This window comes from Pseudoalteromonas sp. MB41, from assembly GCF_020966275.1.
GTDB lineage: Bacteria > Pseudomonadota > Gammaproteobacteria > Enterobacterales > Alteromonadaceae > Pseudoalteromonas > Pseudoalteromonas lipolytica.
On sequence record NZ_JAJJZF010000027.1, the window covers coordinates 1 to 57,671 of the forward strand.

The 57,671-nt window shown below is 42.0% G+C and carries 54 protein-coding genes and 1 rRNA gene; 24 read left to right on the plus strand and 31 right to left on the minus strand.

Annotated elements, in window-relative coordinates; genetic code table 11:
* From LPA49_RS18740 to mnmE, 19 genes are all read right to left on the minus strand, one after another.
* Positions 1 to 271, minus strand: a 16S ribosomal RNA gene (locus tag LPA49_RS18740); the annotation flags it as partial.
* 621 nt (positions 272 to 892) lie between these two features.
* Positions 893 to 2,677, minus strand: a complete 1,785-nt coding sequence (locus LPA49_RS18745; protein WP_180311257.1) for a choice-of-anchor I family protein — start codon at positions 2,675 to 2,677, stop codon at positions 893 to 895.
* Between the two features lie 138 nt (positions 2,678 to 2,815).
* Positions 2,816 to 4,177 carry a bifunctional UDP-N-acetylglucosamine diphosphorylase/glucosamine-1-phosphate N-acetyltransferase GlmU gene (gene glmU, locus LPA49_RS18750; RefSeq protein WP_065978286.1) on the minus strand — a complete coding sequence of 454 codons (1,362 nt, stop codon included), beginning with the start codon at positions 4,175 to 4,177 and terminating at the stop codon, positions 2,816 to 2,818.
* Between the two features lie 377 nt (positions 4,178 to 4,554).
* Positions 4,555 to 4,977, minus strand: a complete 423-nt coding sequence (locus tag LPA49_RS18755; protein ID WP_180311258.1) for a F0F1 ATP synthase subunit epsilon — start codon at positions 4,975 to 4,977, stop codon at positions 4,555 to 4,557.
* Between the two features lie 13 nt (positions 4,978 to 4,990).
* Positions 4,991 to 6,376 (minus strand): F0F1 ATP synthase subunit beta, encoded by a 1,386-nt coding sequence (gene atpD / locus LPA49_RS18760; RefSeq protein ID WP_036973717.1) that lies wholly within the window; start codon positions 6,374 to 6,376, stop codon positions 4,991 to 4,993.
* 32 nt (positions 6,377 to 6,408) lie between these two features.
* Entirely contained in the window at positions 6,409 to 7,269 is an 861-nt protein-coding gene (atpG, locus tag LPA49_RS18765) for a F0F1 ATP synthase subunit gamma (RefSeq protein WP_036973716.1), read from the minus strand.
* A gap of 59 nt (positions 7,270 to 7,328) precedes the next feature.
* The gene (atpA, locus tag LPA49_RS18770; protein WP_036973715.1) at positions 7,329 to 8,870 is read right to left on the minus strand and encodes a F0F1 ATP synthase subunit alpha; all 1,542 of its coding nucleotides are present in this window, start codon (positions 8,868 to 8,870) and stop codon (positions 7,329 to 7,331) included.
* A 14-nt stretch (positions 8,871 to 8,884) separates the two neighbouring features.
* On the minus strand, positions 8,885 to 9,418 hold the full coding sequence (atpH, locus tag LPA49_RS18775) for a F0F1 ATP synthase subunit delta (RefSeq protein WP_036973714.1): 534 nt from the start codon (positions 9,416 to 9,418) through the stop codon (positions 8,885 to 8,887).
* Between the two features lie 16 nt (positions 9,419 to 9,434).
* The gene (gene atpF / locus LPA49_RS18780) at positions 9,435 to 9,905 is read right to left on the minus strand and encodes a F0F1 ATP synthase subunit B (protein WP_036973713.1); all 471 of its coding nucleotides are present in this window, start codon (positions 9,903 to 9,905) and stop codon (positions 9,435 to 9,437) included.
* Between the two features lie 42 nt (positions 9,906 to 9,947).
* A complete protein-coding gene (atpE, locus tag LPA49_RS18785; RefSeq protein WP_004335261.1) occupies positions 9,948 to 10,181 on the minus strand; it encodes a F0F1 ATP synthase subunit C in 234 nt (77 codons plus the stop codon).
* A 55-nt stretch (positions 10,182 to 10,236) separates the two neighbouring features.
* Positions 10,237 to 11,094, minus strand: coding sequence for a F0F1 ATP synthase subunit A (atpB, locus tag LPA49_RS18790; protein WP_036973712.1), 858 nt, complete (start codon positions 11,092 to 11,094; stop codon positions 10,237 to 10,239).
* 15 nt (positions 11,095 to 11,109) lie between these two features.
* Entirely contained in the window at positions 11,110 to 11,490 is a 381-nt protein-coding gene (locus tag LPA49_RS18795; RefSeq protein WP_036973711.1) for an ATP synthase subunit I, read from the minus strand.
* Between the two features lie 160 nt (positions 11,491 to 11,650).
* Positions 11,651 to 12,562: a ParB/RepB/Spo0J family partition protein gene (locus LPA49_RS18800; RefSeq protein ID WP_036973710.1), complete on the minus strand. Its 912-nt coding sequence runs from the start codon at positions 12,560 to 12,562 to the stop codon at positions 11,651 to 11,653.
* 20 nt (positions 12,563 to 12,582) lie between these two features.
* Complete coding sequence (locus LPA49_RS18805) at positions 12,583 to 13,368, minus strand: ParA family protein (protein ID WP_036973709.1); 786 nt, start codon at positions 13,366 to 13,368, stop codon at positions 12,583 to 12,585.
* Positions 13,369 to 13,381: 13 nt separating this feature from the next.
* On the minus strand, positions 13,382 to 14,002 hold the full coding sequence (rsmG, locus tag LPA49_RS18810) for a 16S rRNA (guanine(527)-N(7))-methyltransferase RsmG (RefSeq protein WP_036973708.1): 621 nt from the start codon (positions 14,000 to 14,002) through the stop codon (positions 13,382 to 13,384).
* Positions 14,003 to 14,017: 15 nt separating this feature from the next.
* On the minus strand, positions 14,018 to 15,907 hold the full coding sequence (gene mnmG / locus LPA49_RS18815) for a tRNA uridine-5-carboxymethylaminomethyl(34) synthesis enzyme MnmG (RefSeq protein ID WP_065978285.1): 1,890 nt from the start codon (positions 15,905 to 15,907) through the stop codon (positions 14,018 to 14,020).
* Between the two features lie 428 nt (positions 15,908 to 16,335).
* A complete protein-coding gene (gene mioC / locus LPA49_RS18820) occupies positions 16,336 to 16,782 on the minus strand; it encodes an FMN-binding protein MioC (protein WP_180311259.1) in 447 nt (148 codons plus the stop codon).
* Positions 16,783 to 17,330: 548 nt separating this feature from the next.
* Positions 17,331 to 18,098, minus strand: coding sequence for an isocitrate lyase/phosphoenolpyruvate mutase family protein (locus LPA49_RS18825; protein WP_180311260.1), 768 nt, complete (start codon positions 18,096 to 18,098; stop codon positions 17,331 to 17,333).
* A 145-nt stretch (positions 18,099 to 18,243) separates the two neighbouring features.
* A complete protein-coding gene (gene mnmE / locus LPA49_RS18830) occupies positions 18,244 to 19,608 on the minus strand; it encodes a tRNA uridine-5-carboxymethylaminomethyl(34) synthesis GTPase MnmE (protein ID WP_065978282.1) in 1,365 nt (454 codons plus the stop codon).
* A gap of 208 nt (positions 19,609 to 19,816) precedes the next feature.
* Between mnmE and LPA49_RS18835 the strand changes: the two genes are divergently transcribed.
* Both LPA49_RS18835 and LPA49_RS18840 read left to right on the plus strand, forming a co-directional pair.
* Entirely contained in the window at positions 19,817 to 21,952 is a 2,136-nt protein-coding gene (locus LPA49_RS18835) for a TonB-dependent siderophore receptor (protein WP_074989746.1), read from the plus strand.
* 9 nt (positions 21,953 to 21,961) lie between these two features.
* Positions 21,962 to 23,167 carry a PepSY domain-containing protein gene (locus tag LPA49_RS18840; RefSeq protein ID WP_036973697.1) on the plus strand — a complete coding sequence of 402 codons (1,206 nt, stop codon included), beginning with the start codon at positions 21,962 to 21,964 and terminating at the stop codon, positions 23,165 to 23,167.
* A gap of 56 nt (positions 23,168 to 23,223) precedes the next feature.
* Here the strand turns inward: LPA49_RS18840 and yidC are convergent, their stop codons facing one another.
* The 4 genes from yidC to rpmH all read right to left on the minus strand — a co-directional run bounded on the left by yidC (position 23,224) and on the right by rpmH (position 25,828).
* Entirely contained in the window at positions 23,224 to 24,855 is a 1,632-nt protein-coding gene (gene yidC, locus LPA49_RS18845) for a membrane protein insertase YidC (protein WP_036973695.1), read from the minus strand.
* 8 nt (positions 24,856 to 24,863) lie between these two features.
* Positions 24,864 to 25,136: a membrane protein insertion efficiency factor YidD gene (gene yidD / locus LPA49_RS18850; protein WP_036973693.1), complete on the minus strand. Its 273-nt coding sequence runs from the start codon at positions 25,134 to 25,136 to the stop codon at positions 24,864 to 24,866.
* A 129-nt stretch (positions 25,137 to 25,265) separates the two neighbouring features.
* A complete protein-coding gene (gene rnpA, locus LPA49_RS18855; RefSeq protein WP_036973690.1) occupies positions 25,266 to 25,688 on the minus strand; it encodes a ribonuclease P protein component in 423 nt (140 codons plus the stop codon).
* 5 nt (positions 25,689 to 25,693) lie between these two features.
* Positions 25,694 to 25,828 (minus strand): 50S ribosomal protein L34, encoded by a 135-nt coding sequence (rpmH, locus tag LPA49_RS18860; RefSeq protein WP_008488847.1) that lies wholly within the window; start codon positions 25,826 to 25,828, stop codon positions 25,694 to 25,696.
* Between the two features lie 506 nt (positions 25,829 to 26,334).
* On the opposite strand from rpmH, the gene dnaA reads away from it, so the two are divergent.
* The 7 genes from dnaA to LPA49_RS18895 all read left to right on the plus strand — a co-directional run bounded on the left by dnaA (position 26,335) and on the right by LPA49_RS18895 (position 36,011).
* Positions 26,335 to 27,723, plus strand: coding sequence for a chromosomal replication initiator protein DnaA (dnaA, locus tag LPA49_RS18865; RefSeq protein WP_036973688.1), 1,389 nt, complete (start codon positions 26,335 to 26,337; stop codon positions 27,721 to 27,723).
* A 13-nt stretch (positions 27,724 to 27,736) separates the two neighbouring features.
* Positions 27,737 to 28,840: a DNA polymerase III subunit beta gene (dnaN, locus tag LPA49_RS18870; RefSeq protein WP_036973687.1), complete on the plus strand. Its 1,104-nt coding sequence runs from the start codon at positions 27,737 to 27,739 to the stop codon at positions 28,838 to 28,840.
* Between the two features lie 6 nt (positions 28,841 to 28,846).
* Positions 28,847 to 29,941, plus strand: coding sequence for a DNA replication/repair protein RecF (gene recF, locus LPA49_RS18875; RefSeq protein ID WP_036973686.1), 1,095 nt, complete (start codon positions 28,847 to 28,849; stop codon positions 29,939 to 29,941).
* Positions 29,942 to 29,953: 12 nt separating this feature from the next.
* Entirely contained in the window at positions 29,954 to 32,380 is a 2,427-nt protein-coding gene (gene gyrB / locus LPA49_RS18880) for a DNA topoisomerase (ATP-hydrolyzing) subunit B (RefSeq protein WP_036973684.1), read from the plus strand.
* A gap of 142 nt (positions 32,381 to 32,522) precedes the next feature.
* Positions 32,523 to 33,422, plus strand: a complete 900-nt coding sequence (gene glyQ / locus LPA49_RS18885; RefSeq protein WP_036973766.1) for a glycine--tRNA ligase subunit alpha — start codon at positions 32,523 to 32,525, stop codon at positions 33,420 to 33,422.
* An 8-nt stretch (positions 33,423 to 33,430) separates the two neighbouring features.
* The gene (gene glyS / locus LPA49_RS18890) at positions 33,431 to 35,500 is read left to right on the plus strand and encodes a glycine--tRNA ligase subunit beta (RefSeq protein WP_065978277.1); all 2,070 of its coding nucleotides are present in this window, start codon (positions 33,431 to 33,433) and stop codon (positions 35,498 to 35,500) included.
* A 61-nt stretch (positions 35,501 to 35,561) separates the two neighbouring features.
* The gene (locus LPA49_RS18895; RefSeq protein WP_036973682.1) at positions 35,562 to 36,011 is read left to right on the plus strand and encodes a hypothetical protein; all 450 of its coding nucleotides are present in this window, start codon (positions 35,562 to 35,564) and stop codon (positions 36,009 to 36,011) included.
* Positions 36,012 to 36,122: 111 nt separating this feature from the next.
* Here LPA49_RS18895 and tusA read toward each other — a convergent pair whose 3' ends face one another.
* From tusA to fadB, 3 genes are all read right to left on the minus strand, one after another.
* Positions 36,123 to 36,362, minus strand: coding sequence for a sulfurtransferase TusA (tusA, locus tag LPA49_RS18900; RefSeq protein WP_036973681.1), 240 nt, complete (start codon positions 36,360 to 36,362; stop codon positions 36,123 to 36,125).
* Between the two features lie 155 nt (positions 36,363 to 36,517).
* Complete coding sequence (gene fadA, locus LPA49_RS18905; protein ID WP_036973680.1) at positions 36,518 to 37,684, minus strand: acetyl-CoA C-acyltransferase FadA; 1,167 nt, start codon at positions 37,682 to 37,684, stop codon at positions 36,518 to 36,520.
* A 4-nt stretch (positions 37,685 to 37,688) separates the two neighbouring features.
* Positions 37,689 to 39,848, minus strand: a complete 2,160-nt coding sequence (gene fadB, locus LPA49_RS18910; protein ID WP_180311261.1) for a fatty acid oxidation complex subunit alpha FadB — start codon at positions 39,846 to 39,848, stop codon at positions 37,689 to 37,691.
* 194 nt (positions 39,849 to 40,042) lie between these two features.
* Between fadB and LPA49_RS18915 the strand changes: the two genes are divergently transcribed.
* The 9 genes from LPA49_RS18915 to LPA49_RS18955 all read left to right on the plus strand — a co-directional run bounded on the left by LPA49_RS18915 (position 40,043) and on the right by LPA49_RS18955 (position 47,886).
* Complete coding sequence (locus LPA49_RS18915; RefSeq protein WP_230237487.1) at positions 40,043 to 41,929, plus strand: transglycosylase SLT domain-containing protein; 1,887 nt, start codon at positions 40,043 to 40,045, stop codon at positions 41,927 to 41,929.
* Between the two features lie 98 nt (positions 41,930 to 42,027).
* Entirely contained in the window at positions 42,028 to 43,350 is a 1,323-nt protein-coding gene (gene pepQ, locus LPA49_RS18920) for a Xaa-Pro dipeptidase (RefSeq protein WP_036973676.1), read from the plus strand.
* Between the two features lie 57 nt (positions 43,351 to 43,407).
* Complete coding sequence (locus tag LPA49_RS18925) at positions 43,408 to 44,025, plus strand: YigZ family protein (RefSeq protein ID WP_180311262.1); 618 nt, start codon at positions 43,408 to 43,410, stop codon at positions 44,023 to 44,025.
* Between the two features lie 97 nt (positions 44,026 to 44,122).
* Positions 44,123 to 45,574 (plus strand): TrkH family potassium uptake protein, encoded by a 1,452-nt coding sequence (locus tag LPA49_RS18930; RefSeq protein WP_036973674.1) that lies wholly within the window; start codon positions 44,123 to 44,125, stop codon positions 45,572 to 45,574.
* Positions 45,575 to 45,611: 37 nt separating this feature from the next.
* Positions 45,612 to 46,274, plus strand: a complete 663-nt coding sequence (locus LPA49_RS18935; RefSeq protein ID WP_036973673.1) for a flagellar brake protein — start codon at positions 45,612 to 45,614, stop codon at positions 46,272 to 46,274.
* Between the two features lie 470 nt (positions 46,275 to 46,744).
* A complete protein-coding gene (locus LPA49_RS18940; protein WP_036973672.1) occupies positions 46,745 to 46,957 on the plus strand; it encodes an EF-hand domain-containing protein in 213 nt (70 codons plus the stop codon).
* Between the two features lie 64 nt (positions 46,958 to 47,021).
* Positions 47,022 to 47,234: a calmodulin gene (locus LPA49_RS18945; protein WP_036973671.1), complete on the plus strand. Its 213-nt coding sequence runs from the start codon at positions 47,022 to 47,024 to the stop codon at positions 47,232 to 47,234.
* Positions 47,235 to 47,380: 146 nt separating this feature from the next.
* A complete protein-coding gene (locus tag LPA49_RS18950) occupies positions 47,381 to 47,596 on the plus strand; it encodes a calmodulin (protein ID WP_036973670.1) in 216 nt (71 codons plus the stop codon).
* Between the two features lie 71 nt (positions 47,597 to 47,667).
* A complete protein-coding gene (locus tag LPA49_RS18955; RefSeq protein WP_230237489.1) occupies positions 47,668 to 47,886 on the plus strand; it encodes an EF-hand domain-containing protein in 219 nt (72 codons plus the stop codon).
* Between the two features lie 90 nt (positions 47,887 to 47,976).
* Here the strand turns inward: LPA49_RS18955 and trkA are convergent, their stop codons facing one another.
* Genes trkA through def form a run of 4 tightly spaced genes read right to left on the minus strand, consistent with a single transcriptional unit; the run spans position 47,977 to position 52,128 of the window.
* Positions 47,977 to 49,353 carry a Trk system potassium transporter TrkA gene (gene trkA / locus LPA49_RS18960; protein WP_036973666.1) on the minus strand — a complete coding sequence of 459 codons (1,377 nt, stop codon included), beginning with the start codon at positions 49,351 to 49,353 and terminating at the stop codon, positions 47,977 to 47,979.
* 9 nt (positions 49,354 to 49,362) lie between these two features.
* Positions 49,363 to 50,652 (minus strand): 16S rRNA (cytosine(967)-C(5))-methyltransferase RsmB, encoded by a 1,290-nt coding sequence (gene rsmB / locus LPA49_RS18965; protein WP_036973662.1) that lies wholly within the window; start codon positions 50,650 to 50,652, stop codon positions 49,363 to 49,365.
* A complete protein-coding gene (fmt, locus tag LPA49_RS18970) occupies positions 50,645 to 51,598 on the minus strand; it encodes a methionyl-tRNA formyltransferase (RefSeq protein ID WP_180311265.1) in 954 nt (317 codons plus the stop codon). Before fmt ends, rsmB begins: the two co-directional genes overlap by 8 nt.
* A gap of 23 nt (positions 51,599 to 51,621) precedes the next feature.
* Complete coding sequence (gene def, locus LPA49_RS18975; protein ID WP_036973660.1) at positions 51,622 to 52,128, minus strand: peptide deformylase; 507 nt, start codon at positions 52,126 to 52,128, stop codon at positions 51,622 to 51,624.
* A 118-nt stretch (positions 52,129 to 52,246) separates the two neighbouring features.
* Between def and LPA49_RS18980 the strand changes: the two genes are divergently transcribed.
* The 6 genes from LPA49_RS18980 to hemF all read left to right on the plus strand — a co-directional run bounded on the left by LPA49_RS18980 (position 52,247) and on the right by hemF (position 57,190).
* A complete protein-coding gene (locus LPA49_RS18980; protein WP_036973657.1) occupies positions 52,247 to 53,365 on the plus strand; it encodes a LysM peptidoglycan-binding domain-containing protein in 1,119 nt (372 codons plus the stop codon).
* 29 nt (positions 53,366 to 53,394) lie between these two features.
* Positions 53,395 to 54,492 (plus strand): DNA-processing protein DprA, encoded by a 1,098-nt coding sequence (dprA, locus tag LPA49_RS18985; protein ID WP_180311266.1) that lies wholly within the window; start codon positions 53,395 to 53,397, stop codon positions 54,490 to 54,492.
* Positions 54,485 to 54,958, plus strand: coding sequence for a DUF494 family protein (locus LPA49_RS18990; RefSeq protein ID WP_036973655.1), 474 nt, complete (start codon positions 54,485 to 54,487; stop codon positions 54,956 to 54,958). Before dprA ends, LPA49_RS18990 begins: the two co-directional genes overlap by 8 nt.
* A gap of 107 nt (positions 54,959 to 55,065) precedes the next feature.
* Positions 55,066 to 55,635, plus strand: coding sequence for a type I DNA topoisomerase (locus LPA49_RS18995; protein WP_036973654.1), 570 nt, complete (start codon positions 55,066 to 55,068; stop codon positions 55,633 to 55,635).
* Positions 55,636 to 55,670: 35 nt separating this feature from the next.
* Entirely contained in the window at positions 55,671 to 56,237 is a 567-nt protein-coding gene (locus LPA49_RS19000) for an L-threonylcarbamoyladenylate synthase (RefSeq protein ID WP_036973653.1), read from the plus strand.
* 2 nt (positions 56,238 to 56,239) lie between these two features.
* Positions 56,240 to 57,190 carry an oxygen-dependent coproporphyrinogen oxidase gene (gene hemF / locus LPA49_RS19005; protein WP_180311267.1) on the plus strand — a complete coding sequence of 317 codons (951 nt, stop codon included), beginning with the start codon at positions 56,240 to 56,242 and terminating at the stop codon, positions 57,188 to 57,190.
* On the opposite strand, the gene LPA49_RS19010 is transcribed toward hemF, so the two are convergent.
* The gene (locus LPA49_RS19010) at positions 57,187 to 57,651 is read right to left on the minus strand and encodes a hypothetical protein (protein WP_065978268.1); all 465 of its coding nucleotides are present in this window, start codon (positions 57,649 to 57,651) and stop codon (positions 57,187 to 57,189) included. The genes hemF and LPA49_RS19010 overlap by 4 nt on opposite strands.
* Positions 57,652 to 57,671 lie beyond the last annotated feature (20 nt).

The following is a 57,671-nucleotide window of genomic DNA, read 5'->3' on the forward strand; positions in this document are numbered from 1 at the left end:
GTGAGCCATTACCTCACCAACTAGCTAATCCCACTTGGGCTGATCTTATGGCGCGAGGCCCGAAGGTCCCCCGCTTTGGTCCGAAGACATTATGCGGTATTAGCAGTCGTTTCCAACTGTTGTCCCCCACCATAAGGTACATTCCCAAGCATTACTCACCCGTCCGCCGCTCGTCAGCAGAGTAGCAAGCTACTCTCTGTTACCGCTCGACTTGCATGTGTTAGGCCTGCCGCCAGCGTTCAATCTGAGCCATGATCAAACTCTTCAATTAAAAGTTTTTTCTGTCCTTCCCATTAAGGGAGCGGACATGCTCAATGAATTCTGAATTTATTTAACATCTTTCGATGTTGAATTGACTGTGCTGAAATAAGTAAACTTATTTCCGTTGGTCACTCACTTTCCATTAAAGGAAAAAACATTGAGACTCTAAATTTGTTTGTCTTACTACCTAAGTAGCTCGACTGTTAGAACTCAATTTGCACGAGTGCCCACACAGATGATTGCTTTATATTGTTAAAGAACGTTTCGAGTTGCTTTCGCGTCTCGAGGGATGCGTATAATACATCCTTAATTTTTCGAGTCAACACTTAATTTTAAACTTTCTTTCGAAGACTTAAAACCGAAGTTTTACTTAACTCTCTGCTACGTTGTTCAGCGTCTTTCGTTGCTGCCCGCCGTGTCAGTGGATGCGCATTATAGGGATTATCTGGAGGCCGTCAACGCTTTATTTCAGTTTTATTTAATTAATTTCAATTTTGTACAATAACCATACAAATAAAGGGCTGCAGGAGTGTTTCAGCTCAAAAATCAGTCACTTTTATGTTCATTAAAGGGCAAATGAAAAAGCGATATACTTTAAAATCAGTCTATCGCTTTTATTTTACTAGTTGGATTACTTAGTGGAAATTTCCCACACAGCGATTGAGCCCGAGATTTCATTACCTACGACAAGTAATGCTTCATTCGTTGCACTTTGTTCTGCAGGTATAAATGCCATCCCCTCAGGGGCAAGATCACCGGTTATTTCTGTACTGGCTTCTAAGCCACGGTTAAAAAAGTAATCTTGGAATGTCACATTGTATGGATTTGTTATATCAAACACCATAATGCCACCCATACGCTCTAAACCAATAAATGCAAATGTACGCTCGCCAATAGTACCCAGTGCTAATGCTTCTGGTTCAGCCCCTTTGTCATCTGAGCGGGTATCACCGGCATTTTCATCTTCATTATTGTTAAATGCTTCGCCGTGAACTGATGCGGTAATACGTGAAATTTGGTCACCAGAATCAAAAACCACCATGCCATTACTATCCCAAATAGAAAATGAGCGGGCTCCGTATGCATAGAGTGACTCGTATTCACCATCGTTATCTTCATCACCTTTAACTGTGGTCACTTTTAGGCGGCCAATATCAGTGTTGTCGTTGTTCAGGTAATCAAAATTGCTTGCCAGCGTTAAGTCTTTAGCTCTGGTTTCATCTATATAAGATAAGCAGCCATCATCTTCATCATAGTCAAGACCACCTTTTGCTATACAATCAGCTTCGTCGGCTGTGTCAAAGAAGTATTCTCGTGCATCGCCTTCGTTAGCTGTAACGATGAAATTTGCACCTTTCCAGCTGAAACTAGCGATAGTATCGGGTTGATACATACCATATAAGCCTGGGTATGATTTAAAGTTCACCCCTCCATCTTTATCTGATGCATCAATGAGTAAATTAGACCAGTCTTTGAAGCCTAACCCTTTTAGCTCTAAGCTATTATTTTCCAAATTAACGATAGCCAGGGCATTATTTTCTTGTAGTGAAACGTAGGCAAACTTATTGTCTTTAGAGATGCTGATGTACTCAGGCTCTAAATCCATAGCTACGGTTGTATTAATTAGCTTGCCGTTGATTGTACGACCTGTCGGATTAGCAAAAACAATCCCTAATTCTTCAAGCTCTGCTTGTTTATCGTTATAGGCTGCGAAGGTGATGCTAATAGCAGTGTCAGCAATCACGCCATCATTGATGTTAATGATGCTAATTGAGCCTTCAGGATCAATACTGTAATCCCCATTCGGTTCGCCTTCGTTTGCAACCAGTACTTTATTACCATCATGGCTAAAGGTAACCATGTCGGGCAGGGCGCCTACAGATACATTCTTAATAAACTGAGGCTCGTCGCCACTAATATCATAAAATGCGATAAGCCCTGCATCACCCGTTGTTTTTGCAGCCATAGCTACAGCAAGTAATTCGTTATTTTCATCGATGGCGATACTGTTTGCATCACCCGCACTGTGCTCATTAAGAGACACGGTAATTGCAGAGGCCAAATTAGTGCCGTTTACAACGCCTTCGTTATCCTTTACGAGCGCAGCTCTGTCAAAGCTATCAGCCGGAATGATATTAACCACAGCAGAATCACCCGAACTATTAATTGCAAAAATTCTTTTTTTAGCCGCTTGATAGGCCACAATCTCTGCGGCACCTTCTGGGCTTTGTGCATTTAATACTGCACGGCCAATAAGATGAATATTTAAAGCTGAATGTGCATTAGTGCCATTAACACCATCTTGCCCTGCGGGACCTTGCTCACCTTGTAAACCATTTTTTCCATCATCTCCCTCTAATGAGCAACCCGTAAGAATAGACAACAGTGACAGAGCAAGCATTGATCTTTTTAACATTATTATTTTTCCTTTGTGTTGTATTTACTACATAACAACACACAGGCATGACAACAATATGGCATTTTTATGTGGACAAAATCCGGGCATAAAAAAAGCGAGTGTGAACTCGCCTTTTTCAATTAGGTATAATGCAGCTTACTGTTTTTTAACAGGGCGCTTCCAACCACTGAGATTACGCTGTTTACCACGCGCTACCGCCAGTTGTTCATCTTCAACAGTATTAGTGATCACAGAGCCCGCACCAATTGTTGCTGTTGAACCAATATTCACAGGAGCGACAAGCGATGAGTTTGAACCAATAAAGGCGTTATCACCGATGATGGTTTTTGATTTATTTACACCGTCGTAGTTACAGGTAATGGTACCCGCACCAATATTTACCTTTTCGCCGATTTCAGCATCACCTAAATAAGTAAGGTGGTTTGCTTTTGAGCCCTTACCTAAGCGGGTCTTTTTCATTTCGACAAAATTACCAATGTGAGAATCTTCTTCCATAATGGCACCAGGACGCAGTCGTGCAAATGGACCTAAAGTACATTTAGTCGCAACAGTTGCTTCTTCGACTAATGAATTGGCTTTAATAATAACGTTATCACCAATGGTGCAGTCTTTAAGTACGCAATTAGGACCTATTTGTACATTATTACCCAGTGTTACTTTACCTTCAAAAATAACATTAACATCAATAAGTACATCTTCACCCGTTGTTACTTCACCGCGTACATCAATGCGTGCTGGGTCGGCAAGGGTGGCACCGTTTAACATCAGCTCCTCGGCTTGCCATGCTTGATAAGCACGCTCAAGTGCCGCTAGTTGTACACGGTTGTTTGCGCCTTCAACTTCCATTGGATGCTCAGGTTGTGCAGAGGTGATTTCAACGCCTTCACTGTGAGCCATGGCAACAATATCTGTTAGGTAGTATTCACCTTGAGCATTGTTATTCGATAGGTTACTTAACCAACGTTTCAGTAATTCACCATTGGCAGCCATAATGCCAGTGTTGATTTCTTTAATCGCTAATTGCTCAGCGGTCGCATCTTTTTGCTCAATAATACCGACTAATTTGCCATTTTCACGCAGCATACGCCCATAACCAGATGGGTCGTCTAATGTTACTGTTAATACTGCAAGTCCGTTTTTAGGCGTAACAGCAAGTAACTTTTCTAACGTCGCACGTTTTGTAAGGGGAACATCACCGTATAAAATCAACACGGTATCATCATCAGCGATATGCTCTTTAGCGACCGCGACAGCATGGCCAGTACCAAGTTGTTCTTCTTGTAGCACCCAATTTACTTGATTATGAGAAAGGGCGGCTTGTAATTGATCGCGACCGTGGCCATAAACTAAGTTGGTCTCACGTGCGCCTAAGGCCGTGGCATTATCAATTACATGTTGCACCATCGGCTTTCCAGCCACTTTATGAAGCACCTTTGGAAGTGCTGAACGCATACGAGTACCTTTACCCGCAGCGAGAATAACGGTTGTCAGAGACATTAAAACAATATCCTTCTTTCTTTGTTTTAGTTGAGCTGTTAATGAGTGTAATAAGTAAGTCAACCTTGGTTAGGTAAGTCACGTCATGTGCAAATACTCAATCCTAATAAAGAGGACTGAACCTTAGATGAAATACTTATTCACATTTAATACACCACATTGTAACGGGCTTTGATGAAGGATATAAGTACTAAACGAAGAATAGGGCGCTTTAAACGAGTTTGCTTATACCATTGTGCTTAATTAAGTGGTCTATAATAATACTTAATCACTCAAAATGATTCAGTATTATTGCGGATTGATATTACATAAATGTTGAGTAAATTACAGGCACAAAAAAGCCCACATTAAGTGGGCTTTTACAAAACCGAGTAGGCTTACTTTTTGCGTAATTGTTGAATTACGCGAAGTTGAGCGATTGCTTCAGCAAGTTGCACTGCAGCTTGTTGATAATCTAACTCAGCAGTTGACGTATTCGCCATTTGCTCTTCAGCATCACGTTTCGCTTTTTCAGCCGCTTGCTCGTCCAGATCTTCACCACGTACTGCTGTATCAGCAAGAATCGTAATACGATCAGGTTGAACTTCTAGCGTACCGCCAGCAACATACATCACGTCTTCGTAACCAAATTGCTTAACTAAACGTACCATACCAGGTTTTAGGGCAGTTAATAATGGAGCGTGGCCATAGTTAACACCAAGGTCACCTTCACTACCACTTACTTGAATCGATTCAACCAGACCAGAGAACAAGCTCTCTTCTGCGCTTACTACGTCAAGATGTACAGTCATAGCCGCCATACTACCCTCCTAATTACATGCTTTTGGCTTTTTCTTGAGCTTCTTCAATAGAGCCAACCATGTAGAACGCTTGCTCTGGCATATCATCAAACTCACCGTTTAAGATACCTTTGAAGCCAGCAATTGTGTCTTTAAGTGACACGTATTTACCAGGCGCGCCTGTAAATACCTCAGCAACGAAGAACGGCTGAGATAAGAAACGCTGGATTTTACGTGCACGAGATACAACTTGCTTATCTTCGTCAGAAAGCTCGTCCATACCTAGGATTGCGATGATGTCTTTCAGTTCTTTATAACGTTGAAGAACTGTTTGAACGCCACGCGCTGTATCGTAGTGCTCTTGACCAATTACTAATGGGTCAAGTTGACGTGAAGATGAATCAAGTGGGTCTACCGCAGGGTAGATACCAAGTGACGCGATATCACGAGAAAGTACTACTGTTGCATCTAAGTGAGCAAACGTTGTTGCTGGAGATGGGTCAGTTAAGTCATCCGCAGGTACGTATACCGCTTGGATTGATGTGATTGAACCCGTCTTAGTTGATGCGATACGCTCTTGAAGTACACCCATTTCTTCAGCAAGTGTAGGCTGGTAACCTACCGCTGATGGCATACGACCTAGAAGTGCTGATACCTCTGTACCCGCTAGTGTATAACGGTAGATGTTATCAACGAAGAAAAGTACGTCACGACCTTCGTCACGGAACTTCTCTGCCATCGTAAGACCTGTTAACGCTACGCGTAAACGGTTACCCGGTGGCTCATTCATTTGACCGTATACTAGTGATACTTTATCTAGTACGTTTGAGTCGTTCATCTCATGGTAGAAGTCATTACCCTCACGTGTACGCTCACCAACACCTGCGAATACTGAGTAGCCGCTGTGCTCGATTGCGATGTTACGGATAAGTTCCATCATGTTTACGGTTTTACCTACACCGGCACCACCGAATAGACCAACTTTACCACCTTTAGCGAATGGACATACAAGGTCGATTACCTTGATACCCGTCTCTAAAAGTTCAACTGAACTTGATTGTTCTTCATAAGAAGGCGCTGCACGGTGAATAGACATACGCTCTTCTTCACCAATTGGACCAGCTTCATCAATAGGGTTACCAAGTACGTCCATGATACGACCTAGTGTCTTCGTACCTACTGGAACGTGGATTGGCTGACCTGTACCTTCTACTGATGTACCACGACGTAAACCGTCAGTAGTACCAAGTGCGATACCACGTACCACACCGCCACCTAGCTGTTGTTGAACTTCTAAAGTTAAACCCGCTAAGTCGCCATCTGTTACTTTTAGTGCGTCATATACGGCTGGCACGTTGTCTTGTGGAAATTCGATATCCACAACGGCGCCGATAATTTGGACGACCTTACCTAAACTCATGTCTATTCCTCTCATTAAACTTTGCCGAAGCGTTAAACTGCTGCCGAGCCGCCAACAATCTCACTGATTTCTTGTGTGATTGCAGCTTGACGAGCCTTGTTATAAACAAGCTGTAACTCATCCATAAGGTCGCCAGCATTATCAGTTGCAGCTTTCATTGCAACCATACGGGCAGCCTGTTCAGAGGCAGCGTTCTCAACTACACCTTGGTATACTTGAGACTCAATAAAGCGTACTAACAGAGCTTCTAAAATAGCTTCTGGGTTTGGCTCATATAAGTAATCCCAAGAATGTTGAGATACTTCTTCTTCAGCTTTTGGCAAAGGGAGTAACTGATCGATTGTTGGCTCTTGCTTCATCGTATTAACGAACTTGTTAAATACGACGTATAAGCGGTCAATTTTGCCTTCAGAGTATGCATCTAGCATCGTTTTTACAGGACCAATAACGTCTTGTAATGAAGGTGTATCTCCTAAGTTCGCCTTTTTAGCGACTAACTTACCGCCGAAGCGTTGGAAAAAGCCTGCTGCTTTGCTACCTAAAGTAGTAAATTCAGCATCAACGCCTTTTTCTTTCCACGCTTTCACGTCTAGGGCAACTTTTTTGAACTCGTTAGAGTTCAAGCCACCACATAGACCACGGTCAGTAGAGATAACAATATAACCAACTCGTTTTACTTCACGCTCTTCTAAAAAAGGGTGAGTAAAATCAAGATTTGCTTGAGCAACACGACCAATCACTTTGCGTAAGTTTTCAGCGTATGGACGGCTTGATGCCACACGTTCTTGCGCCTTTTTCATTTTAGACGCAGCAACCATTTCCATTGCGCTGGTGATCTTTTGAGTATTCTTGATACTCCCGATCTTGCTTTTAATCTCTTTTCCGCTGGCCATGACTCTCTCTCCGAATCAGGTGGGCTTTAGTTGCCTAAAGCTCACCATTCATAACTAAATTACCAAGTTTGCGTCGACTTGAACTTCTCTAGAAGTTCTTTAAGTTGCGCTTCAATCTCAGCGTTGTAGTTACCAGTTTCATTGATTTGAGCCATTAGCTCTGCGTATGTGCTGTTTGCATAAGAAATTAAGCCCGCTTCAAAGTCACCGATTTTCGCGATTTCGATGTCTTTTAGGTAGCCTTTTTCAGCTGCGAATAGCGACAGAGACATTTCAGCAACAGACATTGGTGCGTACTGTTTCTGCTTCATTAGCTCTGTTACGCGCTCACCATGCTCTAATTGAGAGCGTGTTGCATCGTCAAGGTCAGACGCGAACTGCGAGAACGCAGCTAATTCACGGTACTGAGCTAACGCTAGACGGATACCACCACCTAGTTTCTTAACGATTTTAGTTTGCGCTGCACCACCAACACGCGATACCGAGATACCAGCGTTAACAGCTGGACGGATACCTGAGTTGAATAAGTCAGTTTCTAAGAAAATCTGACCATCGGTGATAGAGATAACGTTTGTCGGTACGAACGCAGAAACGTCGCCGCCTTGAGTTTCAATGATTGGCAATGCCGTCAGTGAACCTGTTTTACCTTTCACTTCACCATTAGTGAACTTCTCAACGTAATCAGCGTTTACACGTGATGCACGCTCTAGAAGACGAGAGTGAAGGTAGAATACGTCACCTGGGTATGCTTCACGGCCTGGTGGACGCTTAAGTAGCAATGAGATTTGACGGTAAGCAACTGCTTGCTTAGATAAATCATCATATACGATTAATGCGTCTTCACCACGGTCACGGAAGTATTCACCCATAGTACAACCAGCAAATGGTGCTAGGTACTGAAGTGCCGCAGATTCAGAAGCCGATGCAACCACAATAATTGTGTTTTCAAGTGCACCGTGCTCTTCTAATTTACGTACTACGTTAGCAATTGTAGATGCTTTTTGACCAACCGCTACGTACACACACTTAACGCCTGTGTTCTTTTGGTTGATGATTGCATCGATAGCTAACGCAGTTTTACCTGTTTGGCGGTCACCGATTACAAGCTCACGCTGACCACGACCAACTGGGATCATCGCATCGATAGATTTATAACCAGTTTGAACTGGCTCATCTACTGATTGGCGCTCGATTACGCCTGGTGCGATTTTCTCAACAGGTTCAAAACCGTCGTTATCTAAAGCGCCTTTACCATCGATAGGGGCACCTAGAGTGTTAACAACACGACCAAGTAGACCACGACCAACAGGAACTTCTAAAATACGACCAGTTGATTTAACTTTTACGCCTTCTTTAAGGTCTGCGTATGGACCCATAACTACTGCACCTACTGAGTCACGCTCAAGGTTTAGTGCGATAGCATAACGGTTGCCAGGAAGCTCAACCATCTCACCTTGCATACAGTCAGCTAGACCGTGGATGCGGATGATACCGTCAGTAACAGATACGATAGTACCTTCGTTACGAGCTTCACTTACAACTTCGAACTGCTCAATACGTTGTTTGATCAGATCTGAAATTTCAGTGGAATTAAGTTGCATGCTCTTTTTCCCAATTACGATTGTAGTGATGTAGCTAAGCGGGCTAACTTGCCGCGTACTGAGCCGTCAATTACAGTGTCACCCGCCTTAATAATAAGGCCGCCAACAACTGTAGCGTCTTCACTACAATTCAGCTTAACTTTGCGTGCGAAACGTTTTTCAAGTGCCGCTACCAATGTTGCTTGCTGCTCAGCAGAAAGCGGTGTTGCAGAAACCACGTCTACGTCGGTTTCTTTATCGTAATCCGCTTTTAATTCAGCGAATAGCTCTGCAACAGCAGGCAGTGCAACTAAACGACCATTTTCAGCCATTACCTTAACTAGGTTTTGGCCTTGTTCGTTGAGCTGCTCTGCACAGATCTTAATAAAAAGACCTGCTTTTTCAGTAGCAGTAGGCAATCCAGCTAGCGCAGCAGCGGCTTGCTCGTTGCTGGCAACTTGGCCAGCAAAGAACAGCATGTCGTTCCAACTTTCAACAGTGCCTTTTTCAACAGCAAGTTCAAAAGCCGCTTTAGCGTATGGGCGAGCGATAGTAGCCAATTCAGACATGCTCATACCCTCCTAATTACAGCTCAGCGACAAGTTTTTCAACGATGTCACTGTGTGCGGCTTGATTGATTTCGCGCTCTAGAATCTTCTCAGCACCAACCACGGCCAGAGTTGCTACTTTCTTACGTAGCTCTTCTGTTACACGGTTACGCTCTGCTTCGATTTCAGAGTGCCCTTGAGCAATAATTTTTTCACGCTCTTGTTGACCACGAACAGTTTCTTCGTCAACGATAAGCGTGGCACGCTTTTTAGCTTGTTCAATGATATCAGCCGCTTGAGCTTTTGCCTCTTTAAGCTGCTCAGCAGCTTTCTTTTGCGCAAGTTCTAAGTCTTTTTCGGCTCTATCAGAGGCAGCTAAACCATCTTCGATTTTCTTCTGGCGAGCTTCAATTGCACCATTTAGTGGTGGCCATACGTATTTCATACAGAAAAGTACGAATACCGTAAATGCAATTAATTCACCGATAAGAGTGGCTGTTAAGTTCACGACCGCTCCTCCTTAAAATAGTAAGCTGTTCAAAAAATAATATTAAAGTACGAACAACAATACCATTGCGATACCAACACCGATCATAGCTACGGCATCGATTAGACCAGCAAGGATGAACATCTTAACTTGTAGTGAAGGTGCAAGCTCTGGTTGACGCGCACATGCTTCTAGGAATTTACCACCCATGTTACCGAAGCCGATAGCAGTACCGATTGCACCGAAGCCGATAAGTAGAGCAACAGCGATATACTTAAGACCTAATACTAGTTCCATTTTTTTCTCCAAAGTTTCAATTGTAAATTAAAATTAAATTTTAAAAGTGTAAAAATTAGTGATTATCTGAGCTTGCCATGCTTAGGTAAACGATTGTAAGCATCATAAATACGAATGCTTGTAGCACGATTACTAAGATGTGGAATGCGGCCCAAATAAAGTGCAACGGTAGTTGCATTAAACCAACAGCGCCGATCAAGATGAAAATCAACTCACCAGCATATAAGTTACCGAATAAACGCAGTGCTAACGAGAACGGCTTAGCAACTAAAGCGATTGTTTCTAGTAATAAGTTACATGGGATTAAGAACACCATCATCAGCTTGTTTTTAGAGCTAAATGGGTGCAGTGTTAGTTCCGCTAAGAAACCGCCAATCCCTTTGATTTTAATTGCGTAACCGATCATCAGAATAAATACACCGATTGCTAACGCAGCAGTCATATTGATGTCTGTTGTCGGTACAATTTTCATGTATACGTCGTGAGAGTCCATACCAAATGCTTGCTCACCAACGAAGCCAGCGAATGCAGGTAGGAAATCAACCGGGATCAAGTCCATTAAGTTCATTAAGAACACCCAAACGAAAATCGTTAGAGCTAATGGAGCAATTAAACTACTTTTGCCGTGGTAAGTATCGCGTACGTTGTCGCCAACGAATTCAACGATCATTTCAATGAAGCATTGAAATTTACCAGGTACACCGGTATTTGCTTTTTTAGCGGCACTACGGAAGATCCATAAAAATACAAGACCTAAACCGATTGACCATGCGAGGGTATCTATGTTCCATGTCCAGAAGCCACTGTCCGCACAAGCTTTATTGAAGGCTAGACCAGCGTCGGTCGAGCACATCTTAGCATTGGTTAAGTGGTGCTGAATATGGCTTGATAGAGTTACTTCTTCTGCAGCCATGTTATATCCCAAAAGTTAATGATTAAAAAAAACGGGTGCGAACAATCCGCTAAATAACACCAATACATACACACAAAAAAACGGTAATAAAACGACCGTGTAAGACTTCAGTATCAGTGCAAACAACACAATTGTTAGCATAAATTTTAATCCGTTGCCGCGCTTTAGCGAGGCATACACTTGATTTGTCCGACTTGCACCCATATATCTGAATGCATAAACGACAAATACAAAATTAGGGAGTAGTGCAACAGCTCCGCCAGCAAGCGCTGACTGGCCGGCATTGACTCCCCAACCTACAAAAACAATTACTGCAGCGATTATCGCTACGATACCCTGAAGACAAATTAATTTAAATGCGGCAAGCCTATATGGCTTTGCTAACCTATTAGTCACGTTTTATTAACCTTAAGAACGTTCATATTGTCAGGGTATGAAAACTGGCGAAATTATACTGATTCCTACCAGTTTTGCAACTTGAGTCGACCCTTTGTAGCGCAAAAACACCACAAATGTCTCTTTTTGGACATGTTATTAATTAATGACGGGAATAGTCTTAATTTATACGGCTTAAAATGCCATCTAACTCATCAAAGCTTGTGTACGAAATAACCAGCTTGCCTTTGCCTTTTTTGTTGTAGTTAATTTCTACTTTAGCCCCTAAGTTCTCGGCAAGTTTTTGCTCTAACTGTTTGACATCTGGATCTTTTTCGAGCACTTCTTTTTGAGGTGCTGGTTCTAAAATTGAACGAACAAGCTTTTCAGTTTCACGCACAGTTAACGCTTTTGCGACAGCTAATCGCGCCGCATCTGACTGCGCTTCACCTTCAAGTGCTAACAAACAACGTGCATGACCCATTTCAATGTCGCCATGCTCTAACAGTATTTTAACATCTTCGTTAAGATTATTTAGGCGTAGTAAATTAGTCACTGTGGTACGAGATTTACCAACAGCTTCGGCCACTTGCTGATGAGTAAGCTCAAACTCATTCAATAAACGATTAAGTGCAATGGCTTCTTCCATTGCATTTAAATCTTCGCGTTGAATATTTTCAATAAGTGCAATAGCAACAGCCGCTTCATCAGGTACGTCTTTGATAATACAAGGTACGCTATCTAATTTAGCTAATTGAGCAGCACGCCAACGACGTTCACCAGCAATAATTTCGTATTTATTTGCACCAATAGGGCGCACAACAATAGGTTGAATTATGCCTTGCGCACGAATCGAGCTTGCAAGCTCTTCCAATGCTTCTTCAGACATGTCTTTACGTGGTTGATATTTACCTGACTGTAAAAACTCAATCGCTAATTTTTGCAGTTCACCTTTATTTTGCTCTGCCACAGCATCTGATACAGGCTCTGTTGTTACTGCATTTTGTTGCTGATTATCTGCACTTGGGGCAGGTTTTGATGAACTTAATAAAGCGTCGAGTCCTCGGCCTAAACCGCGTTTTTTAGCAGACATGTTATTTTTTTACCTCAAAGTTAGGCTACTGCTGAAGATGTTTTCTCTTTTCTACGTAACATTTCACCGGCAAGGGCTAAGTATGCTTTTGCACCACTTGATGCGCGGTCATAATACATGGCAGGGGCACCAAAGCTCGGCGCTTCTGCTAAACGGACATTACGTGGGATAACGGTACGATAAACTTTATCGCCAAAATGTTGTTTTAATTGTTCAGATACGTCATTTGCAAGGCGATTACGCGGATCATACATGGTGCGTAAAATACCTTCAATTGTTAACGCCGGATTGACCAACTTCGACAGCTGAGTAATGGTGTCCATTAATGCAGTTAAACCTTCAAGGGCATAATACTCACATTGCATAGGCACTAAAATAGAATCAGCTGCTGCCATCGCATTAACCGTTAGCATATTCAGTGAAGGTGGGCAGTCAATAAAAATGAAGTCGTATTGGTCTTGCACTTTTTCAAGGGCATTACGTAAACGCACTTCACGGGCAAATAATTCCATCAATTTAACTTCAGCTGCTGTGACATCGCCATTAGCTGCAATTAAATGATATTCACCTGACGTTTCTTTATTGATTACTTCTTCGATTGGGGTTTCTTCTATCAATAAGTCATAAATAGTTGCAACGTCACCGTATTTATCGACACCGCTGCCCATGGTCGCGTTCCCTTGTGGGTCAAGATCGATTAATAACACTTTACGCTTTGTCGCGGCCATAGAAGCCGCAAGATTTACAGCGGTGGTTGTTTTACCAACCCCCCCTTTTTGGTTTGCTAATGCGATGACTTTTGCCACAGTGCTCTGATCCCTAGTCTTTAGATAGAATAATTAAATGCCTTTGCGCATCTAACTCAGGTACTTCCAAGCTAATTTTTTCGTCAAACTTTATACCCGCTGGTAATGAGTCAAGTTCGTCGCTCGGAAATACACCTTTTAAGGCGATAAATTTACCCGAATGATCAATCAAGTGCGAACACCAGTCAACCATATCTTGCAAAGAGGCGAATGCACGACTTAATACACCATCTAATTTAACACTTGGTTGATATTCTTCAACTCTAGACTGTACTGGGGTTACATTTTCAAGACCCAGTGCGTGTTTTACCTGCATCAAAAAGCGTACTCGCTTACCTAAACTATCTAACAAAATAAATTGTGTGTCAGGTAAAGCAATGGCTAATACGATACCCGGTAAACCCGGACCGGTGCCAACATCAATGTAATGTTTGCCTTTTAGGTGTGGCGCAACCACTAAGCTATCCATAATATGCTTAATCATCATCTCTTCAGGTAAGCGCACCGATGTTAAATTGTACGCTTTATTCCACTTGTCTAATAATTCAACATACTGAACGAGTTGCTGCTGTTGTTTTTCTGTTAGCGCAATATCAGTTTGCGCTAACAGTGACGTTAATTGTTGTTGTAACACTGTATTCCTTACCAACTACGCAGTCTTACGTAGTAAGCCTTGCTTTTTCAGATACACTAATAATAGCGAAATAGCAGCAGGGGTGATACCTGAAATACGTGACGCTTGACCAATTGTGTCTGGACGACTATCTGTTAATTTAGCAACAACTTCATTTGATAAACCAGAAACCGTTGAGTAATCAAAGTCTTTTGGTAATACAGTTTGCTCATGACGCAATTGTTTATTGATCTCATCTTGCTGACGAGCAATGTAGCCTGCGTATTTTGTATGGATCTCAACTTGCTCAAGCGCAGCTTGGTTATTAAATTCAGATCCTAATCCTTCAATGGCCATTAAATCGTTATAACGAATTTCAGGGCGACGGATCAGATCCTCTAAACTCGCTTCACGTGTCAGTGGCGTTTTTAATAATGCGTTTACTTGATCAACCGCAACATGATCCTTATGGATCCACGTTTCTTTTAGGCGTTGCGATTCTTTCTCGATAATCTCCATTTTTTCATTAAATGCAGCCCAACGAGCATCATCAACCAAGCCTAATTCACGGCCTTTTGCAGTTAAACGAATATCAGCATTATCTTCGCGAAGTAATAATCGGTATTCTGCACGGCTGGTAAACATACGGTAAGGTTCTTTTGTACCTAGCGTCGCTAAATCGTCAATTAATACCCCTGTGTATGCTTCATCACGACGCGGAGTCCAAGGCTCTTTACCTTGTACTTGCAATGCGGCGTTCATACCAGCAATTAACCCTTGAGCACCCGCTTCTTCATAGCCCGTGGTGCCATTAATTTGGCCAGCAAAGAATAACCCGTTGATAAATTTAGTTTCTAATGATTGTTTCAAATCACGAGGGTCAAAGAAGTCATATTCAATTGCGTAACCAGGACGACAAATATGTGCATTCTCAAAGCCAGTAATTGATTGCACAATTTCAAGCTGAACATCAAACGGTAAACTGGTAGAAATACCATTTGGGTATAATTCGTATGATGTTAAACCTTCAGGTTCAACAAAAATTTGGTGTTTGTCTTTATCAGCAAAACGAACAATCTTATCTTCAATAGAAGGGCAGTAACGTGGGCCAATACCTTCAATAACACCTGAATACATAGGTGAACGATGTAAGTTATTACGGATCACGTCATGCGTTTTTTCATTCGTATAAGTGATATAACACGGGATCTGCTGTGGATGATCCGATTGCTTGCCCATAAATGAAAACACGGGTGTTGGTGTATCACCTGGCTGTTCTTGCATTTTACTGAAATCAACAGTACGCGCATCAATACGTGGAGGTGTCCCCGTTTTTAAACGATCGACTCTAAAAGGTAATTCACGTAAACGTTGTGCCAGTGCAATTGATGGTGGATCACCTGCGCGACCCCCTTTAAAGTTTTCTAAACCGATGTGGATCTGGCCACCTAAGAAAGTGCCCACTGTAAGCACAACAGTAGGGGCGCTGAAGCGAAGTCCCATTTGGGTAACAACACCGAGTACACGTTCACCTTCAACAATAAGATCATCACATGATTGCTGGAAGATCTTTAAGTTTTCTTGGTGTTGTAAAGTATGTTGAATAGCTGCTTTATACAAAGCACGATCAGCTTGTGCACGAGTTGCTCTAACCGCAGGGCCTTTTGATGAATTTAAAGTACGGAATTGAATACCGCCTTTATCAATGGCTTGTGCCATTGCACCACCGAGTGCATCAATTTCTTTAACCAAATGACCTTTGCCAATGCCCCCAATAGCTGGATTGCATGACATTTGACCAAGGGTATCCATATTATGTGTTAGCAATAGGGTATTCATACCCATGCGAGCAGAGGCTAATGCGGCTTCAGTACCTGCATGTCCACCACCGACAACAATAACATCAAAACTTTCGTGAAAAATCATTTATGGATCCTACTTAATCGACCAGCAAAACTTTGTAAAGGGAGCGTATTCTACCTAGAAATTTAGAGAAGATAAATGATTAAACAGTGCTCAAGATCTAAGTGGGTGATCTCTAATAATATAAAGGATCTTTTAAAGAGATCTTTTATTACTCTTACTACTACTGAAGCGGTTTTCTGTTGATAATGTTTAGTTCTATATTTAAAACATGATCTTAAGTCAGATCCAAAGGTGTTAATATGATCGGATCTAACCGCTAACAAGCTCTGATCAAAAGACCTATTTATACACAGGGCAATATCGAATGGATCTTATCCAATGGATAAACTAGGTTAAAAACGCAGGTAAATCAGTGTTTATCCACAATCTGATCTAAATTATCAGTAAATTGTGGGTAACTTTTTTAATAGATCTTGCCACTCTATACTTTAAAGACCCACAGACTTGATCCAGCTGGGTAGCCAGGCTAGGGCCGTATCTTCTGGCAGTTGTTCATCTAATATATTTAGCTCTAAACGTTCTGCTACGCGGCTTGCGCCTTTACTTATAAATAAATCATCAATATGACGGCCTGCATAGTTATATGTGTCGTAACTGGTGTCACCTAAACCAATAACACTGTACTTTAATCCTTTTAAATCAATTTGTTGGTTAACTGATTCTATAAAAGGAAGTAAGTTTTCAGGGTAATCACCGGCACCATAAGTCGATGTACATAATAGCCAGATAGTGTCTTGTTTATCGATATCATTGAAAACGGGTTGTTCATGAAGCTTTACTTGAATCCCTTGTTGTTCAAGGGCTTCAGCGAGCTGCTCTGCAACATATTCGGCAGATCCCATTTGACTACCCACAATGATATTTACTGATTGCATGTCGTTGATCGTGTAATGAGTTAAGTGGGCACATAATAACGAACTTGTAGTGTGAGTAAAGTGTTGAATTACGATCTGAATAAGTTTTTATGCTCAAAAATCACTCTTTAAATTTTATTTTGTTTTAACTTTATGATTTATAATAATTTTAATTTATTTCGCGAATTTAAAGTCGTTGATCAAGCTGTTAGTAAATTTGGGGAAAGTTCTGATCAAGGCTATTTTCTCGACGTGCATAACTTTGCTAAGTGATTGATCTTTAAATATCTGAATTGAAAGAATCGCTCAGATCGGGGAGAGGTATTTGATGAGATCGTTTTGTGGATAGATCGCTTGTTGATAACGATCGAATTGTATTTTTCGATCGGTAAATTCGATCGAAAAAAACGAAAAAATTAGTTTTTAAAGGTAAAAACCTCTAAAAAACTGCCATATTTACTCTGAATAACAAAAATGACAGTGATAAATAGGGATCGTTTAGCTGTTTAGATCTAAAAACAGGCCAAATGTGGATAACATTTTTACCAATCGCCGATCTAAATTGTATTTTAGATCAGCTTTATGGCTGGTGGCTCGTTATTTCCAAGCTGTGTTAAGTGTTTTTTTAGCGTTTCACCAACAAGATCATATAGAGAATTCCCCAAAGAAAATCGTTTAACCCCAGCAGCAAATGCTATTTTTGGGCAGTTAAAATCTGCCATTGCCATCACATTTATTGGAATATTAAGTGCGTTAACCAGCATTTTTATCTGTTCAATTTTGCAAAGTCCAGGTACAAACACACCATCTGCTCCTGCATTTTCATAGGCTTTTACTCGTGCTAATGTCAGCTCATAGGGATTTTTTTCTATTAAATATGTGTCGGTTCTGGCATTAATAAAGAGCTTTTCGAAGCCATTTTCATCCAGAGTTTGCTTTATTTTCTCTATAATAGTGCACTGTTGATCAAGCGATCTTAACTGTGATGTTACTTTGTCAGAGTCTTCTATATTTATACCTACAACTCCTAACTTGGCTAAGCTAAGTACATGCTGGCTAATGACCTGTGCGTCGTTACTATAGCCTGACTCAATGTCTACAGATAAAGGGATAGTGAGGTGATTGATGAGTGTTTTGACCAGCGATAGTAGGTAACTAAATGGGATCTTCTCACCATCTTGTAAGCCATAACTTGCGGCAATTCCCCAACTTGTTGTTGCAAGGGCTTTTGCTCCTGAGGCTTGAATAAATTGCGCTGAGCTTAGATCCCATGCATTAGGTAATACAAAGCCTGTTTGTTGCTGATGTAATTGATGAAAAATGTGATATTTATCCATGATGTCCTCCTATAAATGACATCAATAGATTAATGAGTATAAGATTTATTGCTGGCTGTATTCGGCACTGAACCTGTTAATGAAAGTGCAGTTTATGAACAAAAAAAGAGTCTTGCGACTCTTTTCTAATAATGATGACCGACGTTTATTTACCGATACAGAACGAGCTAAATATTTTGCCGAGTAAATCATCAGACGTGAATTCACCCGTAATTTCATTTAGGAACTGCTGAGTTAAGCGTAACTCTTCAGCTAATATTTCACCGGCAATATGCTGTTCAAGTTGCTCTTTACCTGTATGCAGATGATGCGCTGCATGGTGTAGTGCATCGAGATGACGACGACGGGCCATAAAGCCACCTTCGGTTGCGCCTTGGAAACCGATACATGCTTTTAAGTGAGTACGAACTAACTCTATACCTTCAGCATTTTTGGCGCTTAATCGAATGACAGGGTATTGATCATGTTCATCCATACCGACATTTTCACCCGAAATATCGGCTTTATTTCGGATCACCGTGACGCCCATCCCTTGTGGTAACTTAGACATAAACTCTGGCCAGATAGCATGTGGATCTGTGGCGTCGGTGTCGGTGCCGTCTAACATAAATAACACGCGATCGGCTTGATTAATTTCTTCCCAGGCGCGTTCAATACCAATTTGCTCTACCTTGTCTGGACTTTCTCGAAGGCCGGCTGTGTCGATAATGTGAAGCGGCATACCATCTATATGAATATGTTCTCGCAGTACGTCTCGTGTGGTGCCGGCTATGTCGGTAACAATGGCTGCATCACGACCCGCTAACGCATTTAATAAACTAGATTTACCCGCATTCGGTCGACCTGCAATGACTACACGCATACCTTCGCGCATTATCGTCCCTTGCTTTGCTTGTTGCGTGACATTATCAAGTTGTTGAATGATGGCATCGAGATCATTTGCTACTTTTCCATCTGTCAGAAAATCGATTTCTTCATCTGGAAAATCTATGGCTGCTTCAACATACATACGTAAATGAATGACTTTTTCCACCAGCATCTCTATGTGTTTTGAGAACTCACCTTGAAGAGATTGCAGGGCGCTTTTTGCAGCTTGCTCACTGGTTGCGTTAATGAGGTCGGCAATTGCTTCGGCTTGTGTTAAATCAAGCTTGTCATTCATGAATGCACGTTCTGAGAATTCCCCTGGTTTTGCTAACCGTACACCTTCAATATGGCTAATTTCTTTTAATAGCATATCGAGTACAACAGGACCGCCATGTCCTTGTAGTTCAAGTACATCTTCACCGGTAAAAGAATTTGGTCCTTGGAAGAAAAGGGCAATACCTTGATCTAGCTGTGCGCCGTCTAAGCTCTTAAAAGGCACATAGTCTGCGTAACGTGTTTTAGGACAGCGACCAATAATATGCTCTGCTACCGTTTTGGCTAAGCTGCCAGAAACGCGAATAATACCAACGCCACCTCGTCCGGGTGCGGTCGCTTGCGCTGCAATTGTATCTTGATTAATCATGCTTTTAGTATTGCCAATATTGAAAATGATGCTGGTTTGTATTGTAACCTATGGCTTAATTTCATGCGAATAGCGGTGTATAAAAATACCAACTTAGTCGTTGCTATTAGTTTTACTTTATTCAACATTAATAAATAATAAACACTAATTGCAAATGATAATTATATTCATTAAGGTATTTGCATCTTACTTTATAATTTAAAAATATATGCGCTATTCTCCTTTATTATTAGCTGTTCTCGCGAGTTTTTCTGGTTTTTCAGTTGCTGAGAATCAACAAACGTCAGATCAAAATGAAATCGAAAAAATCGATGTAATAGGGCGTGCTTTTTCTTTATATCGACCAACCGAGTCAAGCTTCGGGACCCGCACTAATACGCCGATTGAAAAGATCCCACAGTCTATTCAAATTTTGCCACAGGAGCTGATTAACGATCAGGCTGCCCGACAGATTACCGATTTATACAGTAATATTGCCGGTGTAAATGGTTTTAGTTATTCAGGTGTAACATTTCGTGGTTTTCGCCAAGATGAAATTTTATATGATGGTGTCAAAGGCGATCCATTCAACGGCTTTGCTGTTCCACAATTATTTAATATTGAACAAGTTGCGGTGTTAAAAGGGCCTGCGGGTGCTATATACGGTAGCGGTAATCCAGGTGGTATTATTAATTATGTAACCAAGAAGCCAACCTTTACTGAAAAGCACAGTATTGAAGTTGAGCTTGGTAATGATGACTTTATTAGTGGCGCATTAGAAAGTACAGGGCCCTTGAGTGACTCATTAGATAATCATGCTTATCGTGTTGGTTTGTATCGTGATTCAGAAAAGCCATTTCGCGCTAATACCAGCAGTGATAATACGATTGTTGATCTTGGTTATACTTGGCTGATAAGCAGCGCAACAGAGCTTACAACGCAATATACGTATATAGAGCAAGAATTAGGAGGAGCACGCCTTCGTGGGGTGCCTGCTGATGATAATGGGCATTTTATTACGGATATTAGCTGGAATCATAATGAAGCGACTGATTTCCAAAATGTTGAGGCGCATGTTTATCAAGCTATTTTAAAACACGACATTAATGATGTATGGCGTACGGATATTACAGCACGTTATTTTGATAATAAAGAAGTGCAAAATTACCATGAGCCGAGAGGGCTTGTGGATACCAATGGCGATGGCATTGTTGATTGGAGTCACCGCGAATTTCGTGATCAACTTCGTGAAAATACAGGGTTTAGCTTAACCGCTAATGCGGTAGCTGAGTTTATATTTGTTAATATGCAACACCAAGTCTTATTTGGTAGTGATTGGTATGAGCATGATTTCGAAAGTGTTTACCGCACAGCTACGCAACAAAGTAAAGGAGGGCCTGTCCCTGGGCTTGACCTTCAAGATCCCGAGTATGGTTTAACGTCTCGCGATGATTATGATCTCAATGCTATTACACCCAGACTTGGCAGTACTCATAGCACACGCTTTGGTGCTTATGTGCAAGACCAACTTGATGTCACTGCCAACTGGAGCATAACCGCGGGGTTAAGATACGATCGCTTTGAAGACAAAGATGAGTTAAATCAGACCGAGTTTTCTGATAGCGATGTCACTTATCGTGTCGGCACCAGTTACAATATTAATGATACTTTCTTTCCTTACGCCTTATATGGTACTGGTTTTGTACCACAAAGTGCCAGCGATCAAGAAACAGCCAAGGGCGGACCTTTTGCTCCTGAAACAAGTCGTATAAATGAGGTGGGCTTAAGAACGAAGCTTGTTGATGATAGCTTAGCTGTAAATATGGCCGCTTATGACATTGTGCGCAAAAATATTCTGCAACCCAGTTTGTTGGGTGATGTTGCAGGCGATGGGGTTGATGATTTAGTGGCCGTCGGCGAAGTGCAAAGTAAAGGGTTTGAACTCGAAGTGGTTGGTGATATTACCGAGCGTTGGGTTGTGACAGCAAGTTATGCCTATAATGATACCCGTATCACTAAAGCCAATGACAGCATACGTAATCAAATTCCTAACAGTGATAAGTTTGCCAATGCGCCGCAAAATACCCTGGGTATTTGGACACGCTATGAACTACCTCGCGTATCGTCATCTATTTCTGCAGGTTTAGACTATGTTGATGAGCAGCTTAGCTTGGGCGGACAACGTGTTCAACCTTACACTATCTACAATATGGCATGGCAAACGACCTTAAATAACTGGCAATGGCAGCTATCAGTTAAAAATGTGTTTGATAAAGAATATGCAAGCAGTGGCTTTATTGAACGTACGGGGCATTTTCCCGGTGAGCCACGCCGTGTTTATTTAAGTGCTAAATACAGCTTTTAATGGTGGCGTGTGAGCGCTAAGCAGTGGTTTAACTTACATTCGTGGGCAGGACTCGTTGTTGGGGTCCTGCTTTTTGTTATTTGTGTGTCCGGTACGTTAGCAACCCTTAGTCACGAGATAGAGTACCTGACTGGAAGTAAATATCGTGCTTTAAGCTCTTCACCCATGACTAACTATCCCGCGATAGAATCCAGTCTTAATAAGCATTATCCCAATGCACAAGTACTGTATATCCATCGTCATAAGCAAGATTATTTAGCCACAGAAGTTGCGCTAAAAATTAATGATACATTTCGGTTTGTTTATCTTGATGCTGCCTCAGGAGAAGTATTAGGAGAAGGAGAGTGGGCACGAATATCGCGGTTTTTACGTAACTGGCATATGAATTTATCCATGGGCTGGACTGGTAAGTTGATTGTGACAAGCTTAAGTATCTTAGTACTTATATTACTGGTCTCGAGCTTTTTTGTTTACCGACGCTGGTGGCAAGGCTTTCTTAAAAAGCCAGCCCCACTTTTATTGCATAAACGCAATGGTTGGGCAGACTGGCATAAGCTTGTAGGACTTTGGAGTACGTGGTTTATTGCTGTTATGGCGGTAACGGGTCTTTGGTATCTGATAGAGCATGGATTGCAAACAGCCAAAGTAGATCATTATGTTGCAGAACCTACAAAGGTTATTGCGCTAAAACAAAGCGCGTCGACAAGTAATATGATGCCAATATCTTTAACGGCCGCATACGAAGCAGCACAACAGGCTTTTCCTAGTTTAGATATTCGTTATATTGGTTACGGACAAAAAGCAGCACAGCCTATCGAAGTTCGTGGCTATAATAACGATATTTTACTACGCCTACGCGCTAATCGCGTCTATATAAATGCAAGCACAGGGGCCGTGTTAGGCATTCAAAAAGGGCAAGACTTGCCGTTTGTTCCACGTATAAAAGACACCGCTGATCCACTGCATTTTGGAAACTTTGCAGGTCTAGGCACAAAGTTTATTTGGGCTATTTTTGGTAGCTTGATGAGCGGTGTTAGTGGTGTTGGAATTTACATGAGCTGGCTGAGAGTTAAACGCAAAGCAACCGTTTCTAGCTGGTTAGGTGTATCAGGTTATATAGCCATAGGCTTGGTTATAGGCTCTGTGGTAATAACAAGCGTTAGCGTTAGTGAACGTAGCGTGCCAAAGCAGCTTTATGCACCTGTACTCGGTTAAAAATAACTGGGCATTAAAAAAGGCGACCTAAGTCGCCTTTTTTGTGCGTAAGGGTTTTAGCCTCTTACTTTAATGCCTTTTTTCTCCATTCCACGGTAGATGATAAGCATCTGCGCGATAGAGATAAGGTTCGATACTAACCAGTAAAGTACAAGGCCAGATGGGAACCATAAGAAGAATACAGAGAAGATTACCGGCATAAACGTCATCATTTTTTGCTGCATTGGATCTTGAACCGTCATCGGTTGCAGCTTTTGTGTGATGAACATACTTGCACCAAATAAAATTGGTAATACGTAGTATGGGTCTTTCGCTGATAAGTCAGTTAACCATAATACAAACTCAGCATGGCGCAATTCTGTTGATTCTAAGAATACGTAGAATAGTGCTAAGAAGATTGGCATTTGTAGTAAAAGCGGTAAGCAGCCACCCATCGGGTTTACTTTCTCTTTGCGGTACATTTCCATCATAGCTTGACCGAATTTTTGACGATCATCGCCAAATTTCTCTTTTAGTGCGGCCATTTTAGGTTGTAATGCGCGCATTTTCGCCATTGACGTGTATTGTGCTTTTGTCAGTGGGTACATTGCAGATTTAACAATGACAGTAATAGCGATGATAGCTAGACCCCAGTTACCTAGGATACTGTGCAACCATTTAAGTAGCACGAATAATGGTTGCGAGATGAACCATAACCAGCCGTAATCAACCGTAAGGTCTAAGTCTGGGTGAATTGCTTCAAGTACATCAGACTCTTTCGGGCCCATATAGTAAGTCGAAGCCAGGGTTGTTTGTGTGCCAGCTTGTACGTTAACAGCTTCACCTTTAGTACCAATGATGGCAGCATTACCAGCCACTAATTTGCTGTATAGCGTATTTTGTTGGTCTTGCTGTGGAACCCATGCACTTACAAAGTAGTGTTGAATAAACGCAATATAACCACCAGCCGTCGTAACATTTAGGTTTTTGTCGGCCATATCAGAGAAGCTGTATTTTTCGTAAGGCTCTTCTTCAGTACCGTATGCAGCCCCTAAGTAGTTTTGATCAACTAAGCTACCTTTATCTTGTACTGTACGCTTCACTTGCGTGTAAAGCTGCACTTGAATCGGATCCGCTGTTACGTTATTTACCGTGTACTCTAAATCTACAGCGTAGTCGCCTTTCTTGAAGATATAAGTTTTGGTAAATGTCACACCTTTGCTGTCGGTAAACTCGAGTGGTACACGAAGCTCATCGCCATTTAAGGTGAACGATTTTTGTGTGGTTTTATAAACAGGGCGACCAGCAACAGTTGCATCTGGGCCGTTTAAACCAATTAAGCCACTTTGTGAGAAGTATTGATTACCGTCAAACTCACCAAGTAGCATAAAAGGTGTATCACTGCCTTTTGTCTCTTCGTATTGAAGTAAGTCTGCTTCAATAATGTCACCACCGCGGGTGTCAATTTTTACAGTGAAGACATCAGTTGTTACATCAATAACTGAGCGCTTTGCTGTTGTAGCAACAGGAACTTCACCGTCAGATGATGCTGGAATAAAGTCATCTGACTCTGATGTTGTTGCGCCTAGTGTTTGTGTTGTGGCACTTGGATCAGCTTTTGGTGCATTGTAGTCGTTATTCCACTCTTGGAATAATAAAAACGACACAAGCATCAAGCCGATTAATAAAAACGTGCGTTGCGATTCCATAACAGCTCTTATTTCTCGTGTTGGTGGTTAATATGATTTTTTGCAGGAACGGGATCATCCCCACCTGCATGTAAAGGGTGACATTTTAATATGCGTTTAACTGCTAACCAACTGCCTTTTACACTTCCATGCAAATTAATTGCTTGAATAGCATAATGAGAACAGCTTGGATTAAAGCGGCAATGTGGACCTAATAGCGGGCTTATCCAATTTTGATAGCCACGAATTAGCATGACTAAACAGCGCTTTGGAATAGCAACAAGTGGTTTAAGTAACCTCATGGTGTGTCTGCCCCTGCGTTAATTTAGTCAATGGAATACCATGAATTTAAATTCCCAAGATAGAATTTTAAATGCATGATTAAAAGGTGAGCTAAAGATACCTTAATTATGCCCGTAATTCTATTGATATCAGGCTTGTTTATTAGATTTTGCTGATTTATTAGGGCGTTTTTTGAAAGGGGGTGGTTTTGGTGCACCCGGCTTGCAGCGTTCGTTAATTTTTCGCCACAATTTATTTAATTGTTTTGTTAACTCTTCGTTTGACTGCTCATCAATGCCACTTTTAACCATAAGCACAATATCAATGTTATCGATTTTGTGTTGATTTAAACGAAAACTTTCGCGAGCAAGTCGTTTAATACGATTACGTTGGCAGGCTTTTTTAACACGTTTTTTAGCGACAGTAAGACCTAGTCGAGGACTTGTTTGGTCATTGGGTTTTGCTAATAAGGTAAAGAAAGGAGTCGCAGCGCGAGCTGGTTCATTAAATATACGAGAGTAATGCGAGGGAGTTAACAAACGTAACTCCCTGCTGAAGCTAAAGTCTTCCACTTATATTAAGCAGAAAGAACTTTACGGCCTTTAGCACGACGACGAGCTAATACTTTACGGCCATTTGCTGTTGCCATACGAGCACGGAAACCGTGTGTACGTTTGCGTTTTAAAACGCTAGGTTGAAAAGTTCTTTTCATAACAATTCCATCCGATCGGTTAAGGTTAAAACATCCTATGCAGGTCGCGATCCTGGCACAGGTGCCATTGCGAGCGCGAGATATTATAGATGAAGACAACAAAAGTCAATCATAATTACACGGCTAACACAGTAATTATAAAGGATCCTGTCGCTCGATCATATAGGATCATCATAAATAAGAAGTTTTCCACAGCCTCTGTATAAAAAGTGAATAAAAGCTTGGGAAAAGCAAATTAGATCGTAGAATTTAATCGCGATCTAGCTGCGAATTTGCTATGATCACTATTCGGATGTAAAAAATAAACCCTATAAAAATCATGTGGTTGTCTTTTTATGAAGACGAGATCATATTTTTCAGAAAAATCAATCTTGTACTTGTGGATAAAGTGCCTTCATAATACTCGGTCTAGGCCAAGAAAATTGGTCAAAGATTAGTAATAAATGTATGATTTTCCATCATTAAAGATGAACGGGAATAATAATTAAATCTCTGGGAGTTTAATAGTGTATCTGTCGGTTTGGCAAAGTTGTTTATATGTATTGCAAGATGAACTGCCGTCACAGCAGTTCAGTATGTGGGTAAGACCACTACAAGCAGAAAGTACCGAAGATACGTTAACTATATATGCGCCGAATCGTTTTGTTCTTGATTGGGTGAGAGAAAAGTATTTAAACCGTATAAATGAACTGCTCGTTGAAATTTGTGGTGATGAAGCGCCCGAGTTACGTTTTGACGTAGGCAGTAAACCTATTTTAAATGCGCAAGCCGCCGTGCCAGCTGCGAGTGCTCCTGTTAGTGCTCAACACACATCTGAGAAACAACAGCCTAAACCTGAAAAAGCGAATGTAGAACCTGCACCAAAATCGGGTTATAAATCAAATATTAAAGAAAATTATACGTTTGATAGTTTTGTTGAAGGTAAATCAAACCAGCTAGCAAAAGCAGCCGCAACTCAAGTTGCAGACAACCCAGGGTCTGCCTTTAATCCCGTGTTTATTTATGGCGGTACAGGTTTAGGTAAAACGCATTTATTGCATGCTGTAGGCAATGGCATCATGGCGAATAAACCGGATGCAAAAATTGTTTATATGCATTCCGAGCGTTTTGTCCAAGACATGGTTAAAGCACTTCAAAATAACGCAATAGAAGAGTTTAAACGTTATTACCGAAGCGTTGATGCATTGATGATTGATGACATCCAATTTTTCGCTAATAAAGAACGTTCTCAAGAAGAATTTTTCCATACCTTCAATGCATTACTTGAAGGAAATCAACAGATTATATTAACTTCAGACCGCTATCCAAAAGAGATAGAAGGGGTTGAAGATCGCCTTAAGTCTCGCTTTGGATGGGGGTTAACGATTGCCATTGAGCCTCCTGAGCTTGAGACGCGCGTTGCTATTTTGATGAAAAAAGCGCAGCAGAGTAAAATTAATTTACCGCATGAAGTGGCCTTTTTTATTGCCAAGAAACTACGTTCAAATGTGCGTGAGTTAGAAGGGGCATTAAACCGTGTGATTGCAAATGCGAACTTTACCGGTCGTCCAATATCAATCGATTTTGTAAAAGAAGCGTTGCGCGACTTACTCGCATTGCAAGATAAGCTCGTAACCATCGATAACATTCAGCGCACAGTCGCAGAGTATTACCGTATTCGTGTTTCAGACCTATTATCTAAGCGCCGCAGTCGTTCTGTAGCACGACCGCGCCAGGTTGCTATGGCTTTATCTAAAGAGCTCACTAATCACAGTTTACCTGAGATTGGTGATGCGTTTGGCGGGCGTGACCATACAACGGTACTGCATGCCTGTCGTAAAGTTAAATCACTGCGTGATGAAAGTCACGAGGTGAAAGAAGATTATCAAAACTTAATAAGAACCTTGTCATCTTAAGGCTGACTTTATTATGCAAATAACAATATCAAGAGAGCAATTTTTAAAACCTTTAGTTCAAGTGTCGGGTGCGATTGAACGCAAGCACACCTTACCGATTTTATCGAACGTACTGTTAGTTGTAGAAAATGGACAACTATCAATGACGGGTACCGATCTTGAAATTGAGTTAGTAGCAAGCGTATTTGTAGGTGAAGACACCGCAGATACAAAATTAACCTTGCCAGCTAAAAAGTTACTCGATATTTGTAAAAGTTTACCCGATGGCTCTGAGCTTACTTTAAGTAGCCAAGATCATCAGTTATTACTAACCAGTGGTAAAAGTCGCTTTTCATTGACCACATTAGCTGCAGAAGATTTTCCGAATCTTGAACAATGGGATGGCGAAGTTGAGTTTCAGTTAACTCGAGTAGAGTTACGTAAACTACTTGAAAGTACTCATTTTTCAATGGCGAACCAAGACGTACGCTATTATTTAAATGGTATGTCGTTTGAAGTCGACAATGCCGACATTAAAACAGTGGCAACAGACGGTCACCGTTTAGCGATTGCACAAAAGCAGTTAGCTCAGTCGCTTAATACACAGCGTCAGCTTATTATTCCACGCAAGGGTGTGCAAGAAATCATGCGTTTAATGGTGGCTGATGATGAGTTAGTAACAATTCAATTTGGCGCTAATCATATTCGTATTATTGATACCGAGTTTACGTTTACAAGTAAATTGGTAGATGGTCGTTTTCCTGATTACCGCCGAGTATTACCACGTGGTGGCGATAAAGTTATTACTGCCAATAGAGAATGGTTACGCAGCGCATTTCAACGTGTGTCTATTTTATCGAATGAGAAATTTCGTGGTGTGCGTTTAAATCTTTCTGAAGGCTTGTTGAAAATAACTGCCAATAACCCTGAGCAAGAGCAAGCAGAAGAAGTGGTTGAGGTTATGTATCAAGGTGGTGAGCTGGAAATTGGTTTTAATGTTTCGTATGTACTCGATGTTTTGAATACATTAAAAACAGAAGATGTCACTTTTACCCTTGCAGATTCAAACAGTAGCGCGCTAATAGAAGGTGCTGGTGACGAAGAAGCGATGTATGTTGTTATGCCGATGCGCTTATAACCTTTTATGAGTTTAAGTCATTTAAGCCTCAATAATTTTCGTAATATTGAGGCGCTGACACTTGAGCCGATAAATGGAATTAATATTATTTATGGCGAAAATGGCAGCGGAAAAACCAGCCTTTTAGAGGCTATTTATTTCCTTTCACATGGTAAATCATTTCGAACCGCCAAGCATAAAAGTATCATTCAGCATCAGCAAGACAAGTTTGTTATTCATGGTCGTAAGGCATTACATGACTTGTCGATTCCGGTTGGTATAAGTAAAAACCAAGCGGGTGAAACATCATTAAAGATCCAGGGTAAAACGAGTCGAAAGATCTCAGAGTTGGCGCAGCTAATTCCTGTGCAAGTGATTACACCTGAAAGCTATTCTTTATTTTTCGGTGGACCAAAAGAGCGTAGAAAATTTTTAGATTTAGGATTGTTCCACGTGGAACATGACTTTTTTTATTTATGGCAATCATTCAATAAAGTATTAAAACAACGTAATGCATTGCTGAAGAGTAAACCTAGGAATTATTTCGAGCAGATCAAGTTTTGGGACAAAGAATTTGTTAGACTAGCAGAACAAATAAATAATTTAAGAATCGCGTATATAAGTAGGTTTAAGCAGCAATTTTTTGATAAAATGTGTGCAGAATTAACGCTTATACGCGATTTAGAAATTAGCTTTAACGCGGGGTGGAAAGAGAGCGAATCGCTCTCAGAGGCTCTTGAACAGAGCTTTGAACGTGATGCCAAACAGGGTTTCACAAGCAAAGGCCCGCATAAAGCTGATTTTAGTTTTAGCGTTTCTGGTAATAGTGTGGAAAATACATTTTCACGCGGTCAATTGAAGCTCTTGCTTTATGCGTTGAAAGTAACGCAAAATAGCTTAATTGAATCAGAAACTGATAAGCAATCTATATTGCTAATAGATGACTTACCTTCGGAGTTAGGTGAAGATACAAAGGAAAAAGTGGGTCAGCTTTTATCGCATTGCGATTCACAACTTTTTATCTCATCTATTTTATCTGAAAGTATTTCTGCTGTGGTGGAACCCATGCAACGAGAACTAAAAATGTTCCACGTGAAACATGGCAACCTAATAACAAGATAAGTGGGATTAACCATGTCTGAGAATTACGATTCGTCGAGTATTAAAGTACTTAAAGGATTAGACGCAGTAAGAAAGCGTCCTGGAATGTATATAGGGGACACCGATGACGGTACAGGCTTACACCATATGGTGTTTGAGGTTGTTGATAACTCTATCGATGAAGCCTTAGCTGGTCATTGTGATGATATTTATGTAACGATTCACTTAGACGGTTCAGTCTCTGTAAGAGATAACGGTCGTGGTATTCCTACTTCAATCCATGAAGAAGAAGGTGTATCAGCTGCTGAAGTTATCATGACGGTACTTCATGCTGGTGGTAAATTTGATGATAACTCTTATAAAGTATCGGGCGGTTTACACGGTGTAGGTGTTTCTGTTGTAAATGCTTTATCGGAAAAACTAAAGTTAACTATCCGTCGCGAAGGTAAACTTCATCAACAAACGTATACAATGGGTGTGCCAGATGCACCATTAGCTGTTATTGGTGACGCGACTGATACAGGCACTGAATTACGTTTTTGGCCAAGCGGTGAAACATTCACTGACCTAAACTTCCACTACGATATTTTAGCGAAGCGTTTACGTGAGCTGTCTTTCTTGAATTCGGGCGTAAGTATTATTCTTACCGATGAGCGTGAAGAAGCGAAAAAAGACCATTTTAAATACGAAGGGGGTATTCAAGCCTTTGTTGAGTATTTAAATCGCAATAAAACACCTGTCCATAAAAGTGTTTTCCACTTTACGCATGAGCGTGAAGAAGACGGCATTAATGTTGAAGTGTCTATGCAATGGAACGATGGTTTCCAAGAGAGCATCTACTGTTTCACAAATAACATTCCACAACGTGATGGTGGTACGCACTTAGCTGGCTTTAGAGCTGCACTTACGCGTACACTAAACAATTACATGGAAAAAGAAGGCTTTAATAAAAAAGCTAAAACAACAAGCAACGCCACGGGTGATGATGCTCGTGAAGGTTTAACAGCCGTTGTGAGTGTTAAAGTTCCTGATCCAAAGTTCTCATCACAAACGAAAGATAAATTAGTATCAAGCGAAGTTAAATCTGCTGTAGAACAAGCCATGGCAGAAAAACTAACAGAGTTTTTATTAGAAAACCCTGTTGATGCTAAAACTGTTGTTGGCAAAATTATTGATGCAGCACGAGCGCGTGAAGCAGCGCGTAAAGCACGTGAAATGACTCGTCGTAAAGGCGCTATGGATTTAGCTGGTTTACCGGGTAAGTTAGCAGACTGCCAAGAAAAAGATCCTGCACTTTCTGAATTATACATAGTGGAGGGTGACTCTGCGGGTGGTTCAGCTAAGCAGGGTCGTAATCGTAAAAACCAAGCAATCTTGCCATTGAAAGGTAAAATATTAAACGTTGAAAAAGCACGTTTTGATAAAATGCTATCTTCGCAAGAAGTTGCGACTCTTATAACCGCATTAGGATGTGGTATTGGCCGTGACGAATACAATCCAGAAAAACTGCGTTACCACCGTATCATTATCATGACCGATGCGGACGTGGATGGTTCTCACATTCGTACACTATTACTTACTTTCTTCTACCGTCAAATGCCAGAGATTGTAGAACGTGGTTATATTTATATTGCACAACCACCACTTTATAAAGTGAAAAAAGGTAAGCAAGAGCGTTATATAAAAGACGATCCAGCACTTGTTGATTACTTAACATCATTGGCGTTAAATAATGCTGCGCTATACACAAGTGAGGGTGCAACCGCACTCGAAGGTGAAGCATTAGAGTCTATTGTTCACGATTATCAAAACACGGTAAAAGTGATTGAGCGCTTAAAACGTAAATACCCGAACACGGTTATGGAACGTTTAATCTATCAAAGTGAGTTAAAAGAAGCTGACCTTGCAGATGAAGCGAAAGTAAAAGAGTGGACTAACATATTAGTTGATGACTTAATTGCTCGCGATGAAGATGCGACTATTTTCCATGCTGGAACAGAACATGATGCTGAGCGTAATTTATATTACCCTGTAGTGAATATTCGTCAGCACGGCGTAGATAAAGCACACGTATTAAACTACGACTTCATTACTTCACGTGATTATAAGCGTATCGCTGTAACAGGTGTAAACATTGCTAATATCCTTGAAGAAGGCGCCTATATTCAACGTGGAGAAAAAACAATTCCAGTTGATAACTTTGTCGATGCATTAGAGTGGTTAATCAGTGAGTCTAAACGTGGCTTGTATATCCAGCGCTATAAAGGACTGGGCGAGATGAACCCAGATCAGTTATGGGAAACAACCATGGATCCTAGTGCTCGTCGTATGTTGAAAGTAACAATTGAAGATGCCGTTGCTGCTGACCAATTATTCGCAACATTAATGGGCGACCAAGTTGAGCCGCGTCGTGAATTTATTGAAACGAACGCGCTACGTGTAGTAAACCTAGACGTATAAGCTAAAACACATGATGAAGAAAGGAGCCTATTGGCTCCTTTTTTTATTGCTGAAAAAGCACAAACTGCTTAAAACCTTACTGCACACAAGGTATACTGAGAGCAATTTTCAGACTAAACGCACCAGATACTATAAGCCAAATATGCAAAAATATGACGTTAAAACCTTTCAAGGTTTGATCCTGGCTTTACAGGACTATTGGGCACAGCAAGGCTGTGTGATTGCTCAACCACTCGATATGGAAGTGGGAGCAGGGACATTTCATCCGTTAACTTTCTTAAAGTCTATTGGCCCAGAGCCAATGTCGAGCGCGTATGTTCAACCATGCCGTCGCCCAACTGATGGTCGTTATGGTGAGAACCCAAACCGCTTACAACATTACTACCAATTCCAAGTGGTATTAAAGCCATCACCAGAAAACATTCAAGAGCTCTACTTAGGCTCGTTAGCTGCTGTGGGAATTGATACGCTAACTGATGAAGTGCGCTTCGTAGAAGACAACTGGGAATCACCTACACTGGGTGCATGGGGTCTTGGTTGGGAAATCTGGTTAAACGGCATGGAAGTGACTCAGTTCACTTATTTCCAACAAGTAGGTGGCCTTGAGTGTTCTCCAGTAACAGGTGAAATTACTTATGGTCTTGAGCGTTTAGCGATGTATATTCAGGGCGTAGATAGTATCTATGACCTAGTATGGGCAGATGGTCCAATGGGCCGTGTTACATACGGTGATGTATTCCATCAAAATGAAGTTGAGCAATCAGCGTATAACTTCGAACAAGCTGACGTTGCATTCTTATTCTCTCAATTTGATCACTGCGAAAAAGAAAGTCAAAAGCTAATTGAGGCTGGCTTACCGCTACCTGCTTACGAGCAAGTAATGAAAGCGTCACACGCGTTTAACTTATTAGATGCGCGCCACGCTATCTCAGTAACCGAACGTCAACGTTATATCTTACGTGTACGTGCTTTATCTAAAGCGTGCGCACAGAGTTACTATGATGCACGTGAAGCACTTGGTTTCCCGCTTTGTAAGGATTAAGAATTAGCATGTCAGCAGAAAATTTATTAGTAGAAATTGGCACTGAAGAATTGCCACCAAAAGCACTTCGTAAACTTGCTGAGTCGTTTGCTGAAAACTTAACAGCAGAGCTTGCAAGTTTAGAGCTAGCCCATCAAGGCGTAAATTGGTATGCCTCACCGCGCCGTTTAGGTTTACGCGTTACAGCACTTGAAGCAAAACAAAGTGACAAGGTTGTAGAAAAACGTGGTCCTGCTGTTGCGGCAGCATTTGATGCCGATGGCAACCCAACCAAAGCTGCAATGGGTTGGGCACGTGGTTGTGGTATTGATGTAAGCGACGCCGAAACCGTTGAAACAGACAAAGGGGCATGGCTACTTCATAAAGCACACGTTGAAGGCCAAGCAACCACCGCGTTAATGAGTGATGCGGTAAACAAAGCGCTTGCTAAATTACCGATCCCGAAACCAATGCGTTGGGGCGCGAATAAAACGCAATTTATTCGCCCTGTACATACGGCAACGATTTTATTTGGTAATACACTAATCGAAGGTGAAATCCTTGGTAAGCAAGTAGGTAACCAACTACAAGGTCACCGATTCCACCACCCAGAAAAGGTCACTATCAATCACGCTGACGAAGTATTTGATGTACTAAAATCTGCGTATGTCGTGGCTGACTTCGAAGCGCGTAAAGCACAAATTCGTGAACAAATTGAAGCTGCAGCGGCTGCTGTCAACGCAAAAGTTGCGATGGATGAAGACTTGCTTGAAGAAGTAACGTCACTTGTTGAATGGCCAGTAACGCTAACAGCAACCTTCGAAGAAGCCTTTTTAGATGTACCCGCTGAAGCGCTTATCTACACCATGAAGGATGATCAAAAATACTTCCCACTACTAGATCAAGAAGGCAACTTACTTAACAAGTTCCTGTTTGTTTCTAATATTGAAAGTAAAGATCCAAGTGTGGTTATTGCCGGTAACGAAAAGGTGGTTCGTCCACGTTTAGCCGATGCACAGTTCTTTTTTGAAACCGATAAAAAGAAAACACTTGAGAGCCGTTTAGAATCATTAGACACGGTATTATTCCAAAAGCAACTTGGTACACTTAAAGACAAGTCAGAGCGTATTAGTGAACTTGCTGGTTACATTGCTGAGCAGTTAGGTGCTGATGCAGAACTTGCAAAACGTGCTGGTCTTTTAAGTAAAACAGATTTAATGACTGAAATGGTCATGGAGTTTACTGACGTACAAGGTGTAATGGGTATGCATTACGCACGTCACGATGGTGAGGCCGAAGAAGTTGCACTGGCGCAAAATGAGCAATATATGCCACGTTTTGCAGGCGACAACCTACCAACGAATGTGATTAGTTGTGCTGTTGCTATTGCTGATAAATTCGACACGCTAGTGGGTATTTTTGGCATTGGCCAAGCACCGAAAGGTGACAAAGACCCATTTGCACTTCGCCGTGCAGCCATTGGTGCGTTGCGTATCATGGTTGAAAAGTCACTACCACTGGACATTCTAGACCTTGTTGCTAAATCACAAAGCTTGTTTGGTGAAAAGCTAACAAACCTAAATGTTTCAACGGATGTGTTTGAGTTTATGCTAGGTCGCTTCCGTGCATGGTATCAAGATGAAGGGATTGAGGTTGATGTTATTCAAGCTGTACTCGCGCGTCGTCCAACTAAACCGGTTGACTTCGATCGTCGTGTTAAAGCCGTTAGTCACTTCCGTACATTAGACGCAGCAGAAGCGCTTGCAGCAGCAAATAAACGTGTAAGCAACATCTTGGCTAAGAATGACATCACAACGCAAGGTGATGTAAATGAGAGCCTATTAAGTGATGACGCAGAAAAAGTACTCGCGTCTCATGTTGCTAAGTTCTCTGTAGAGCTTGCACCACTTTATGCTAACGGCGATTATCAAGAAGCGTTATCACAACTAGCGGGTATCCGTGAGAGTGTCGATAACTTCTTTGATAACGTCATGGTAATGGCCGATGACGACGCGGTTAAGCAAAACCGTTTAGCATTATTAAGCCAGTTAAGCCGCCTGTTTTTAGATATTGCTGATATTTCTGTGTTGCAGAAGTAAGTAATACACACGTTAATAAAAGCCAGCTCAGTGCTGGCTTTCTTGTAAAAGAGGAACAGTTATGAAACGTATACTAACTTTAGCTTTGGCTGGTTTATTAACGGCATGTTCTAGCCAAATTCAAATGCCGAATATCGATGATATTCTGCCCAGTAAAGACTTAGACCGTACCATGTATTTACGGGGTGACTTTACCTTGTGGGATGCAGAACCTCAGTACCAATTTTACCAAGTTGCTCCGGGGATTTTTCAAACGGATGTGAAGTTTTCTACACCTGGCAAAGTGTATGAGTTTAAAGTCGCCGATGCTGATTTCAGCCAAGGCTATAACTGTGGTTTCAGTGATACCGACCCAGCAGGTCAAGCACTCATTTTAGGTGAGGCTGCAAGCGCCGATTGCAACACAATCTATAACTACTTCAGCTTTAAACCTGCGGCAAAAGGGGTTTATGTAGTGAGTTTTGATTACCGCAATAGCAATCAACCAAAAGTAACAGTCACGAAAAAATAACGCTAAGAGTTGAGTGACGCTAAGTGTTGAGTGGGCGATTGATTATTTACATCAAAGTTGACAAAGCCCACTCTGATTTTATTTTTTAGCTCGTAGCTCGTAGCTCGTAGCCTACAATCCTTTCTTCACCAAGTATCGATACGGTGCTTGCTCTACCTCTTTCGCCACGAGTGTGTGATCCATAAAGGTACAAAAGCTGGGAATGTCGCGGGTGGTTGATGGGTCATCAGCGATGATAAGTAAAGTCTCGCCATCTTTCATTTTGCGCACAGCACCACGCACCATCATCACCGGTTCTGGACAACGAAGGCCAAGTGCATCTAATTGGTGATCGGGATTATCAAAGCTCATGGCAGACCTATAAAATGAAAGTAACGAATAGTAAGGGGCTATTTTAGCTTTCAATCACTATTGGTTTCAATAACCGAATTCAAAGCAAATAAAAAAGGTGTACTGTGCGTGACAGTACACCTTTTTATCACCAAGATGTTCGGCTAATGAGCGTGTTATTCAACGCGCTCAAATACAGTTGCAATACCTTGGCCTAGACCAATACACATGGTTGCTAAACCGTATTTTGCATTCTTGTCTTCCATTAGGTGAACAAGCGTTGTGCTGATACGAGAGCCTGAACAACCAAGTGGGTGACCAAGCGCGATTGCACCACCATTAAGGTTCACTTTTTCATCTACTACATCCATCAGACCGAGGTCTTTTAATACCGGTAGTGATTGTGCTGCAAACGCTTCGTTAAGCTCAGCAACATCGATATCATCAATTGTGATACCCGCTTGTTTAAGCGCTTTTTGTGATGCTGGAACTGGGCCGTAACCCATAATAGATGGATCGCAACCTGCAACCGCCATTGATTTAATGCGCGCACGAATAGGTAAACCAAGTTCTTTGGCTTTTTCTTCGCTCATTACCAGCATGGCTGATGCACCGTCAGACAGTGCAGATGAAGTACCTGCTGTTACGCTACCTGATGCAGGGTTGAACACAGGACGAAGCTGAGATAAACCTTCAACAGTTGTCTCTGGGCGAATTACTTCATCGTCTTCAACAAGAATTAATGAACCGTCTGCGTCGTGACCTTCCATCGGTAGGATCTCGCGACGGAAACGACCTTCAACAGTCGCAGCGTGTGCGCGTTGGTGTGAGCGGTAAGCAAACTCATCTTGCTGCTGACGGCTAATGCCGTGAAGCGTTGCAAGGTACTCAGCTGTTAAGCCCATAACACCTGCAGCTTGTGCAACAGACGTTGATAAACCAGGGTGGAAATCATTACCGTGAGTCATCGGTACATGACCCATATGCTCAACACCCCCGATGATATAAGTATCACCCGCACCCGTCATAATAGCGCGTGCCGCATCGTGCAATGCTTGCATTGATGAGCCACATAAACGGTTAACTGTTACTGCAGGTACTGAGTGTGGGATACCGGCTAATAATGCTGCGTTACGGGCAATGTTAAAACCTTGCTCGAGAGTTTGCTGCACACAACCCCAGTAAATATCATCAATCGATGCTGGGTCTACGGCTGGGTTACGCTCTAACAAACCTTTCATTAAGTGAGCACTTAAATCTTCCGCACGTTTATGTTTGAATACGCCGTTTTTTGAACGGCCCATTGGTGTGCGGATACAATCTACGATTACTGGATTATTCATGTTCTTATCCTTCCACCTTATAGAATACACGGCCTTCTTCGGCCCATTTGCGAGTTTCATCTGATACTTGGTAAATCGCACCTAGGTGAGCATATTTGTCTGCTGTTGCAACAAAGTTTGCTAAACCAGTTTGATCTAAGTAACGGAATGCACCGCCTCTAAATGGAGGGAAACCAATACCGTAAATGAGCGCCATATCTGCTTCTTGCGGCGACGCTACAATACCTTCTTGAAGACAAAGTAGTACTTCGTTGATCATCGGTACCATACAACGGTCAATGATTTCTTGCTTGTCGAAGTCTTTAGGTGCATCGGTAATAGCACTTAAAAGTTCAACCGCTTTTGCATCGTGTGCCTTTTTCAAGCGACCACGGCGGTCTGGTGCATATTGGTAAAAACCAGCCCCATTTTTCTGACCAAAACGTTTTTCATTAGCAAATACAGAAACGGGATCTTTCTCTTGGCGAGCCATTCGCTCAGGGAAACCATCAGCCATAACGCCAGTACAGTGGTAAGCCGTATCAATACCCACAACATCAAGCAGATATGCAGGACCCATTGGCCAGCCAAACACGTTTTCCATTACTTTATCGACTTTGGCGAAATCAGCGCCTTCAACAACAAGTTTGCTGAAGCCTGCAAAGTAAGGGAACAATACGCGGTTAACAAAGAAACCTGGGCAGTCGTTTACAACAATAGGTGATTTACCTAGTTTTAAGGCGTAATCAACCACTGCATTGATTGTTGCTTCTGATGTCTTTTCACCACGGATGATTTCGACAAGTGGCATTTTTGGCACTGGGTTAAAGAAGTGCATGCCACAGAAGTTTTCTGGTTTTTCAAGCGCTGAGGCTAACTCATCTATACGAATAGTTGATGTGTTTGACGTTAAAATAGTGCCCTCTGGTAGGTCTTTTTCAAGGCCCGATAAAACAGCTTGTTTTACCTTAGGGTTTTCAACAACGGCTTCAACTACAATATCAACACCTTGAAGGTCAGCATCGTTTAGCGTCGGTTTGATTTTACCTAACGTGGCAATCATCTTGTCCATTGCCATGTGGCCACGTTGTACTTTTTTGCCAAGTAATTTAGAGGCTTCGCCCATACCTAAATCAAGCGCATCTTGATTAATGTCTTTCATGACAATCGGCGTGCCTTTATAAGCAGACTGGTATGCAATACCGCCACCCATAATACCTGCGCCTAATACAGCCGCTTGTTTAATTTTAAGCTCGCTGTTTTTGGCTTGTTTCTTCGCTTTACCTTTGATGTATTGGTCGGCTAAGAAAATACCTGTTTGTGCAGCAGCTTCGCTCGTTGCGGCAAGTTTGGCAAAGTTCGTGTTCTCAATTGCCATCGCTTCGGCACGTTCACAGTTTGCCGCTGCTTTAATGGTTTTTACAGCCATAACAGGTGCTGGATAGTGACCTTTAGTCTGACCCATTACCATGCCTTCGGCCATTGCAAAGCTCATACCTTGCTCAACACGGTTCATTTTCAGTGGTTGTAATTTTACTTGTCGTTTTGCTTGCCAATCTAGCTTGCCAGAAATAGCTTGCTCAAGTGTTGCAATACTTGACTCTAAAAGTTTGTCAGTACTAACTACCGCATCAAATGCACCTACTTTGAGTGCATCATTCGCGCGGTTTTCTTTGCCTGTCGTGATCCATGTCATCGCATTATCAGCGCCAATCAGGCGTGGAAGACGAACAGTGCCACCAAAACCAGGCATAATGCCTAATTTTACTTCAGGAAGGCCAATTTTAGCCTCAGTACTAGCAACGCGGTAATCGGTAGCAAGTGCCCACTCACACCCGCCGCCAAGCGCCATGCCGTTTACAGCACTTAACGTTGGGAAAGGTAAATCTTCAATTGCGTCAAAAACGTCTGTTGCATTTTTGATCCATGCAACCAATTCTTCTTGAGGTTTAGTGAAAGTCGGTAAAAATTCGAAGATGTCGGCGCCGATAATAAAGTGATCTTTATCGCTGGTGAACATCATGCCTTTGATATCTGAGTTTGCTGCTAATTCTTTTAATGCCGAAGCGCAATCTTGCAAGGTTTGCTGAGAAAGTTTGTTTACTGAGCCATCAGCACAGAACTTAAACTCGGCGATGTTGTCCTTGATGAAAGCAACTTCAAATGAATCGCTTTTATATAACATTATTATTCTCCCTAGTTTATTAACTAAGACTGGTACGATGAGTTTGCATTTCAATCAGTGTGCTTGCTTTAAAATAAAAATGCAACGAAAAATTTACTGCGCTTTATCGCGATTGGTTAAAATATAGCTGGTTTGCTGCTAAGGTGTAGGGGAAGTTTTTATTATTAATTCTTTAATTTTTGTTAAAGGCCATCATGAAAAAACAATTTCTTGGTTGGACGGCTGCCGCATTACTTTTTCCTTTTTTTGCAGCTGGTGCCAACGATAAACATGACGCTTTTTTAAAAGCTGAAAAAAAGGCGCGGTACGGTAACTATGAAGACATGAAAAAGGTGACAGGGGAGCTTGATCATCCCTTAAAACCTTATGTCGAAAAAGCCTATTGGCAGCGTAACCCAAGTCTGCAACACCAAACTGAAATCGAAAACTATTTAAACGTCTATCAAAATACGCCACTTGAATGGCCTGTTCGAAAAGCGTGGCTTGAATACCTAAAGAAGCAGAATAAAAAAGCGGCGTATATTCGTAATTATCGTGAAACCAGCAATAATGAGCTGACGTGTCCCTATTTAAGCTTTCAATTAGATTTAGGGGCACCTGAAAATGCCATCATGAATCAAGTAAGCGACTTATGGGTGGTCGGTAAATCGCAACCTAAAGAGTGCGATAGCTTATTTTCGCAGTGGAAGAAAAAGGGGTACCAAACTCCTGATCGCGTATGGCAACGAGTCACACTGGCCGCAGAAAGCGGTACGTCGAGTTTATTGCCTTATTTAAAAACCTTATTACCCGAACATGAGCAATATTTAGCTGACTTATATTTAAAAGTTCGCAAAGACCCGAGCGCGTCTGCTGGACTTTACCGCTATAAGAAAAAATCAGCCAAAGAAGGGCAAATTGCGTTGTATGGCGTAAGACGTTTGGTGTGGCGCGACAAAGAACTCGCGCTTAGAGCGTGGGAAAAGATTGAAAAAATGTTCTCCTACACTGACGAGCAAAAGGCTGATGTGTATTACAATTTTGCACTATCTTTAGCATCTAGTGGTCACAAAGAAGCTCGCTTTTGGCTAAATAAGGTGCCGAAAGACCGCCAAACTAGCAAGCTTATGCAGTGGCAATTAGCAAACATGCTTGAGCTACAAGATTGGTCTGGCATTGTGGCTTTTTTTACCGGCAAAGAAAATTTAACGCTAGGGCAGCAATACTGGTTAGCTTATAGCTTGAATCAGCGTGGTGAAGTAGAGCGCGCGCGACAAATTTGGCAAACGGTGGCCAAAGAGCGTGATTACTATGGTTTTCTTGCGTCTGCGCGATTAGGTATACCTGTTAGTTTAAATAATAAAGAGCTGAATATTAGCGATAAACTCAAGCTTGAGGTTGCGAATGCGCCAGGCTTTAAGCGTGCCCGTGCTTTGTATGAATTAGATCGTTTTACTGCAGCTCGTCGCGAATGGAATTATTTAACCGATACCTCAACCAAAGAAGAAAAACTGGCTGCATCAATGCTTGCAGCAGATCTTGATTGGTACGACAGCACTATTTATACCTTGGCACAAATTAAAGAGTGGGATTACGTTGATTTACGTTTTCCGTTCGCGTTTCGGAACTTGTTCGAAAACTACAGTAACCGCAGTCATATCGATGTTGCATGGAGTATTGCCATTTCTCGTCGTGAAAGCTCGTTTGCGCCAGATGCTCGTTCACATGCGAATGCTCATGGCTTAATGCAGTTATTACCTAGCACAGCCAAATATATGAATAAAAGCACGGTGTCACGTAGTGTACTTTATCAGCCTCGTACTAATATTCGTCTTGGTAGTGAATACCTGAAGTATTTGAAGAAGAAAAATCATGGTAATGAAATTTTAGCGACGGCCTCTTACAATGCAGGCTATCATCGCATTAAGCGCTGGCTACCAGAGCAAGCAATGCCTGCTGAGTTGTGGATTGAACTGATCCCCTTCACTGAAACACGTAACTACGTTAAAAATGTGTTCGCTTACAGGCAGGTATATCACACCCGCCTTGGTCGAGATGGTAATGTACTTGCGCCCATTCTCGATATGAAAATGGGTGGCTAAATTAAAATACAAACGAGGCTCATATCCCCCTCAGTTGGGGGTTATGGCCGACTATGATAGACTGCAAGTAAGTTAAATTTACTAGAGATGGGTTTACTATGGATAAATTAGCGGTGTTATATGCCGAACATATTGCAACCTTGCAACAGCGTACTCGTACTATTACTGAACGTGAGGGTTTAGAAGGGCTCGTAATTCACTCAGGCCAAGCTAAGCGTCAGTTCTTAGATGACATGTATTATCCGTTTAAAGTGAATCCGCAATTTAAAGCTTGGTTACCTGTTATTGATAATCCGCATTGTTGGATTGTCGTCGACGGTGCATCTAAGCCGAAGCTAATTTTTTATCGTCCAGTGGATTTTTGGCATAAAGTGCCTGATGAGCCGCGTGATTTTTGGGCTGAGTATTTTGATATTGAGCTTTTAGTACAACCTGATCAGGTTGAAAAACTACTCCCTTATGATAAAGCAAATTATGCATATATCGGTGAGTACTTAGAGGTCGCACAAGCGCTGGGTTTCAGCATTATGAATCCTGAGCCAGTGATGAACTACTTACATTTCCATCGAGCTTATAAAACGCAGTACGAACTTGAGTGTCTTCGCCAAGCGAACCGTATCGCTGTAGAGGGTCATAAAGCGGCGCGTGATACGTTCTTTAATGGTGGTTCTGAGTTTGATATTCAGCACGCTTATCTAATGGCTACACGCCAAAGTGAAAACGAAATGCCTTACGGAAATATCGTTGCACTGAATGAAAATTGCGCCATTTTACATTACACGCATTTCGAGCCAACTGCGCCTCATACACATCACTCATTTTTAATTGATGCAGGTGCAAACTTTAACGGCTATGCTGCGGATATTACTCGTACCTATGATTTTAAAAAGTCAGGTGAGTTTAGCGATCTCATTCAGGTTATGACTGAGCATCAAATTGCCTTAGGTAAGGCATTGAAACCCGGTCTCTTATACGGCGAGTTACATTTAGAGTGTCACCAACGTGTCGCACAAGTACTGAGTGATTTTAATATTGTAAAATTACCAGCTGCTGACATTGTTGAACGCGGTATTACTTCAACGTTTTTCCCTCACGGATTGGGTCATCACCTTGGCTTACAAGTTCATGATATGGGTGGTTTTATGGCTGACGAATCAGGGACGCACCAAGCTCCGCCTGAAGGTCATCCATTCCTTCGTTGCACACGTTTAATTGAGAAGAACCAAGTATTTACGATTGAGCCTGGTTTATACTTCATCGATTCATTATTGGGCGACCTTGCTCAAACCGATAATAAACAGTTTATTAACTGGGAAAAAGTTGAAGAATTTAAGCCATTTGGCGGTATCCGAATTGAAGATAATATTATCGTTCATGAAGACAGTCTCGAAAATATGACCCGTGATCTACACTTAGATTAACGGCGAGCAAAATAGAGTATAGGGGCCACATGGCCCCATTTTTTTAGATAAAACAATATGCCTGAATATCAATACCCGGCCGAACCGGTTTTTTATCAAGAAGAAATAAAGAAAAGTACATTTATAGTGCACATTGCGCATACTCCAGACCTCGCGTGTGCAAAAGCGTTTATTAAAGAAATACAAGATAAATACAGTGACGCGCGTCATAACTGCTGGGCACATGTTGCAGGAAACCCTGGCGGGAGTCATGTTTATGGCTTTTCGGATGATGGTGAGCCCAATGGTACGGCGGGTAAACCCATGCTTAATGTGCTGACAGGTTCAGGCATCGGTGAAATTACTGCGGTAGTAACACGCTACTTTGGAGGAGTTAAGCTTGGTACGGGGGGACTTGTGCGTGCATATGGTGGCAGTTTAAATAACGCTATGCGCGAGCTAAAAACTGTGACTAAAGTACCGAGTGTTGAACTTATAGGGCAAAGTGACTATAGCGCACAAGGTGCAATTGAGCAGTTATTAAAAAGCCAATATCAGGTGTTAAAAATAGACAAGCAATTTGCCGAGAACATTACTTGGCACATTACCATTGATAGCCGCCAAGCAGAGCAGGCAATCACCGATGTACACGAACTTACTCATGGCGCCGTTGAGCTAAAAATGGGAAAAGGATGAGTAAGGAAAATAAATACATAGCGTTTACTTACAATTAAGCCTGTAAGACAATAAACTGTATTAGCTAAATCATTTAATAAGAAAGCGATACGCCTAGATGCAATTTCGTACCATAATAAAAATTCTCGGCCAGCTGGTGGCGTTATTTAGTATCACGATGGTCCCACCGGCACTGGTGTCTTTAATTTATAAAGACGGTGGGGGTGTGCCGTTCGTTCTTGCGTTTATTTTTAGCGTTGTTATTGGTTTAGCTGCATATTACCCAAACCGTCATGAGCATGGTGATTTAAAAGCCCGCGAAGGCTTTTTAATTGTGGTGTTGTTCTGGCTGGTACTTGGCAGCTTTGCTGCTGTGCCTTTAGTGTTCTTACAGGAACCAAACCTATCTCTCGCTGACTCGGTATTTGAGGCCTTCTCGGGGCTGACTACCACAGGAGCAACCGTTTTAACGGGGATTGAATACTTACCCAAATCAGTGCTTTTTTATCGTCAGCAACTGCAGTGGCTAGGTGGTATGGGGATCATTGTATTGGCCGTCGCTGTATTACCGATGCTAGGTGTTGGTGGTATGCAGTTATACCGTGCTGAAACTCCAGGGCCTGTTAAAGACTCGAAAATGACCCCGCGGATTGCCGATACCGCCAAACACCTTTGGTACATTTATGTGTCGCTGACCATCGCATGTACGCTTGCCTATTGGGGAGCGGGTATGGATTGGTTTGATGCGATTTGTCATGCTTTCTCAACCATCGCAATTGGGGGATTCTCTACATACGATGCGTCTATGGGGCAATTTGACAGCCCATTAATAAACTTTATTTGTGTGGTGTTTTTGCTGATTGCGGCGATTAACTTTTCGTTGCACTACGCTGCGGTCTCCTCGCGCAGTATTCGTGTTTACTTGCGCGACCCTGAATTTAAAGTGTTTTTACTTATTCAGTTAGCGCTAGTGATTATTTGTTTTACGGTACTCTCTTCTAATAATATTTATGCAGATGGTGATGAAACGCTCGATCAAGCAATGTTTCAAGCTGTCTCTATGAGTACTACCGCGGGCTTTGCGACAGATAATTTTTCTGCTTGGCCATTGTTCTTACCTATCTTACTTATTTTTTCGAGCTTTATCGGCGGCTGTGCGGGCTCGACGGGCGGCGGTATGAAAGTTGTAAGGGTTTTCCTTCTGTACTTGCAAGGGATACGTGAATTAAACCGCTTAGTTCACCCGCGGGCTATATACTCTATAAAGCTCGGTCGTAAAGCGCTCCCCGATAAAGTGGTCGAAGCCGTTTGGGGGTTCTTTTCTGCTTATGCACTGGTTTTTGTTATTATCATGCTGGCCTTAATGGGCACAGGCATGGACAATATAAGTGCTTTTTCAGCGACGGCGGCGTGTTTAAACAACTTAGGCCCAGGTTTGGGTGAAGTCGCGGCGCATTATGGCGCGATATCTGATACGGCAAAGTGGTTGTTAACAATCGCGATGGTGTTTGGTCGTCTTGAAATATTCACTTTATTAGTTTTATTTACCCCAACATTCTGGCGCGGTTAAGGTTTTATTTGGTTATTTTTCAAGGAGTAGAGAAACAATGCCAAAAACGCAGCAGCAACTTAATTTAGAAAAACTAACCTATATACCCGCAGGGAGTGTGGTCGATGTTGAAATAATAACTGCGACAGAAAGTAAGCGTGTCAAAATTGAATTTATTGGCTTACTTAACGAGCAGTACATCATACTTAACTATCCCCCTGTAAAACGTTTGCCGAATGCGGGTGACTTTATCAAAGAGGGGGTTATGGTGATTGTTCGGGCTGTTTTAGAAAGCGGGGGTGGGCAGGTTATTGCATTTCGTCAGCAGATAAAAGCCGTTGCTTCACACCCTTGTCGATTGATATTTTTACATTTTCCCCAACAAGTACAACTCTTTAGCTTGCGCAGCGAAGCGCGGATCCCCACTTTGTTTCCCGCCAAGCTTGTTATAGATGAACAAGTATATGAAGGCGTAATTAAAGACATTTCACTTGCCGGTGTGCAATTTGAGATTAACAGCGAGGCCGACCTTAGTCATTTGAAAGCACAAGCGTGTCAGGTGGTGCTCAGTAAACGTGAATTTACAGGCAAGGTATGCAGAGTCCGCAAACGAGAGTCGGGCTATCAGTTTGGTGTGCAGCTCAATACCAGTGAAAATGAAATGAACGTCTTTATGAAAGAGCACCTCATAGACCTTTCGGTATTAGAGATAACGAGTTAACGAGCATTGATTCGCCATTTTGCAACAAAATGACTGTTTTTCACTTTTTCTCTAAAAATTAATCAAAAATAATCGATATAAATATATAAAACCCATTTAAATCAGATGATTAAGCGTTAAAAATATTTTTATTTTTTTTGAGGCGTGTTGCCATTCATCTACGGTTTAGCCCCCACACGCAATATTTTCTCTGTTTTAGTGACAAAAAACGGCAGATGTCTCTGTTTTTGCTTTTTTAACTTATTGATTAATAGATAAAAAATTTTCTCACCTCATTGCTTGTTGCTAAAAAGCAACAAAATAACAGCCAGTTTTCCCCTAATTTACTAAAAAACAAACTTAACCTCATGATTTATAGTGTTTTTTAAACTTTGGCATTGAAGTTGAAATAGTTAAAGCGAACACAGAGAAAGTTGATTTAGGAATTAGTCCTCTATCGCAGTTTAGACAACATTGAAGGAATAGTGATTATGAAAACGTTACACAAAACATGTGCACTTATTGCCCTTGTCGCTTCATCAACTGCATTTGCAGCGGTGGATTTTGAAACGCTAGATGTCGATGGCGATGGAGCAATCAGTAAAAGCGAAGCATCTGTAAGCTCACCGTTAATGAGCCAGTTTAAAGAGCTTGATACCGACGGTAATGGCGAACTATCAAAAGAAGAGTTCGCGAAAGCATAATTTCAGTGTAAGGACACATTGAAAAGGACTTCTTACTTAAAGCTACTATTTGAAGGATTACATTATGAACACAGTAAATAAAACATTAGCCCTTGTGGCACTTATCTCTTCATCAGCCGCATTTGCGATGAGCGATTTCGAAACGCTAGACGTTGATGGCAATGGCGTTATTAGCCAAAGCGAAGCATCCGTTGATGCAGAGCTAATGAGTAAGTTTAGCGAATTAGACACTGACGGTAACGGTGAGTTATCAAAACAAGAATTTTCAAAAGCTTAATGAAATTAAGCAAGCCAAGTTATCTAGCTGATTAGTTCTGAGCTGCCAAAGACAGCCTAAATGGATAAGGGAATCCATGACAAAGAACAACCAGGAGCGTGTGATCAGCTAACACTTTTTTAGTTAAATATTGAAGGAATATGATTATGAAGACAGTAAATAAAACACTAGCCCTAATTGCACTTGCATCTTCTTCAGCTGTTTTTGCTGCCACTGACTTTGATACATTGGATGTAGATGGCGATGGTGTGATAAGCAAAAGTGAAGCATCAGTCGACGCAAAAATCATGTCACAATTTAAAACACTGGATGTCGATGGTGATGGCGTACTGACTGAAACAGAATTTTCAGCGGCCGAGTAACAAAGCCAATTTCCACTAAACAGGGATCTCAGAAACGGACTTCACTCTTTTCAAATTTTGAGGCAGTTATTATGAAACACATCAACACAACATTGGCTATTTTAGCATTAGCAACGTCATCAGCAACGTTTGCTCAAGGCGTCAGTTTTTCTACATTTGATACCAACGGCGATGGCGTGATCAGCAAAGAAGAAGCATCTGTAAATATGCAGCTTGAAAAACTATTTCCTGAGCTTGATAGCGATGGTAACGGAGAGCTTTCAAAAGAAGAGTTCGCACAGATTCAATAGGTTCGTAACCAGAGACTCTGGTTAACTACTTTCACTTCAAGAGTCGTAAAGCAGCCGTCATGGCTGCTTTTTTATTTTCATGTTTTTGGTCTATAAGAAAATAGCGCTAACTTGGAACAGCTTTTCAACAACCGTGATGTGTTTCTTGTCGATTAGGAACATGATCACATGGTCACCCGACTGAATCACCGTATCATCATGAGCAATGAGTACATCGTCATTACGCACAATTGCACCAATAGTGGTGCCTGCGGGTAGCTTGATATCGGCAATCGCGCGGCCAACAACTTTCGATGTATGTTCATCGCCATGGGCTACGGCTTCAATTGCTTCAGCTGCGCCTTTACGTAATGAATAAACGTTAACGATATCACCGCGGCGAACATGCGTTAACAGAGCTGAGATAGTCGCTTGTTGTGGTGAAATGGCAATATCTATTTCACCGCCTTGAACGAGGTCAACATAGGCGCCGCGTTGGATCAGCACCATGGTTTTTTGTGCGCCCATGCGTTTAGCAAGCATGGCCGACATAATGTTTGCTTCGTCGTCGTTTGTAACAGCAATGAACACATCAACTTGTTCAATGTGCTCTTCTGAGAGCAGTTCTTGATCAGAGGCGTCACCACAGAATACAACGGTATTGTCGAGTAACTCAGAGAGCTGTGCCGCACGTTCTTTATTACGCTCAAGAAGTTTAACACTGTGATTTTTTTCTAGTGAGCGCGCCAAGCCTGCACCAATATTACCCCCACCTGCAATCATGATTTTCTTGTATGAGCGTTCAAGTTTTTGAAGTTCGTTCATGACAGCACGAATATGTTTTGTTGCGGCGATAAAGAACACTTCATCGTCAGCCTCAATCACGGTTGTGCCGAGTGGTTTAATTGCTTTACCTTGTCGGTAAATTGCTGCTACACGGGTTTCTACATTGGGAATATGTTCTTTCAATGCCGACAGTGCATACCCAACTAATAAGCCACCATAGTAAGCTTTTACTGCAACCAGTGATAACATACCATCAGCGAACTGCAGCACTTGTAAAGCACCCGGATAGTCTATTAATCGACGAATATATTTAGTCACTAAGGCTTCTGGAGCAATGTAGTGATCAACCGGTAAGTCGTCATTATGGAACAGCTTTTCGCGGTACTTTAAGTATTGCTCTGAGCGAATACGCGCAATTTTGGTGGGCGTATTAAAAATACTGTAGGCGACTTGGCAGGCAACCATGTTCACTTCATCTGAACTGGTTACCGCAATAATCATATCGGCGTCTTCTGCGCCTGCGCGACGCAGCACATCTGGGTGAGCACTGTGACCAGTAACCCCCTGTAGATCGTACTTATCTTGCAGCTCGCGTAAGCGGTTACCGTCGATATCAACCACTGTGATCTCGTTTTGCTCACCAACGAGGTTTTCTGCTAATGTGCCGCCGACTTGTCCGGCACCGAGTATGATTATTTTCATAGTGTATTCTTATGAATGTTTTTTAACTAGCTTTGCATAGTAGAAACCATCGCTCTCACCCGGTAGCAATTGCAAGCCAGGTAACGTTGGAGTATCGTTTTCATGCAGTGGTATATGCTCTGCATTGCTGTTGTTAGCAAGAAACGTGGCAACTTGTTGCTGATTTTCTTGTGGTAACACTGAGCAGGTTGCATACACTAACGTACCACCCGGTTTAAGCAGAGGCCAGATACTGTTGAGAATATCACCTTGTAAGTGTGCAAGGTCTTCAATATCTGATGCTCTACGCAACCATTTAATATCAGGGTGGCGACGAATAACACCGGTGGCAGAACAAGGCACATCAAGTAAAATTCGATCGAACTGCTTTTCGTCCCACCAAATATGCGGCTGTGATGCATCGGCACACTGCAAATCAGCGGCAAGGCCAATACGTACTAAATTTTGCTTTACACGCTCTAAGCGTTCACTGTCGCTATCTAGTGCTAATACATCGGCATCAGCAAGCTCCAAAATATGGCAGGTTTTACCGCCTGGCGCTGCACAGGCATCAAGAATCAGCTCATCATCTTGTGGATCTAAAAAACGTGCTGCTAACTGCGCCGCCGCATCTTGAACAGAGCATGCACCTGTTTCAAACTCAGGTAAAGAAAATACATCGCATGGCTTGGCAAGTTTAATACCATCTGGAAAATCAGCATTGAGGCTGTGTTCAATGTCATTTGCTTTGAGCATGTCGCTGTATTCTTGCGTGCTATATTGTGCTTGATTTACACGTAACCACATTGGAGCTTGTTGTTGGTTTGCTTCAAGAATATCTTGCCAGTTATCAGGGTAGGCTGCCGTAACGTGCTTAATAAACCACCCTGGGTGGTTGTATTGGCAAACAGGGATTTGCTTGGCTTTTTCTTCAAGCTCGGCTTGTTCACGTTGGAAACTTCGTAAAATAGCGTTAATTAAGCCTTTTAAACCTAGCGCACGCATTTGTTGTAATGCATTAACGGTTTCACTGATAGCAGCATGCGGTGGAACACGCATATGCTGAAGTTGGTAAATGCCCACATACAGCAAGAACTGGAAAATACGGCGCTTGCCTTTTAGCGGTTGATCTAAAAGTTGCTGACAGTAATTTTCGAGGCTAGGTAAATAACGCAGCACACCGTAGCAAATTTGTTGTAGTAAGGCTTTATCTTTTGGCGATAAACCTTGGCTTGCAAAGGGCAATTCTTGGTTTAACGATGCACCTTTATCAACCACGTTATACAGAGTTTCAGCAGCAAGTGCTCTAACATTACTCATTGTTTTGCCCTAATACTGAGCCAGGTTCAACCCAGTCGCTGCGGCCATTTAAAAAGTCGCTGACTGCCATTGGTTTTTTGCCTTGAGGTTGAAGTAGGGTGATCTTAAGAGCATCTTGACCGCAGGCAACGGTAATACCTTGCTTATCAGCGGCGATAATTTTACCTGCTTCAGCGGTGTGAGAGACGATTTCAGCCTGCCAAATCTTTACCGTTTGACCTGCCATTTGGGTAAAGCAAACAGGCCATGGATTAAAGGCGCGAATATTACGCTCAATTTGTGCTGCGTCCTGGGTCCAATCAATGTTTGCTTCGTCTTTAGAGAGTTTTTTCGCATAATTGGCAAGATTGTCATCTTGTTTTTCAGGTACTATCTCACCGGCAGCAAGGCGGTTTATCGTACTAATGAGCGCATCAGGTCCAAGTGCCGCAAGCTTGTCGTAAAGTGAACTGCTGGTTTCTGCGCTATCGATTGGACAGCGACTAATATGGAGCATATCGCCGGTATCTAAGCCTTCATCCATCTGCATTATGGTTACGCCAGTTTCACTGTCGCCAGCCCAAATTGCACGTTGAATCGGTGCTGCACCGCGCCAACGCGGTAAAATCGAACCATGAACATTTAAGCAACCAAGGCGAGGTGTCTCTAAAACTGCTTTAGGTAGCAATAAGCCATACGCGACCACAATCATGATGTCGGCGTTAAGGGTTTGTAGCTCAGCGAGCGCCTCATCTGACTTAAGAGACTCAGGTTGAAAAACGGGCAAATTATGAGCAACAGCCAGCTCTTTTACTTCGCTTGCTTTTAGTTTTTTACCGCGACCCGCAGGGCGGTCTGGTTGGCTGTACACGCCAACAATGTCATGCTCTGAATCAATCAGTGCTTGTAAATGGCGCGCAGCAAAGTCTGGCGTACCAGCAAAAATAATGCGTAATGGTTGTGTCACAGAAATTCCTATCGATAAACTTATTATTTAGCAGCGAGCTTTGCTTCTTTTTCAAGCTTTTTACGGATACGTTGGCGCTTTAATGGCGATAAATAATCAATAAACAGGGTGCCTTTAAGATGATCAAGCTCATGCTGAATACAAATAGCCAGTAATTCATCAGCATCTAAACTGAATGCTTCGCCATGTTCGTTAAGCGCTTTAACAGTGACTGTTTCTGCACGGTCAACTTTCGCATATGAATAAGGAACAGATAAACAACCTTCTTCGCTCACTGTTGAGCCATCTTTTTGAGTTATTTCTGGATTAATTAATACCAGTGGTTGGTCACGTTCTTCAGAGACATCGATGACCACGATTCGCTGGTGGATATCTACTTGCGTAGCTGCTAAGCCGATACCGTTTTCGTCATACATCGTTTCAAGCATATCTTTGACGATTTGACGAACTTCGTCGTTTACTTCTGGTACTTCTTTCGCGATTGTACGTAAACGCTCATCCGGAAATCTTAAAACTTCTAACCTAGCCATAGTTACCTTTTACACTTGTGATTCATTTAGGGTATTGTATGCTCTTATTTTAGCCATTCGTGTTCACCTTTAACAGGTTTTGGTTGATAATAATCTAAAAACAACACAAGGAAGCCAAATGAGACATCCATTAGTTGCGGCTATGTTAGCCATTAGCTGCGCTTTTACAGCATCTGCTGATGTGTTAACAATAAAAAAAGATGCTCCAAAACAATATGTTGTGAAAAAGGGTGATACGCTTTGGGACATTTCTGGCGTGTATCTCAATGAACCATGGCAATGGCCTGATTTATGGCAAATGAATCCGCAAATTGCTAATCCACATTTAATCTACCCCGGTGATGCGCTCACTTTAATCTACGATAAAGATGGAAATCCGCGTCTCGTGAAGAATGCGCGCTATAAAAAGCTGTCTCCTGAAGGGCGAATAACTCCGAAAGGTAAGCAAGCCGTACCGACTTTACCCCTGGAATTATTGCGTCCTTACTTAAGTTATGAGCAGGCTATTAGCGCGGATGTGATTGCTGAAAAACCGTATATCTTAGGTGCCAGCGTTAATACTAAAATGAACACGATGGATCATATTCTGTACGTAAAAGGGGACTTAAACCTAAATGAAGCGTATGCAGTATATCGTAAAGGCTCTGAGTTAATTGACCCGACTTCACAAGAAGTGTTGGCTAATAAAGCAGAGTTGGTCGCCATTGTGCGTGCATTTAGAAGCGGTGATGTTGCTAATGGGATCCCGGCTTCAGTGAAAATTGAGTTGATTAAACAAGAAATTAGACCAAATGATTTCTTGATGCCAGCAATGGATGGTCAATTGCTGCCGGCATACTTCACAATGAAACGCCCTGATACCACAATGAATGGCACAATTATTTCGTCTGCCACTGAACTTCGTGAATTTAGTACAATGGATATTGTTGTGCTAAATTTAGGGTCAGACCAAGTTAAACCTGGTTTTGTACTTGATATTCAACGTCAGTCTCCAGAAGTGTTTGATGGCGCAAATGGTCCGCGCTATCGCGAAGATTCAACCAGCCTTGAAAAGTTAATCACTGATACGAATGACTTTTTAGGTGTAGAGGCGGACGAAGACAGTAAAGTATGGCATATGCCAAAGGAGAAAGTCGGTGAGCTAATGGTATTTAAGGTTTACGATACCGTCAGTTATGCACTGATTGTAAAAAATCAGCATCCTATTAGAGTTGGAGATTATGCAGTCATAAACTAACTCCTCTGAGGACGCTCTAAGGAGGGAGCATGGAACAGTATTCAGGCAAGCTAGCTCACTGGCTTGCCTTTTATTTATGTAAAGGGATAGGGGTTAAAACCCTTATAGCGCTAAGCCAAAAACACGAACTGAGTGAACTCTTCGCTCTGACTAACGCACAATTGCAGAGTTTAGGCTTAACACAAAGCCAAGCTAATAACCTCACCAATACCGATTGGCATCAGGTTGAACATTACCAAACCCTTATTAAGCAACAGCAATTAACTGTAATTTGTTACTTTGATGATTGCTATCCGCCTTTATTGAAACACATTGCCAGTGCGCCTTTACTGTTATTTTGTTTGGGTAACGTTGCATTATTATCGTCGCCACAAATAGCAATAGTGGGCAGTCGCAATGCAACGCCTACGGGGTCAGAGATTGCCGCTGAGTTTGCGCATCAGTTGTCATTACTCGGTATGACGATAACGTCGGGTATGGCGCTGGGGATTGATGGAGCAGCGCATAAAGGGGCTTTAGCGGGAAGTGGTAATACAATTGCAGTGCTTGGGACGGGGCTTGATATTGCCTACCCTAAACGTCATAAATTATTAACTAAGCACGTGGCAGAACGCGGCTTGTTGGTGTCGGAGTTTTTGCCAGGAACCGCTGCCAATGCGACAAATTTTCCGCGTCGTAATCGCATTATCTCTGGTTTGTCATTAGGGGTATTAATTGTAGAAGCGCAAATAAAAAGCGGCTCTTTAGTCACTGTGCGTTATGCCTTGGAGCAAAATAAAGAAGTGTTTGCAGTACCGGGGTCAATTAAGAACCCTCTCTCAGAGGCGAGTCACTTTTTAATTAAGCAAGGTGCTAAATTAGTTGAAAATGTGAGTGACATTCTTGATGAAGTGAGCTTTTTTTGTGAAAACAGTCTATATAATATAGAACAGCCTATTGCAGATGAACTCGACTGCCCAGTGTTCAAAAGTATAGGGTTTGAGGTAACCAGCGTGGATGTAATAACTCAACGCAGCCAACTACCAATCGATGAAGTACAAGCTCGGTTACTTGACCTAGAGCTCGCCGATAAAGTCGAACGAGTGCTAGATGGTTATATAAGACTTGGAGGACATAAATATGTTTGACATCCTCATGTATCTTTTTGAAAACTATATCCATAGCGAAGCTGAAATCTTCACGGAAGAAAACGAGCTCACCGATGAGTTGGTGCGTGCTGGTTTTAACAAACCTGAAATCTACAAAGCACTTGATTGGCTTGAGCAGCTCGCAGATCTGCAACAAAGTGATGTGTGCCCTTATTTAAATGCGCAGCCACAACATGCTACGCGCATCTACACAGATAGCGAATGCCAAATGTTGAGCACAGAATGCCGAGGCTTCTTAATGTTTATTGAGCAAATCGGTGTCATCAATACAATAACCCGTGAAATGGTTATTGATAGATTGTGCGCCCTTGATAAACCATTTATCCATTTAGAAGATTTAAAATGGGTGGTGTTAATGGTGCTATTTAATGTGCCCGGCTCAGAGCAAGCATATGCGCAAATGGAAGACCTGATCTTTGACGAACCAGCCGACGTGCTTCATTAATGCATTGCCGCTGGCAGAGCATGGTGGCTCGTCGCTTTCGACTTTGCTTGTATCTTTGCTGAGTTTGGGTATATTAAGCGAAAATTAGCCAGCCTCACAGGAATCTTATGAGTAAAATCGACCATTCTCTTTTTTCTGCAGATAAACATGCGTTAGAAAAAGAGTATGAGGTTTGCCCTAAATGTGGTTCTGAATTGGTTATGCGACACTCTAAATCAGGCCCATTTTTAGGGTGCGCCAGTTACCCTAAATGCGACTATATTCGCCCACTTGCTCATCATGACAGCCAGCAAATTAAAGTACTCGAAGACAGTGCATGTCCCGAGTGTACTAGACCACTTGTGATCAAGAATGGTCGTTACGGTATGTTTATAGGGTGTACAGGTTACCCTGACTGTCACTACATAGCGCATGATGAAGATGCTGACGATGCACCCACTTTGCCCGCGTGCCCTAAGTGTAAAAAAGGGCAGTTGGTTGCGCGTAGCAATAAATTTGGCAAGACCTTTTATTCCTGTGACTGCTACCCTCGATGTAAATACACACTGAACCATAAACCCGTTGCTCAGGTCTGCCCAGCGTGCCAGTGGCCTGTTATGACTGAAAAGAAAATGGCCTCGGGTGTTGTGCTACAATGCCCTCAGAAGTCGTGTATGCACAAGCTTATAGAATCTTAATACACTCGTTATTTGCTTAAATTAGGAGAGTTTCTTTGTCTGATCCTGTTGCTCAACCTGCCAATGCCATTGATGCATTACAACAAGGCGGTGTGATTGTTTACCCAACCGAAGCAGTATTCGGTCTTGGCTGTGACCCTGATAATCAAGCTGCTGTAGAAAAGCTACTAGCAATCAAACAACGCCCCGTTGAAAAAGGCTTAATTTTAATTGCTGATAATTATGGTCAGTTATTAAAGTATGTTGATGATGCTAAGATCCCGATGGATAAACGTGCTGATATTTTTTCGCAGTGGCCGGGTGCAATTACATGGGTCATGCCAGCGGCAAAAGAGACACCTAAGTGGTTAACAGGCCAGTTTGATAGTATTGCTGTACGTGTCACTAATCATCCAACTGTTAAAGCCCTTTGCCAGCAGTTTGGTAAACCAATGGTTTCAACCAGCGCAAACTTAACCGGCCAGCCTACAGTGATGAGTATTACGCACGCTAAAAGTGAGTTCGCTGATCGTGTTGATTTTTATGTCGATGAGCCACTCGGTGGCAATAGTCAACCTAGTGTGATTAAAGATGCAATGACCGGCAAAGTATTCAGAGGATAAACATGCAAAGCGAGCTACTCCAACACGTAAAAACATACCTAATGGCCCTACAAGATAGCATTTGTAAGGGCCTTGAAAACGCCGATGGCAAAGCAAAATTTGTTGAAGATAATTGGCAGCGCGAAGAAGGCGGCGGTGGTCGTACGCGGGTGATTCAAGGGGGAGATGTTATTGAGCAAGGAGGAGTCAACTACTCGCATGTATTTGGTGCTTCAATGCCAGCATCAGCGACGGCTCATCGTCCAGAACTTGCTGGTCGTAGTTTCCATGCGTGTGGTGTATCGCTGGTGATCCACCCAAAAAACCCACACATTCCAACTAGTCACGCTAATGTACGCTTTTTTATTGCTGAAAAAGATGGGGAAGCGCCTATCTGGTGGTTTGGTGGTGGTTTTGATTTAACACCTTATTACCCTGTTTTTGAAGACGTACAACATTGGCACCAAGTTGCGTATGATTTATGTCAGCCGTTCGGTGACGGTGTTTACGATAAATATAAAACCTGGTGTGATGATTATTTCTACTTAAAGCACCGCAGTGAAACTCGCGGAGTAGGTGGTTTATTTTTTGATGACCTAAATGAGCTTGGCTTTGAGCAAAGCTTTGCTTTCATGCAAGCAGTTGGTAATGGGTTCTTAGACGCTTATTTACCTATTATTGAGCGTCGAAAAGAGACACCAACAACAGAGCAACAGCGAGATTTTCAACTTTATCGCCGTGGCCGTTATGTCGAATTTAATTTAGTGTGGGACCGAGGCACCTTATTTGGTTTACAAACCGGCGGGCGTACAGAGTCTATTTTGATGTCGATGCCACCATTAGCACGCTGGGAATATAACTATGCACCTGCGGTGGATAGCCCTGAAGCGAAGCTATATCAATATTATTTACGCCCACAAGCATGGCTTAACACAACAGAAGAAGCGCTTATTGCTCGTCAGTGGCAGCTTTAATCGAGTGCTGAAATAACTCTAAACAACTTTGCGTTGTCATTATCTACGGTGGTGACAACGTTTGTTCTGCTTGGCAGCTCTGCCAAAATGCTAAATAAAATTTCGCTTTTCAAAATAGCCAGCTCATGCTCAGAAGTCTTAATGGGAGCACTGATTTGCGTTAGACACTTTGTGTTATCACACGCATAAAAGTCGAGCTTCACTTCATAAAATTCAGGGTGCTGAATCAATGTGTCAAAGCCTTTTATAATGAGCTGTTCATAATCATCACTTTTAGTTGTTTTATCTGAAGTAAGCAGTGAGTTGGCAATAAACTGAATATCATCGTGGTAAAGCAGGTCGTTTGAGTAGGCCGTTTCAGTGAAGGGATGTGAATCTCGAGAGAATGAAGCATACAAAACGGCAATAAGCCCAGCACACACTAAACCTGCACACACTAAAAGAGTAGGGGGATATTTCATTTAAACGTCCATATCTGTCG

Bases quoted from the DNA above. Each gene is read 5' to 3' on its own strand.
- LPA49_RS18745 (WP_180311257.1), bottom strand. From the start codon at position 2,677: ATGTTAAAAAGATCAATGCTTGCTCTGTCACTGTTGTCTATTCTTACG.
- glmU (WP_065978286.1), bottom strand. From the start codon at position 4,177: ATGTCTCTGACAACCGTTATTCTCGCTGCGGGTAAAGGTACTCGTATG.
- LPA49_RS18755 (WP_180311258.1), bottom strand. From the start codon at position 4,977: ATGGCGGCTATGACTGTACATCTTGACGTAGTAAGCGCAGAAGAGAGC.
- atpD (WP_036973717.1), bottom strand. From the start codon at position 6,376: ATGAGTTTAGGTAAGGTCGTCCAAATTATCGGCGCCGTTGTGGATATC.
- atpG (WP_036973716.1), bottom strand. From the start codon at position 7,269: ATGGCCAGCGGAAAAGAGATTAAAAGCAAGATCGGGAGTATCAAGAAT.
- atpA (WP_036973715.1), bottom strand. From the start codon at position 8,870: ATGCAACTTAATTCCACTGAAATTTCAGATCTGATCAAACAACGTATT.
- atpH (WP_036973714.1), bottom strand. From the start codon at position 9,418: ATGTCTGAATTGGCTACTATCGCTCGCCCATACGCTAAAGCGGCTTTT.
- atpE (WP_004335261.1), bottom strand. From the start codon at position 10,181: ATGGAACTAGTATTAGGTCTTAAGTATATCGCTGTTGCTCTACTTATC.
- atpB (WP_036973712.1), bottom strand. From the start codon at position 11,094: ATGGCTGCAGAAGAAGTAACTCTATCAAGCCATATTCAGCACCACTTA.
- LPA49_RS18800 (WP_036973710.1), bottom strand. From the start codon at position 12,562: ATGTCTGCTAAAAAACGCGGTTTAGGCCGAGGACTCGACGCTTTATTA.
- mnmG (WP_065978285.1), bottom strand. From the start codon at position 15,907: ATGATTTTTCACGAAAGTTTTGATGTTATTGTTGTCGGTGGTGGACAT.
- mioC (WP_180311259.1), bottom strand. From the start codon at position 16,782: ATGCAATCAGTAAATATCATTGTGGGTAGTCAAATGGGATCTGCCGAA.
- LPA49_RS18825 (WP_180311260.1), bottom strand. From the start codon at position 18,098: ATGGATAAATATCACATTTTTCATCAATTACATCAGCAACAAACAGGC.
- mnmE (WP_065978282.1), bottom strand. From the start codon at position 19,608: ATGATTAATCAAGATACAATTGCAGCGCAAGCGACCGCACCCGGACGA.
- LPA49_RS18835 (WP_074989746.1), top strand. From the start codon at position 19,817: ATGCGCTATTCTCCTTTATTATTAGCTGTTCTCGCGAGTTTTTCTGGT.
- yidC (WP_036973695.1), bottom strand. From the start codon at position 24,855: ATGGAATCGCAACGCACGTTTTTATTAATCGGCTTGATGCTTGTGTCG.
- yidD (WP_036973693.1), bottom strand. From the start codon at position 25,136: ATGAGGTTACTTAAACCACTTGTTGCTATTCCAAAGCGCTGTTTAGTC.
- rpmH (WP_008488847.1), bottom strand. From the start codon at position 25,828: ATGAAAAGAACTTTTCAACCTAGCGTTTTAAAACGCAAACGTACACAC.
- dnaN (WP_036973687.1), top strand. From the start codon at position 27,737: ATGCAAATAACAATATCAAGAGAGCAATTTTTAAAACCTTTAGTTCAA.
- recF (WP_036973686.1), top strand. From the start codon at position 28,847: ATGAGTTTAAGTCATTTAAGCCTCAATAATTTTCGTAATATTGAGGCG.
- gyrB (WP_036973684.1), top strand. From the start codon at position 29,954: ATGTCTGAGAATTACGATTCGTCGAGTATTAAAGTACTTAAAGGATTA.
- glyQ (WP_036973766.1), top strand. From the start codon at position 32,523: ATGCAAAAATATGACGTTAAAACCTTTCAAGGTTTGATCCTGGCTTTA.
- glyS (WP_065978277.1), top strand. From the start codon at position 33,431: ATGTCAGCAGAAAATTTATTAGTAGAAATTGGCACTGAAGAATTGCCA.
- LPA49_RS18895 (WP_036973682.1), top strand. From the start codon at position 35,562: ATGAAACGTATACTAACTTTAGCTTTGGCTGGTTTATTAACGGCATGT.
- tusA (WP_036973681.1), bottom strand. From the start codon at position 36,362: ATGAGCTTTGATAATCCCGATCACCAATTAGATGCACTTGGCCTTCGT.
- fadA (WP_036973680.1), bottom strand. From the start codon at position 37,684: ATGAATAATCCAGTAATCGTAGATTGTATCCGCACACCAATGGGCCGT.
- fadB (WP_180311261.1), bottom strand. From the start codon at position 39,848: ATGTTATATAAAAGCGATTCATTTGAAGTTGCTTTCATCAAGGACAAC.
- LPA49_RS18915 (WP_230237487.1), top strand. From the start codon at position 40,043: ATGAAAAAACAATTTCTTGGTTGGACGGCTGCCGCATTACTTTTTCCT.
- pepQ (WP_036973676.1), top strand. From the start codon at position 42,028: ATGGATAAATTAGCGGTGTTATATGCCGAACATATTGCAACCTTGCAA.
- LPA49_RS18925 (WP_180311262.1), top strand. From the start codon at position 43,408: ATGCCTGAATATCAATACCCGGCCGAACCGGTTTTTTATCAAGAAGAA.
- LPA49_RS18930 (WP_036973674.1), top strand. From the start codon at position 44,123: ATGCAATTTCGTACCATAATAAAAATTCTCGGCCAGCTGGTGGCGTTA.
- LPA49_RS18935 (WP_036973673.1), top strand. From the start codon at position 45,612: ATGCCAAAAACGCAGCAGCAACTTAATTTAGAAAAACTAACCTATATA.
- LPA49_RS18940 (WP_036973672.1), top strand. From the start codon at position 46,745: ATGAAAACGTTACACAAAACATGTGCACTTATTGCCCTTGTCGCTTCA.
- LPA49_RS18945 (WP_036973671.1), top strand. From the start codon at position 47,022: ATGAACACAGTAAATAAAACATTAGCCCTTGTGGCACTTATCTCTTCA.
- LPA49_RS18950 (WP_036973670.1), top strand. From the start codon at position 47,381: ATGAAGACAGTAAATAAAACACTAGCCCTAATTGCACTTGCATCTTCT.
- LPA49_RS18955 (WP_230237489.1), top strand. From the start codon at position 47,668: ATGAAACACATCAACACAACATTGGCTATTTTAGCATTAGCAACGTCA.
- trkA (WP_036973666.1), bottom strand. From the start codon at position 49,353: ATGAAAATAATCATACTCGGTGCCGGACAAGTCGGCGGCACATTAGCA.
- rsmB (WP_036973662.1), bottom strand. From the start codon at position 50,652: ATGAGTAATGTTAGAGCACTTGCTGCTGAAACTCTGTATAACGTGGTT.
- def (WP_036973660.1), bottom strand. From the start codon at position 52,128: ATGGCTAGGTTAGAAGTTTTAAGATTTCCGGATGAGCGTTTACGTACA.
- LPA49_RS18980 (WP_036973657.1), top strand. From the start codon at position 52,247: ATGAGACATCCATTAGTTGCGGCTATGTTAGCCATTAGCTGCGCTTTT.
- dprA (WP_180311266.1), top strand. From the start codon at position 53,395: ATGGAACAGTATTCAGGCAAGCTAGCTCACTGGCTTGCCTTTTATTTA.
- LPA49_RS18990 (WP_036973655.1), top strand. From the start codon at position 54,485: ATGTTTGACATCCTCATGTATCTTTTTGAAAACTATATCCATAGCGAA.
- LPA49_RS18995 (WP_036973654.1), top strand. From the start codon at position 55,066: ATGAGTAAAATCGACCATTCTCTTTTTTCTGCAGATAAACATGCGTTA.
- hemF (WP_180311267.1), top strand. From the start codon at position 56,240: ATGCAAAGCGAGCTACTCCAACACGTAAAAACATACCTAATGGCCCTA.
- LPA49_RS19010 (WP_065978268.1), bottom strand. From the start codon at position 57,651: ATGAAATATCCCCCTACTCTTTTAGTGTGTGCAGGTTTAGTGTGTGCT.